The 57,671-nt window shown below is 42.6% G+C and carries 56 protein-coding genes, 1 tRNA gene, 4 pseudogenes and 1 riboswitch (2 of these 62 running past the window's edge); of the genes and pseudogenes, 39 read left to right on the top strand and 22 right to left on the bottom strand.

From position 1 onward, the window contains the following. The 7 genes from B0X70_RS19760 to B0X70_RS19735 all read left to right on the top strand — a co-directional run. Positions 1-126: the 3' portion of a zinc-finger-containing protein gene (locus tag B0X70_RS19760; protein WP_217470187.1), read on the top strand. It extends 324 nt beyond the left edge of the window; 126 of the gene's 450 nt are visible here — the last part of the coding sequence; its start codon lies beyond the left edge, outside the window; it ends in the stop codon at positions 124-126. Next, on the top strand, positions 119-790 hold the full coding sequence (locus B0X70_RS19755; RefSeq protein ID WP_217469699.1) for a hypothetical protein: 672 nt from the start codon (positions 119-121) through the stop codon (positions 788-790). Before B0X70_RS19760 ends, B0X70_RS19755 begins: the two co-directional genes overlap by 8 nt. Beyond that, positions 783-998: a hypothetical protein gene (locus tag B0X70_RS19750; protein WP_217469700.1), complete on the top strand. Its 216-nt coding sequence runs from the start codon at positions 783-785 to the stop codon at positions 996-998. Before B0X70_RS19755 ends, B0X70_RS19750 begins: the two co-directional genes overlap by 8 nt. 2 nt (positions 999-1,000) lie before the next feature. Beyond that, a complete protein-coding gene (locus B0X70_RS19745) occupies positions 1,001-1,255 on the top strand; it encodes a DUF5405 family protein (RefSeq protein WP_105396732.1) in 255 nt (84 codons plus the stop codon). A gap of 14 nt (positions 1,256-1,269) precedes the next feature. Next, complete coding sequence (locus B0X70_RS19740) at positions 1,270-1,509, top strand: hypothetical protein (protein WP_217470186.1); 240 nt, start codon at positions 1,270-1,272, stop codon at positions 1,507-1,509. 216 nt (positions 1,510-1,725) lie between these two features. Further along, entirely contained in the window at positions 1,726-2,073 is a 348-nt protein-coding gene (locus B0X70_RS25395) for a helix-turn-helix domain-containing protein (protein ID WP_246593344.1), read from the top strand. After that, on the top strand, positions 1,956-3,113 hold the full coding sequence (locus B0X70_RS19735; RefSeq protein WP_246593543.1) for a site-specific integrase: 1,158 nt from the start codon (positions 1,956-1,958) through the stop codon (positions 3,111-3,113). The genes B0X70_RS25395 and B0X70_RS19735 overlap by 118 nt, the downstream gene beginning before the upstream one ends. Positions 3,114-3,127: 14 nt before the next feature. Here B0X70_RS19735 and B0X70_RS19730 read toward each other — a convergent pair. The 4 genes and pseudogenes from B0X70_RS19730 to rpsU form a co-directional block, all read right to left on the bottom strand. Further along, positions 3,128-3,204, bottom strand: a tRNA-Ile gene (locus B0X70_RS19730). Positions 3,205-3,671: 467 nt separating this feature from the next. After that, positions 3,672-5,521 (bottom strand): annotated as a pseudogene (rpoD, locus tag B0X70_RS19725) (RNA polymerase sigma factor RpoD). Between the two features lie 170 nt (positions 5,522-5,691). Continuing rightward, the gene (gene dnaG, locus B0X70_RS19720) at positions 5,692-7,437 is read right to left on the bottom strand and encodes a DNA primase (protein WP_036808648.1); all 1,746 of its coding nucleotides are present in this window, start codon (positions 7,435-7,437) and stop codon (positions 5,692-5,694) included. A 120-nt stretch (positions 7,438-7,557) separates the two neighbouring features. After that, positions 7,558-7,773, bottom strand: a complete 216-nt coding sequence (rpsU, locus tag B0X70_RS19715; protein ID WP_001144069.1) for a 30S ribosomal protein S21 — start codon at positions 7,771-7,773, stop codon at positions 7,558-7,560. A 294-nt stretch (positions 7,774-8,067) separates the two neighbouring features. On the opposite strand from rpsU, the gene tsaD reads away from it, so the two are divergent. Beyond that, positions 8,068-9,081 carry a tRNA (adenosine(37)-N6)-threonylcarbamoyltransferase complex transferase subunit TsaD gene (gene tsaD, locus B0X70_RS19710; RefSeq protein ID WP_217470184.1) on the top strand — a complete coding sequence of 338 codons (1,014 nt, stop codon included), beginning with the start codon at positions 8,068-8,070 and terminating at the stop codon, positions 9,079-9,081. A gap of 68 nt (positions 9,082-9,149) precedes the next feature. Here tsaD and plsY read toward each other — a convergent pair whose 3' ends face one another. Next, positions 9,150-9,797 carry a glycerol-3-phosphate 1-O-acyltransferase PlsY gene (gene plsY, locus B0X70_RS19705; protein ID WP_036778305.1) on the bottom strand — a complete coding sequence of 216 codons (648 nt, stop codon included), beginning with the start codon at positions 9,795-9,797 and terminating at the stop codon, positions 9,150-9,152. Between the two features lie 106 nt (positions 9,798-9,903). On the opposite strand from plsY, the gene folB reads away from it, so the two are divergent. Further along, complete coding sequence (folB, locus tag B0X70_RS19700) at positions 9,904-10,254, top strand: bifunctional dihydroneopterin aldolase/7,8-dihydroneopterin epimerase (RefSeq protein WP_036808651.1); 351 nt, start codon at positions 9,904-9,906, stop codon at positions 10,252-10,254. Between the two features lie 177 nt (positions 10,255-10,431). Then, positions 10,432-11,250, top strand: a complete 819-nt coding sequence (bacA, locus tag B0X70_RS19695; protein WP_036778308.1) for an undecaprenyl-diphosphate phosphatase — start codon at positions 10,432-10,434, stop codon at positions 11,248-11,250. Positions 11,251-11,309: 59 nt separating this feature from the next. Here the strand turns inward: bacA and B0X70_RS19690 are convergent, their stop codons facing one another. After that, positions 11,310-12,575, bottom strand: coding sequence for a multifunctional CCA addition/repair protein (locus B0X70_RS19690; protein WP_217470183.1), 1,266 nt, complete (start codon positions 12,573-12,575; stop codon positions 11,310-11,312). 18 nt (positions 12,576-12,593) lie between these two features. Next, the gene (locus B0X70_RS19685) at positions 12,594-13,214 is read right to left on the bottom strand and encodes a TIGR04211 family SH3 domain-containing protein (protein WP_217470182.1); all 621 of its coding nucleotides are present in this window, start codon (positions 13,212-13,214) and stop codon (positions 12,594-12,596) included. A gap of 262 nt (positions 13,215-13,476) precedes the next feature. Here B0X70_RS19685 and B0X70_RS19680 point away from each other — a divergent pair, with 262 nt between their 5' ends. The 6 genes from B0X70_RS19680 to B0X70_RS19655 all read left to right on the top strand — a co-directional run bounded on the left by B0X70_RS19680 (position 13,477) and on the right by B0X70_RS19655 (position 20,959). Beyond that, positions 13,477-14,415, top strand: a complete 939-nt coding sequence (locus B0X70_RS19680) for a CYTH domain-containing protein (RefSeq protein ID WP_036808660.1) — start codon at positions 13,477-13,479, stop codon at positions 14,413-14,415. Between the two features lie 15 nt (positions 14,416-14,430). Beyond that, positions 14,431-17,274 carry a bifunctional [glutamate--ammonia ligase]-adenylyl-L-tyrosine phosphorylase/[glutamate--ammonia-ligase] adenylyltransferase gene (gene glnE, locus B0X70_RS19675; RefSeq protein WP_217470181.1) on the top strand — a complete coding sequence of 948 codons (2,844 nt, stop codon included), beginning with the start codon at positions 14,431-14,433 and terminating at the stop codon, positions 17,272-17,274. 75 nt (positions 17,275-17,349) lie between these two features. Continuing rightward, positions 17,350-18,774: a bifunctional D-glycero-beta-D-manno-heptose-7-phosphate kinase/D-glycero-beta-D-manno-heptose 1-phosphate adenylyltransferase HldE gene (gene hldE / locus B0X70_RS19670; protein WP_217470180.1), complete on the top strand. Its 1,425-nt coding sequence runs from the start codon at positions 17,350-17,352 to the stop codon at positions 18,772-18,774. Between the two features lie 473 nt (positions 18,775-19,247). Next, complete coding sequence (locus B0X70_RS19665; RefSeq protein ID WP_036778318.1) at positions 19,248-19,919, top strand: CsgG/HfaB family protein; 672 nt, start codon at positions 19,248-19,250, stop codon at positions 19,917-19,919. A gap of 21 nt (positions 19,920-19,940) precedes the next feature. After that, positions 19,941-20,300 (top strand): DUF4810 domain-containing protein, encoded by a 360-nt coding sequence (locus B0X70_RS19660; RefSeq protein ID WP_036808663.1) that lies wholly within the window; start codon positions 19,941-19,943, stop codon positions 20,298-20,300. After that, on the top strand, positions 20,297-20,959 hold the full coding sequence (locus B0X70_RS19655) for a DUF799 domain-containing protein (protein ID WP_036808664.1): 663 nt from the start codon (positions 20,297-20,299) through the stop codon (positions 20,957-20,959). Before B0X70_RS19660 ends, B0X70_RS19655 begins: the two co-directional genes overlap by 4 nt. Before the next feature lie 68 nt (positions 20,960-21,027). On the opposite strand, the gene ubiK is transcribed toward B0X70_RS19655, so the two are convergent. Next, complete coding sequence (ubiK, locus tag B0X70_RS19650; RefSeq protein WP_040148857.1) at positions 21,028-21,315, bottom strand: ubiquinone biosynthesis accessory factor UbiK; 288 nt, start codon at positions 21,313-21,315, stop codon at positions 21,028-21,030. 136 nt (positions 21,316-21,451) lie between these two features. Beyond that, positions 21,452-21,628, top strand: a riboswitch (FMN riboswitch). A gap of 154 nt (positions 21,629-21,782) precedes the next feature. On the opposite strand from ubiK, the gene ribB reads away from it, so the two are divergent. The 6 genes from ribB (at position 21,783) to B0X70_RS19620 (ending at position 26,518) form a co-directional block, all read left to right on the top strand. Next, positions 21,783-22,436 carry a 3,4-dihydroxy-2-butanone-4-phosphate synthase gene (gene ribB / locus B0X70_RS19645; RefSeq protein ID WP_110091027.1) on the top strand — a complete coding sequence of 218 codons (654 nt, stop codon included), beginning with the start codon at positions 21,783-21,785 and terminating at the stop codon, positions 22,434-22,436. Between the two features lie 194 nt (positions 22,437-22,630). Continuing rightward, a complete protein-coding gene (ygiD, locus tag B0X70_RS19640) occupies positions 22,631-23,416 on the top strand; it encodes a 4,5-DOPA-extradiol-dioxygenase (RefSeq protein WP_110091026.1) in 786 nt (261 codons plus the stop codon). Between the two features lie 189 nt (positions 23,417-23,605). Beyond that, positions 23,606-24,889, top strand: a complete 1,284-nt coding sequence (locus tag B0X70_RS19635) for a DUF1835 domain-containing protein (protein WP_217470179.1) — start codon at positions 23,606-23,608, stop codon at positions 24,887-24,889. A gap of 406 nt (positions 24,890-25,295) precedes the next feature. Next, positions 25,296-25,487, top strand: coding sequence for a DUF5397 family protein (locus B0X70_RS19630; RefSeq protein ID WP_036808671.1), 192 nt, complete (start codon positions 25,296-25,298; stop codon positions 25,485-25,487). Further along, positions 25,488-25,769: a virulence factor gene (locus B0X70_RS19625; RefSeq protein WP_036808672.1), complete on the top strand. Its 282-nt coding sequence runs from the start codon at positions 25,488-25,490 to the stop codon at positions 25,767-25,769. A gap of 305 nt (positions 25,770-26,074) precedes the next feature. Beyond that, positions 26,075-26,518: a hypothetical protein gene (locus B0X70_RS19620; RefSeq protein ID WP_217470178.1), complete on the top strand. Its 444-nt coding sequence runs from the start codon at positions 26,075-26,077 to the stop codon at positions 26,516-26,518. 133 nt (positions 26,519-26,651) lie between these two features. On the opposite strand, the gene B0X70_RS19615 is transcribed toward B0X70_RS19620, so the two are convergent. The 3 genes from B0X70_RS19615 to B0X70_RS19605 all read right to left on the bottom strand — a co-directional run bounded on the left by B0X70_RS19615 (position 26,652) and on the right by B0X70_RS19605 (position 29,115). Continuing rightward, positions 26,652-27,131: an Hcp family type VI secretion system effector gene (locus B0X70_RS19615; RefSeq protein WP_036808674.1), complete on the bottom strand. Its 480-nt coding sequence runs from the start codon at positions 27,129-27,131 to the stop codon at positions 26,652-26,654. A gap of 109 nt (positions 27,132-27,240) precedes the next feature. Then, a complete protein-coding gene (locus B0X70_RS19610; protein WP_217470177.1) occupies positions 27,241-28,401 on the bottom strand; it encodes a glutathionylspermidine synthase family protein in 1,161 nt (386 codons plus the stop codon). A gap of 6 nt (positions 28,402-28,407) precedes the next feature. Then, positions 28,408-29,115 carry a DUF1190 family protein gene (locus B0X70_RS19605; RefSeq protein WP_217470176.1) on the bottom strand — a complete coding sequence of 236 codons (708 nt, stop codon included), beginning with the start codon at positions 29,113-29,115 and terminating at the stop codon, positions 28,408-28,410. A gap of 426 nt (positions 29,116-29,541) precedes the next feature. On the opposite strand from B0X70_RS19605, the gene B0X70_RS19600 reads away from it, so the two are divergent. Further along, complete coding sequence (locus B0X70_RS19600) at positions 29,542-29,943, top strand: DUF2628 domain-containing protein (protein WP_217470175.1); 402 nt, start codon at positions 29,542-29,544, stop codon at positions 29,941-29,943. A gap of 122 nt (positions 29,944-30,065) precedes the next feature. Here the strand turns inward: B0X70_RS19600 and tolC are convergent, their stop codons facing one another. Further along, positions 30,066-31,454, bottom strand: coding sequence for an outer membrane channel protein TolC (gene tolC, locus B0X70_RS19595; protein WP_217470174.1), 1,389 nt, complete (start codon positions 31,452-31,454; stop codon positions 30,066-30,068). A 359-nt stretch (positions 31,455-31,813) separates the two neighbouring features. Here tolC and nudF point away from each other — a divergent pair, with 359 nt between their 5' ends. The 7 genes and pseudogenes from nudF (at position 31,814) to ftsP (ending at position 40,978) form a co-directional block, all read left to right on the top strand. Beyond that, positions 31,814-32,455: an ADP-ribose diphosphatase gene (gene nudF, locus B0X70_RS19590; RefSeq protein ID WP_036808686.1), complete on the top strand. Its 642-nt coding sequence runs from the start codon at positions 31,814-31,816 to the stop codon at positions 32,453-32,455. 99 nt (positions 32,456-32,554) lie between these two features. Further along, complete coding sequence (gene cpdA, locus B0X70_RS19585; protein WP_217470173.1) at positions 32,555-33,394, top strand: 3',5'-cyclic-AMP phosphodiesterase; 840 nt, start codon at positions 32,555-32,557, stop codon at positions 33,392-33,394. 131 nt (positions 33,395-33,525) lie between these two features. Continuing rightward, a complete protein-coding gene (gene yqiA, locus B0X70_RS19580) occupies positions 33,526-34,134 on the top strand; it encodes an esterase YqiA (protein ID WP_036808689.1) in 609 nt (202 codons plus the stop codon). A gap of 72 nt (positions 34,135-34,206) precedes the next feature. Beyond that, positions 34,207-36,101 (top strand): annotated as a pseudogene (gene parE / locus B0X70_RS19575) (DNA topoisomerase IV subunit B). Between the two features lie 43 nt (positions 36,102-36,144). Next, complete coding sequence (parC, locus tag B0X70_RS19570) at positions 36,145-38,394, top strand: DNA topoisomerase IV subunit A (protein WP_217470172.1); 2,250 nt, start codon at positions 36,145-36,147, stop codon at positions 38,392-38,394. Between the two features lie 30 nt (positions 38,395-38,424). Next, positions 38,425-39,168: a 1-acylglycerol-3-phosphate O-acyltransferase gene (locus B0X70_RS19565; RefSeq protein WP_036778343.1), complete on the top strand. Its 744-nt coding sequence runs from the start codon at positions 38,425-38,427 to the stop codon at positions 39,166-39,168. Positions 39,169-39,556: 388 nt separating this feature from the next. After that, positions 39,557-40,978: a cell division protein FtsP gene (gene ftsP / locus B0X70_RS19560; RefSeq protein WP_217470171.1), complete on the top strand. Its 1,422-nt coding sequence runs from the start codon at positions 39,557-39,559 to the stop codon at positions 40,976-40,978. A gap of 98 nt (positions 40,979-41,076) precedes the next feature. On the opposite strand, the gene dkgA is transcribed toward ftsP, so the two are convergent. From dkgA to B0X70_RS19540, 4 genes and pseudogenes are all read right to left on the bottom strand, one after another. Then, a complete protein-coding gene (dkgA, locus tag B0X70_RS19555; RefSeq protein WP_217470170.1) occupies positions 41,077-41,955 on the bottom strand; it encodes a 2,5-didehydrogluconate reductase DkgA in 879 nt (292 codons plus the stop codon). 273 nt (positions 41,956-42,228) lie between these two features. Continuing rightward, entirely contained in the window at positions 42,229-42,900 is a 672-nt protein-coding gene (locus tag B0X70_RS19550; protein ID WP_105396759.1) for a DedA family protein, read from the bottom strand. Positions 42,901-43,293: 393 nt separating this feature from the next. Continuing rightward, positions 43,294-43,625: pseudogene (locus tag B0X70_RS19545) on the bottom strand (type II toxin-antitoxin system YhaV family toxin); the annotation flags it as partial. A 6-nt stretch (positions 43,626-43,631) separates the two neighbouring features. Beyond that, entirely contained in the window at positions 43,632-43,961 is a 330-nt protein-coding gene (locus tag B0X70_RS19540; RefSeq protein WP_072165569.1) for a type II toxin-antitoxin system PrlF family antitoxin, read from the bottom strand. A 78-nt stretch (positions 43,962-44,039) separates the two neighbouring features. Here B0X70_RS19540 and B0X70_RS19535 point away from each other — a divergent pair, with 78 nt between their 5' ends. Further along, on the top strand, positions 44,040-45,209 hold the full coding sequence (locus tag B0X70_RS19535; RefSeq protein ID WP_217471774.1) for an RNA-guided endonuclease InsQ/TnpB family protein: 1,170 nt from the start codon (positions 44,040-44,042) through the stop codon (positions 45,207-45,209). Here the strand turns inward: B0X70_RS19535 and B0X70_RS25390 are convergent. After that, positions 45,135-45,353 (bottom strand): AbrB/MazE/SpoVT family DNA-binding domain-containing protein, encoded by a 219-nt coding sequence (locus B0X70_RS25390; protein ID WP_052105769.1) that lies wholly within the window; start codon positions 45,351-45,353, stop codon positions 45,135-45,137. The two genes, B0X70_RS19535 and B0X70_RS25390, sit on opposite strands and share 75 nt — an antisense overlap. A 145-nt stretch (positions 45,354-45,498) precedes the next feature. Next, positions 45,499-46,692 carry a cystathionine beta-lyase gene (gene metC, locus B0X70_RS19525; protein WP_217470169.1) on the bottom strand — a complete coding sequence of 398 codons (1,194 nt, stop codon included), beginning with the start codon at positions 46,690-46,692 and terminating at the stop codon, positions 45,499-45,501. Between the two features lie 357 nt (positions 46,693-47,049). Between metC and exbB the strand changes: the two genes are divergently transcribed. Further along, entirely contained in the window at positions 47,050-48,009 is a 960-nt protein-coding gene (gene exbB, locus B0X70_RS19520) for a tonB-system energizer ExbB (RefSeq protein ID WP_105399027.1), read from the top strand. Between the two features lie 3 nt (positions 48,010-48,012). Further along, the gene (gene exbD, locus B0X70_RS19515; RefSeq protein WP_217470168.1) at positions 48,013-48,438 is read left to right on the top strand and encodes a TonB system transport protein ExbD; all 426 of its coding nucleotides are present in this window, start codon (positions 48,013-48,015) and stop codon (positions 48,436-48,438) included. Positions 48,439-48,542: 104 nt separating this feature from the next. On the opposite strand, the gene B0X70_RS19510 is transcribed toward exbD, so the two are convergent. From B0X70_RS19510 to B0X70_RS25385, 3 genes are all read right to left on the bottom strand, one after another. Beyond that, positions 48,543-49,658 (bottom strand): helix-turn-helix domain-containing protein, encoded by a 1,116-nt coding sequence (locus B0X70_RS19510; protein WP_217470167.1) that lies wholly within the window; start codon positions 49,656-49,658, stop codon positions 48,543-48,545. Between the two features lie 10 nt (positions 49,659-49,668). Continuing rightward, on the bottom strand, positions 49,669-50,268 hold the full coding sequence (locus B0X70_RS19505) for a hypothetical protein (RefSeq protein WP_217470166.1): 600 nt from the start codon (positions 50,266-50,268) through the stop codon (positions 49,669-49,671). 274 nt (positions 50,269-50,542) lie between these two features. After that, a complete protein-coding gene (locus B0X70_RS25385; RefSeq protein WP_418889045.1) occupies positions 50,543-50,761 on the bottom strand; it encodes a hypothetical protein in 219 nt (72 codons plus the stop codon). Positions 50,762-50,867: 106 nt separating this feature from the next. Between B0X70_RS25385 and B0X70_RS19495 the strand changes: the two genes are divergently transcribed. The 6 genes and pseudogenes from B0X70_RS19495 to B0X70_RS19470 all read left to right on the top strand — a co-directional run bounded on the left by B0X70_RS19495 (position 50,868) and on the right by B0X70_RS19470 (position 57,249). Beyond that, positions 50,868-51,185: a type II toxin-antitoxin system RelE/ParE family toxin gene (locus B0X70_RS19495; protein WP_217471772.1), complete on the top strand. Its 318-nt coding sequence runs from the start codon at positions 50,868-50,870 to the stop codon at positions 51,183-51,185. Next, positions 51,182-51,519, top strand: a pseudogene (locus tag B0X70_RS19490) (helix-turn-helix domain-containing protein). Before B0X70_RS19495 ends, B0X70_RS19490 begins: the two are co-directional and overlap by 4 nt. A 771-nt stretch (positions 51,520-52,290) precedes the next feature. Next, complete coding sequence (locus B0X70_RS19485; protein WP_246593343.1) at positions 52,291-53,847, top strand: GH39 family glycosyl hydrolase; 1,557 nt, start codon at positions 52,291-52,293, stop codon at positions 53,845-53,847. 545 nt (positions 53,848-54,392) lie between these two features. Further along, a complete protein-coding gene (locus B0X70_RS19480; protein WP_217470164.1) occupies positions 54,393-56,147 on the top strand; it encodes a GH39 family glycosyl hydrolase in 1,755 nt (584 codons plus the stop codon). 476 nt (positions 56,148-56,623) lie between these two features. After that, on the top strand, positions 56,624-56,953 hold the full coding sequence (locus B0X70_RS19475) for a type II toxin-antitoxin system RelE/ParE family toxin (protein ID WP_217470163.1): 330 nt from the start codon (positions 56,624-56,626) through the stop codon (positions 56,951-56,953). A 2-nt stretch (positions 56,954-56,955) separates the two neighbouring features. Beyond that, entirely contained in the window at positions 56,956-57,249 is a 294-nt protein-coding gene (locus tag B0X70_RS19470; RefSeq protein WP_088776123.1) for a type II toxin-antitoxin system RelB family anti-toxin, read from the top strand. 124 nt (positions 57,250-57,373) lie between these two features. On the opposite strand, the gene abiEi is transcribed toward B0X70_RS19470, so the two are convergent. Continuing rightward, positions 57,374-57,671, bottom strand: partial view of a type IV toxin-antitoxin system AbiEi family antitoxin gene (gene abiEi, locus B0X70_RS19465; protein WP_217470162.1) — the 3' portion only. It continues 260 nt past the right edge of the window; the window shows 298 of its 558 coding nt (coding positions 261-558); its start codon lies beyond the right edge, outside the window; it ends in the stop codon at positions 57,374-57,376.

Genomic DNA, 57,671 nt, shown 5'->3' with positions numbered 1-57,671 from the left:
TTAGCAAAACGACTCGGAATTAATAAATGCGAGTGCCACTTCGGCTGGTTCGATATTGACACGTGTCATCGAGCTAAAGAAATTTGTGAAAATATGATTATTAAAAGAGGCAACTATCATGGCTAAAAATACAGAGTCTTTAATATCTGCATGTCACGAGTTAGCAAGAACAGCTAAATGTGACGATTATTTAATTTTGAATGAGATAGCCGATAAATTGAAGTTTCTTCGTAAAGAACGTGACAGCTATAAAGAAATGTTTTTTGATTCTTGCAAGGGTCTTGCTGCTATAGCTAATGCGGCGGGTATTAAAGCGGAAGATGATACAGGCTCGCCAAATCAAATAATTGCTAAGATTAAATCAATGCTTAATATTGACTGGAATTTTACAGAGCATCCAGATATTAAAGTCGGTGAAGAAATGAAGTGCTGGGCTTATGTACGTCGAACAGTAAAGCAGCTTGATTTTGTCGGACAAGATGAAAACGGACAGGATCAATATTTTTATAAAGCGCAGCAGATAAATGAATATGTCACTGTGCTTAATTATTTAAACAAACCGACACCAGATGAAGAACATATTGATACATGGGATTATGAAGAAGATGGAGATATTCCTGAGTGGGCCGTTTACAATGATGCTATAGCTTGGGTGCATGCTGTGGGCTGGCATGAAGAATATAGTCATTATGAATATAACTCTTATTATGAAGAAATAGACAAAAATATCCAAGTATTGGCATGGGCTGAATTTATTCATCCTGCCACGCCGGAGATAAATAATGAATGACCATTTATGCCATCACTTTTATTTTATATGGAAACGAATGTTCAAGCGATACATGATAAATGTTCTTGTCTATCGCGGAATGAGTTTATCAGAAGCAAAAGAAGTCGCTGCATGTGAGATTGAAGCATATTCTAGAAAAGATGGAGACTGGAAATATATTCATCCTCATGATGCTGCACAAGAGGCACTATCTTATTGGAGCGATTAGTTATGGAAATAAGATTAGATAAATATGTCATCACATCAGATGAGTATCAATTTATACTTAATGAGATTAAAATAAATAAGGAGGGTAAAAACATCGGTCAAGAGAGATTGCAAACAATCGGATATTATCCCAGACTGGAGCAATTAATTAAGAAGCTAATTTTATTAGAAATTCGTCGTAGCGACATTAAATCACTGCAAGACATGAGTGATAAAATAAATCAATTTGCAACAGAAATTTCATTGAAAATAAAGTAGGGAAATAAAATCACATGAAATTAATCAGCTTAATAAAGCCAATCGCAGTTAACTACTTTGGCATTGAATTATTAGTTCCGTTTTGGACTAAATTTATAGTCACAGAAAGCAAAGGAATTGTATTGGCATGGAACAAAAGGCCGTCTCAAATTAACGGCAACTGGGACTCTGAATCACCACAATCTCAATATGAAATTGTAGCTATTGTCGAATTAGGAGATACAGACTGGCGTGAAACTCTTATTAAGCTATGAACGAACAAGTTCTTGAAAATGGACGTCGAAAAATAGCAAAGGAATGCTTAAGCGAGCTGACATCTCTCAGCAAATACGACGATAAAGCAGTCACAGCAATACTCGATAAATATACACCCAAGTTTAAATTAATTATGTCTGAGCATCAGAAGAAAAAAGCCAGTCCGAAAAACTGGCTTTCTTATTATGTGAGAAATTTGCAAAAGGAATGTAAGAATGGATAGATACCCTCTAACATTCGAAGAGGCGTGTGATTTTGTTGGTGTATCACCGCCAACATTAAGAAACTGGATTAGAACTGGCAGGCTAGTAGCAGCAAGAAAAGACCCAACAAAGAAGCAGTCCCCTTATCTCATCACAAGGCAAAATTGCATTGCCGCACTAAACAATCCGATCAACACTATAAAAGTGAGCGCGGTTGACGCTAAGGAAGGTAACAAATGTCAATATTCCGCAGAAACAAGACCTGGTACGCCGACATCACGATCCCAGGCGGCAAGAGAATTAAGCAGTCTCTTGGCACAGAGGACAAGCGGCAAGCGCAGGAATTGCATGACAAACTGAGGGCTGATTTGTGGAGGGTAGATAAACTCGGTGATTATCCTGATGTCACGTTTGAAGAGGCTTGTATCAGATGGCTTGAAGAGAAGGCTGACAAGAAGTCAATAGACAAAGATAAGAGCATGATAGAGTTTTGGCTAATCCACTTCTCTGGGGTGATCATAAAAAATATCACAGCAGAGAAGATATATTCCGCAGTAGCAAAAATGGAGAATCGAAAACATCTGGAAAATTGGCAATCAAAGTGTGAAGCAAATAAAAGAAAGGGTAAAGATATTCCCACTTACACCCCAAAACCAGCGGCAAAGGCCACAAAAGGGTTGCACTTGGCGCTTATAAAATCGCTACTCAGGGCAGCAGAGAGAGAGTGGAAATGGATAGATAGGGCACCAATAATCAAAACCAGTCAGCCGAAAAATGGGCGAATACGATGGATCGAGCATCACGAAGCCAAAAGACTTATAGATGAATGCCATGAGCCGTTAAAATCTGTCGTTAAGTTTGCATTAACAACGGGATTGAGAAGGTCAAATATCATCAATTTGGAATGGCAGCAAATCGATATGCAACGAAAAGTAGCTTGGATATACCCTGAGGATAGTAAATCAGGAAAAGCTATTGGAGTAGCTCTAAACGACACGGCGTGCCAAGTGCTGCGTAACCAGATAGGAAATCATCACAAATGGGTGTTCGTGCACAAAAAATCTGCAATAAGAAATGATGGAACGAAGACACCAGCAGTTAGAAAGATGCGGGTTGATGATAACACTGCATGGAATTCTGCGTTAAAGCGAGCTGGGATAGAAAATTTCAGATTCCACGACTTGCGACATACTTGGGCCAGTTGGTTGGTTCAGGCGGGTGTTCCGTTATCAATTCTACAAGAGATGGGGGGATGGGAGTCGATCGAAATGGTGAAGCGCTATGCTCATTTAGCGCCCAACCATTTAACTGAACACGCAAGGCAAATAGATGTGATTTTTGACAGCCACGTCCCATCTACGTCCCAAGCGATTATATCAGGTCAAGTAAACAGCATGTAACTTGTTGATAAATCTGGTGGCCCCTACTGGACTTGAACCAGTGACCAAGCGATTATGAGTCGCCTGCTCTGACCAACTGAGCTAAGGGGCCGTTGGATGGAAGGGATTATACGTACAGTTTTGCTCGCGGTCTAGCTTTGTAAATTCGTATGATCATTTTATGTGCAAAATTGCGTTTTTAGTAAGTAGTGAAAACGGGGAGTGATATATGTCAGTTGTTTTTATAGCCTATTTAACGTTTTTATCCGTCACTGGATTAATTTTTCAGAAGCGATTTTGCGTCATCTGGTCATATTATTATTCCGATAAAAAGCTATTCTATACGTGATTATTTTAATGATAACTATGTCCCTTTCATTCCTCTTTAATCACCAAATGGAAAACGACTTTTTATCTATCGATTGGAGAGAGTGTTAATTGAGTTATATCAGAGAACTTGTGATGATATTTCTGCGTAAATATCATATTGTCAGAGGATTTAAAAAGTGTCTCCGATATAAAAGACAAAAGCGTCTACCGAAGCAGACGCTTTTTAGTCAGAATGAATAAAATTTGTAATTATTCATCAAGGAAGCTACGCAGAACTTCAGAACGGCTTGGATGACGCAGTTTACGTAGTGCTTTCGCTTCGATCTGGCGGATACGTTCACGGGTAACGTCGAACTGTTTGCCGACTTCTTCCAACGTGTGGTCAGTATTCATATCAATACCAAAACGCATACGCAGTACTTTTGCTTCACGCGCGGTCAAACCCGCTAAAACATCATGGGTTGCTGAACGCAGGCTTTCTGAGGTTGCAGAATCCAGCGGCAGTTCCAGTGTTGTATCTTCAATGAAATCACCTAAATGTGAATCTTCATCATCACCAATTGGCGTTTCCATTGAGATAGGTTCTTTGGCAATTTTCAGTACTTTACGGATCTTGTCTTCCGGCATCAACATTCGTTCTGCCAGCTCTTCCGGCGTTGGCTCACGTCCCATTTCCTGCAACATTTGACGGGAAATTCGATTGAGTTTGTTGATTGTCTCAATCATATGAACGGGTATACGAATGGTACGAGCTTGGTCAGCAATTGAACGTGTAATTGCCTGACGTATCCACCATGTGGCGTAAGTTGAGAACTTATAACCACGACGATATTCAAATTTATCAACCGCTTTCATCAGGCCAATGTTGCCTTCTTGAATCAGATCCAAGAATTGCAGGCCACGGTTGGTGTATTTTTGGCAATTGAAATAACCAAACGTAAGTTGGCTTCAACCATCTCTTTTTTCGCTCGGCGAGCTTTTGCTTCACCGATGGACATACGACGGTTGATATCTTTTACCTGTTCAATGGTTAAACCAGTTTCTTCCTCAATTTGACGAAGTTTTTGCAGGCTGCGCTGTACTTCTTCTTCCACCTCAAGTAGTTTTTCAGACCACGGTTTGTTCATTGCTTTTGCAGCAGTAAACCAAATGTCGCTGGTTTCATTACCGGAGAACAAAGTGATGAAGTTCTTCTTCGGCATTTTGCACTGTTCAACACACATTTTCATGATTTGGCGTTCTTGAAGACGAACGCGATCCATCATAGAACGCATGTTGTTGACCAGATAGTCAAACTGCTTTGGCACCAGACGGAACTGTTTGAAAACTTCTGAAAGTTTTAAAATTTCGGCCGCAGTATTTGGATGGTTGCGACCATTATCCTTAATTTCCTGACGGGTAATATCATACTGTTGTCGTAGTTCTTGGAATTTCTGGCGCGCTAATTCTGGATCGATGCTGTTGTCATCATCACCATCGCTATCGTCATCACTGTCTTCATCATCGTCGTCTTCATCATCATCAAGTTCTTCCTGTGGGAGCTCAGAACCAACGTGAGTAGCAGTGGGCGCAAGGTCTTCTTCTGCGTTTGGGTCAACGAAACCGGTAATGAGATCTGACAGGCGAGCCTCATCTGCTTCCACACGGTCATATTGTTCCAGTAAATAGGTGATTGCTTCTGGGTATTCAGCAACGGAGCACTGTACCTGATTGATGCCATCTTCAATGCGTTTAGCAATGTCAATTTCACCTTCCCGGGTCAATAGCTCAACGGTACCCATTTCACGCATATACATACGTACCGGGTCGGTGGTGCGACCGATTTCAGATTCAACACTAGACAGGACTTGCGCAGCAGCTTCCACAGCGTCTTCATCTGTGTCGTTAGCGGTTTCTGCTAGCATCAGATCATCGGCATCAGGTGCTTCTTCCATTACCTGAATGCCCATGTCATTGATCATCTGGATGATATCTTCGATCTGATCGGAATCGACGATATCTTCCGGCAGATGGTCATTGACCTCAGCATAGGTCAGATAGCCTTGCTCCTTACCACGGGTGACAAGTAGCTTTAGCTGTGACTGCGGGTTTTGCTCCATAAGACGGTATCCACACTTCAGAGTATTTGGGTTGGTGTCGGTCGGCGAAACTAATCTGCCAACAATAACTTTTAAGGGCGTTTTCGTTATATTGCCGCTGCCCACTTATAGCGGCAAAATGTAGGGTTATTTCCCTACCAAATGCGGCACTTAAGCCGTGAATTCAGTGTTTACTTTCTGGCACGGGATTCATTAATCAAGCGAACTTCTTCGCGCTCTTCCGGTGTCAGGCCTTCTGTTCTTGCCCTGGCGATAAGAATGTTTAAACGTTCTTCCAACGCTGAATCAACGAGATGATCCAATGCGTCACGAAATGTATTTTCTGCTATTTCTTCTACTTGTATATCGTTCCATGTAGCTAATTTTTCAAGTTGTTTACTAAATTTATTATCACGATATTGTTCTAGCAGTTGTCCAGTTGTCAGCCCTGGCTGAGTAAGACAAACCTCTACAAGCTCCATGAATAATGGTAAGCCTGCGATTTTGGCCTGCATAATTCCCTGTAGGGGGGGAACTAAAGCGGCTAAGTGTGGGTTTTGTACCAACAGTCCTATAAGTATACGCATAGTTGTCGGTTTTAGCTGCGGCATCTGATAATTATTCCCACTCTCCAGACGCTGCGGTAATAAACGTTCCAACTGTACTGCATCAGGAATGCCTATCATATTGCCAAGTTCTTGTCTCATATAGAGACGCAAAGTTTCCCCAGGGATCTGGTTAATCAATGGTACAGAAAGTGAACTGAGTTTTGTTTTCCCTTCAGGGCTACTCAGGTCAACTTGTGGCAGTAATGATTCAAACAGAAATTCAGACAATGTATGAGATTGTTCCATTCTTTGTTCAAATGCTTTCCGGCCTTCCTTACGGACTAGTGAATCAGGATCTTCGCCATCAGGCAAAAACATAAAACGTAACTGCCTACCATCATTCAGATAAGGTAGCGCTGTTTCCAATGCTCGCCATGCTGCATCACGCCCGGCTCTGTCGCCATCGTAACAGCAGATGACGTTATCAGTAGCACGAAAAAGTAATTGAATATGTTCCGATGTAGTGGAAGTACCTAGTGAGGCAACAGCATAATCAATACCAAACTGCGCCAGTGCTACCACATCCATATAACCTTCAACCACTAATAACCGTGAAAGATCACTGTAATTTTGTTGTGCTTCATAGAGGCCGTATAGCTGACGGCCTTTATGGAAAATTTCAGTTTCTGGTGAGTTGAGGTATTTTGGGAGTGCATCTCCCAGAACACGCCCACCAAATGCAATCACGCGCCCTCTGCGGTCACGGATTGGAAACATTATTCGTTCGCGGAAGCGGTCATAGGTACGGCCATTATCATTTGCGACCAGCATTCCGGCGTCATTTAACTGTTTATGCTCTTCTGCATTATGAGCAAACCGTTTCAAGGTGTTATCCCAACCTGCGGGAGCGAAACCAATCGAGAAACGGTGGATAATTTCTTCACTAAGCCCACGCTGAGCCAGATATTGCCGGGCTTGTTGTGCTGCGGGAGTGTTTAATACATTTTGATAGAAGCTGTTAAGCTTATCCATCAGTTGATAAAGGTTTTGTCTTTGGTGACGTTCTATCTGACTGCTACTGGAACCTGCTTCATAAGGGACTTCCAGACCATGCATAGCAGCTAATTCTTCGATGGATTCGACAAACTCAAGTCTATCGTAATTCATCAGAAAATCGATGGCGTTGCCGTGAGCTCCGCAACCAAAGCAATGATAAAACTGTTTGTCGCCATTAACAGTAAACGAGGGTGTCTTTTCGTTATGAAATGGACAGCACGCGTGGTGATTTTTACCCTGTTTTTTAAGTGGCACACGAACATCGATCAGATCGATGATATCGGTACGAGCTAATAAATCATTGATAAATGCGCGCGGAATTCGTCCAGCCATAAGCCCTTTTACGCCTGTTGATGAACGACAATAAGCCGCGCTCCCTTTCGGAAAGCACGGCCTTTATCTGCAACTACTGTTGTCTGCAAATTCAATCACTATGCGGATCAACCGCAAGGATTAGTACAGACGAGTGCGGCGTGCGTTTTCACGAGCCAGCTTTTTAGCGTGACGTTTTACAGCAGAAGCTTTAGCGCGTTTACGTTCGGTCGTTGGTTTTTCATAGAATTCACGACGGCGAACTTCTGCTAATACACCTGCTTTTTCGCAGGAACGCTTAAAGCGACGCAATGCTACGTCGAATGGCTCGTTTTCACGTACTTTAATTACCGGCATGTGCCTCTCACCTCAATAGAAATCGGTCTTGCTGGCGTGGGATGCCAGCCATCTTAAAATGGTGCGGAATTTTACTTCAATGAACACGGCTTTGTAAAGCGCCGCCGCAAATTGAAACAATAACATTACGACGGTGATCTGCAAATCAGTTCCGTAATATTGACGATAACCACACAGGAGTTTTACGTAGAGGGCTGATTATAGACTAAGCAGCAAAAATAGTCAGCATGTAAGCCGCGCAAATTATCTTATTAATGATAAACTGGCTCTCTTCTGTGAAATATAGGTAGTGTAATGCGAGTCTTAGGTATAGAAACGTCTTGCGATGAAACCGGAATCGCAATTTATGACGACAAAGCCGGTTTATTGGCAAATCAATTATACAGTCAGATTAAACTGCATGCTGATTACGGTGGTGTCGTGCCTGAATTGGCTTCACGTGACCATATCCGCAAAACAGTACCTTTGATTCAAGCTGCTTTGAAAGAGGCAGGATTAACCCGTAAAGATATTGATGCGGTGGCTTATACGGCAGGTCCTGGTTTGGTTGGCGCGTTGTTGGTAGGGGCGACGATTGGCCGTTCTCTGGCGTTTGCTTGGGATGTTCCTGCGATTCCTGTTCATCATATGGAAGGGCATTTGCTTGCCCCGATGCTGGAAGATAACAGCCCTGAATTCCCGTTTGTGGCTTTGCTGGTGTCTGGTGGTCATACACAGCTCATTAGTGTAACGGGTATTGGTAAGTATGAGCTGCTTGGTGAATCAATAGATGATGCCGCTGGTGAAGCGTTTGATAAAACAGCTAAGTTATTGGGATTGGATTATCCAGGGGGGCCGATACTCTCCAGGATGGCTCAGAAAGGGGAAACTGGGCGTTTTGTATTTCCTCGTCCGATGACAGATCGTCCTGGGCTGGATTTCAGTTTTTCGGGATTGAAAACTTTTGCTGCTAATACTATTCATAGCAACAGCGATGATGAGCAGACTAGAGCGGATATTGCCCGCGCTTTTGAAGATGCGGTAGTTGATACATTAGCGATTAAATGTAAAAGAGCGCTTGAGCAAACCGGATTCAAGCGACTGGTAATGGCTGGTGGTGTCAGCGCCAATCGTACATTGCGCACCAAGATGGAAGAAGTCATGGCAAAATTGGGTGGCGAAGTATTTTATGCGCGTCCTGAATTCTGTACAGATAACGGTGCCATGATTGCGCTTGCCGGTATGATTCGCCTCAAAGGAGATGTGAGTGATTCACTTGGTGTGACAGTCAAAGCCCGCTGGCCATTGTCGGAATTACCCGCATTATAAATCTTCAAATAAAAGACCAGTAACTCAATGAGTTGCTGGTTTTTATCCGATTCTGTTGTTGATCGTCTTTATCTTTGCTCTTTTTCTGTTTGGTTTTTTTCTTTTTCGGTCATCTCTTTTTTCTTTTTGAGCTTGTTCCAAATACGACTTTCTTGGCCGCGCCACAGGCGCTGGATATTATCATGGTGACGTAGTAACACCAGACAGCAGAGCATGGCGACGGGGAAAGTAAATTCAGGTTTAAACCACCAGACATAGAACGGTGCTATCAAGGCACTAATAATTGCCCCTAAAGAGGAATAGCCGCTTAGTAATATAGTCAACAACCAGGTACCCATCATCAAACCTGTTAGATCCCAACCGATTACCGCGATAGCGCCAAAAGCGGTTGCGACACCCTTACCGCCTTTGAATTGGAAAAAGATCGGGTAAATATGACCGAGACAAGCCGCGATTGCTGTAATTCCTAAATAGAAAGGGGGAACATAGAGTTGATAAGCCAACCAGACGGGGATCATCCCTTTCAGAACATCACACATTAGTACTATTGCCGCAGTGCTGCGGCCACCAATCCGCAGTACATTTGTCGCGCCTGGGTTGCCTGAACCGTGTTGACGAGGATCAGGCAACCCAGCCAGACGACAAATAAGTATTGCGCTGGAAATTGAACCGCAGAGATACGCGAAGATGATCATGCCAAGCGCGATAGCACTCATAATGTCTCCCCAATAATAATGGTCGTTTTCTTAGTCTAGTCATGGATAATACGCATATTTAGTCGGAAGTGGTATCCGACAAATTGAAAAACAGGAAAATGACGTGATGGATATCGTATTTATTGAGGAGTTAGTCGTTATTACCACAATTGGTGTTTACGACTGGGAACAGACCATTAAACAGAAGTTAGTGTTCGATATCGAAATGGGATGGGATAATAAACGCGCATCATCCAGTGATGATGTCGAATATTGTCTGGATTATGCCAAAGTTAGCGAAGCGATCATCAATCATGTAGAAAATCAGAATTTTGCTCTGGTTGAAAGAGTGGCTGAAGAGGTAGCGGATCTGCTGTTAAAACGTTTTAATTCGCCGTGGGCACGGATAAAAGTCAGTAAACCGGGCGCTGTTGCGCAAGCTCGTCAAGTTGGTGTTATTATTGAAAGAAAAAAATAATCTGATCAGTAGTGAATTCGGCTGCCATATTATTGTCATTGTTCTTACATAGACTGGCATGCAGTGATGCCAGGCTTGATAATTATGTCAATTGATTAATGACAATGGGGAATAATGGTAGCTGAGTTTATTCCATGCTACTTGTTTCGGATATTTATTAATGGGCGACTTCTCTATATGACTGACCTTTCTACCTTGTTTCATGCAGCTATTCTTGGTGTTGTTGAAGGGCTAACTGAATTTCTTCCTGTTTCCTCTACCGGCCATATGATTATCGTTGGCCATATGTTGGGATTTACTGGCGATAAAGCTGAAACATTTGAAGTTATTATCCAGCTTGGATCTATCCTTGCTGTGGTAGTAGTGTTTTGGCGTCGCTTATTTGGACTCATTGGTATCCACTTTGGTGACGTTCCCCACGAAGGTAAAACCAATGGCAAATTGAAACTGAGCCATATTATTTTAGCAATGCTACCTGCGGTGACGCTTGGGTTGCTGTTCCATGATGTCATCAAATCGCTGTTTAACCCACAAAGCGTGATGTACGCCTTGGTTATTGGTGGTGTGTTGCTGATTACAGCAGAAATTTTGAAACCTAAAACACCGAGAGCAGAAGGGTTGGATGATATTACTTATCGTCAGGCTTTTATGATTGGTTGCTTCCAGTGCTTAGCGTTGTGGCCGGGATTTTCTCGTTCAGGCGCGACAATTTCTGGTGGAATGCTGATGGGGGTTAATCGTTATACTGCATCAGAATTCTCGTTTATTCTGGCTGTACCAATGATGATGGGGGCAAGTGGATTAGATTTATATAAGAGCCTACACTTTTTGAGTGCTTCTGATATCCCAATGTTTGCTGTCGGTTTTATTACTGCATTTGTTGTCGCGTTAGTCGCCATTAAAACGTTTCTAGCATTGATTAAACGTATATCTTTTATCCCGTTTGCTATCTACCGCTTTATTGTGGCAGCCGCTGTTTACTGGGTATTTATGTAGAGAATGGTTCCCCTGATATCAATTCGAAGATTGCCTAATGTTTGATATCAGGGGATGTTTCAGGTAACAGTATTACCTTGAACAGCATTGTTTTGAACAGTATTGTCTCGTTGTTTCCATTCTGCCAATGCGTGCTGACGTTGACGTCGTAGCTCATGACCAATGTCCGCGCCACGTAACCCACTGTCTACAATGTTTTTCACTTGAACCTGGCAGGCAACTTTGAATGCCTGTTGCAGATAATCGCCTTGCGGATATGGCGTATCTTCAAAACCGGTACGACCCCGTGCATCGGCTTCACTGATGATAATCAATTGCTCTATTCGCTGAGGCTTACGCCATGCATCAATGGCATCAAACAATTTAAGTAATGTTTTTGGCCGCAATTGAGCAACGGTATGTACTAAATCATGATATTGAGCAGCTAATTTTGCCAAATCACGGGCAGAATTAGGAATGCGCAGACGTTGGCATAATTGATCGACTAACTTAACGCCTGCTGGCCCATGTCCATAATGGTGAGGCCACCGTTCTGGCGGAGTCAGCCCTTTACCAAGATCATGGCATAGAGCAGCAAAACGGCTATCGACTTCATTTGTTAATTCAGTCGCTACTTTCAGCACCATTAACGTATGAATACCGGTATCAATCTCAGGGTGCCACTTCTCTGGTGCGGGAACGCCAAATAAATTATCGATTTCAGGAAACAACACCGACAATGCGCCACAATCACGTAAAACCTGAAAAAAGACCTGAGGGGAATGGGTAATAAGGGCTTTTTCGGTCTCTTTCCAGACACGTTCTGGTGTGAGTGCTGATAGCTCGCCGTTAATTGCCATATTTGACATTAACGCCTGTGTTTCTGGGGCGATGGTAAACCCTAAGTGGGCGAAACGAGCGGCAAAACGAGCCACTCGTAATACCCTTAGTGGATCTTCAAAGAAAGCATCAGAAACATGGCGTAAGATACGATTGTTTAAATCATCAACACCATGATAAGGATCGACAAGTTCACCCGTGGATGTTTGAGCAATCGCATTAATTGTCAGATCACGGCGCTGCAAGTCGTCTTCCAGTGTGACATCCGACGCAGCATAACAAGTAAAACCGGTATATCCCTGGCCGGATTTTCTTTCAGTGCGTGCCAGCGCATACTCTTCGTGGGTTTGGGGATGCAGGAACACCGGGAAATCTTTGCCAACTTGCTGATATCCTTGGGATAGCAATTCTTCTGGCGTTCCACCCACAACAACCCAATCCCGCTCATTTACAGGAAAATTTAGCAGGCGATCACGTACTGCGCCGCCAACCAGATAGACTCTCACCTAATATGCTCCTTAAAATCAACTCATCCAACGGTCATTACGCTTACGGCGTGGGAGCATATGTGGCAGTAATAACCCAAAGATTAAACCAGCGCCTGCAACACCACCGCCGTACATAAACCATTGCAGAATGATATTGCGTTGTTTGTCATCAAGTTGCAGATTTGCAGCATCGAGCTTTTTTTCTGCTACCGTCAGTTTGTTTTTCAACTTCTCATTCTCTTTTTTCAACTCTGCAAGAATGTTACTGCTATTGGCAACCTTCAGTTGCATATCGGCAGTGCGTTGACTCCAGTTATTGTCTATATTGGCTAACTTATCCGTCAATGTTTTCACTTCCTGTTCTAACTCCGGCAGGCGGGTACGCAGGCTGGGTTTATGACTAAGCTGGTTAACTGGCAGCCAGACAAGACGGCCTTTATCATCTTTAACTTGAGCGTAATTACTCTCCCGATTGATGCTTATCAACGTGACTGCGTCACCGGCATTTAGTGTACCGGCTATACGGTATTGGTTACCCGGCCCGGCGTGTGTGTAGGTAGATAACTCATCAGATACATAGCGCTTTTCTTCCGCGTGGGTAGTCAGCGAAAAGCTTAGGCTCAATAGCGCCGTAAGAAGTAAAGGTAATTTTCGCATTGTGATTTCAACTGTTCTTTATCTATGGTGAGTTTAGAATTTGATAGTAAAGAGTTAAGTTTGCTAGAGCAATCGGTAAACCAAAATGACACTTTTCTAATCGATTGAATACAGGGCTTGTTGTCTGTTGAACGAAACATTTCCTGTTAATTACTATCATAACTTGCAGTAAAGAGAAATTTTAATTTTCTTCTTACTCATCGTGGAAAAAAGCGAAATCAAGGTAAGATGCAGGGCAAAGATTGCCATCAATGGTGCAGATATGAGTGTAGAAATTGAATTAAAACTTATCGCCAGACCACAAGCTATTCCCGCAATTCGTCAGCAGTTACTGTTATTTCCTCATGACTATTTTTCTCCCCAAAAGTTAACCAATATCTATTTTGAAACGTCGGATAACCAACTGCGCAGTCTTGATATGGGGTTGCGGATACGTGGTTTTGATGACCAGTATGAGATGACGATCAAAACAGCCGGTAAGGTGGTTGGCGGGTTGCATCAGCGACCGGAATATAATGTGCCATTGGTAAAGCCGGAACTGGCATTGACCCTGTTTCCACGGCACATCTGGCCTGACAACTGTGATGTGGAAGCGTTGCAATCCCGCTTGAATGCGTTATTCAGTACTGACTTTATGCGGGAGAAGTGGGTGGTAACTTATGGACAAAGTGAGATTGAAGTGGTGCTCGATCAGGGAGAAATTATTGCAGCTAATCGCAAGGAGCCAATTTGTGAGTTTGAATTGGAGTTAAAGCAAGGAACTATAACCGATGTATTAGCATTGGCGGTTGAGTTGGCAAAATCAAACGGCTTGCGGCAAGGAAATAAAAGTAAAGCCGCTCGTGGTTATCAGTTAGCTCAGGGAAAACCAAAGGCAGCTTTGCTTTCAACTCAGGTAGAAATTGATATGCAGCAGTCATTATCTTCAGTACTTACGTCAATGTTGGCCCATTGGCAAGAACAAGAGGAACGCTGGTTGGCCGGTTTATCGGATGGTCGGGATGGTTTAAAGCAAGTACTGACTTTGATTCATCAGACGATCGAATATCCTAGTGCGCCGAAACAGTTGGATAACCAATTAGTTGCTATCAACCAGAAATTATTGGATACGGAAACCGAAGCTGAAACGCTATGTTATAGCTCGCTCTATTTGCAATGTAAGCTGGCACTGACTATGTGGTTAATAAATCTCTCCGCTTAAATAAAGGAATTCTTTATGTTGCCACTTTCAACCCCGCTTCTGGCTCAGTTACAGCGTGTGACGGAACATTTTCAACAATTAACGTTAAGTGTTGAGCCTTTTTCTGTTCATGAGCTGGCGGTATTGTCACTGAGTGATTTTGTTGTTGAGAATCTGCAAGCTCATCCTGAATGGTTAGCTGAGATCCGCCAACATCCACCTGGAGCGCAGGAGTGGCATCAATATGCTGAATGGCTGCAACAGTTACTCGCATCAGTAGAGGATGAAAATACTCTTATGCGGGTTTTACGTCAGTTTCGTAACAAGATTCTGGTGAGAATAGCCTGGTCGCAGGCACTGTATAGCATTACGACTCAGGAGACGCTGCAACAACTCAGTATGTTGGCTGAAACGTTGATTATTGCGGCTCGTGACTGGTTATATCAGCGTTGTTGCCAGGATTGGGGAACCCCTTGTAATGAACAGGGAGAGCCACAACCACTGTTAATTCTCGGTATGGGAAAACTCGGCGGTGGTGAGCTGAACTTCTCTTCTGATATTGATTTGATTTTTGTCTATCCTGAAAACGGTCTTACCCAAGGCGGCCGTCGTGAAATGGATAACGCTCAGTTTTTTACCCGTTTGGGGCAGCGTCTTATCAAAGTGCTCGATCAGCAAACTGTGGATGGTTTTGTGTATCGGGTGGATATGCGTTTACGTCCATTCGGTGATAGTGGCCCATTGGTATTCAGTTTTGTTGCATTGGAAGATTACTATCAAGAGCAAGGGCGTGATTGGGAACGTTATGCGATGGTGAAAGCGCGGATTATGGGTTCTGGCAATCAAGAGTATGGTGAAGAGCTACGCCGGATGCTGAGACCGTTTGTCTTTCGCCGTTACATTGATTTCAGTGTAATTCAATCCCTGAGAAATATGAAAGGTATGATTGAACGGGAAGTGCGTCGCCGTGGCTTGAAAGACAATATCAAACTAGGCGCTGGTGGTATCCGTGAAATTGAATTTATCGCCCAAGTGTTCCAACTGATTCGTGGTGGACGTGAACTGTGTTTGCAATCTCAGGCATTGTTGCCAATCCTTCAAATATTAGCGCAGTTGGCTGTTTTGCAACCATTGCAGGTGAAACAACTTACTGACGGTTACCTCTTTTTGCGGCGGTTAGAAAATCTTTTACAGTCAATTAACGATCAACAAACCCAGACTCTGCCAGAAGATGACTTGAACTGTGCACGACTGACGTGGGGCATGGGATTTGAAAATTGGGAAACTCTGACAATTGAATTGAACAGCCAGATGGGGGCTGTTCGGGCCATTTTTACGCAATTAATTGGCGATGACAGTGATAATTGTGAAGAGGAGCCTGGTCATGTGCCATTTAAAAGTCTGTGGCTGGAAAATCTCGAAAAAGAAGAGTTGATAATACTAGCTCCGCACTTGGATGAAGCGATTGCACAACAGATATTGCATATCATTTCTGTGTTCCGTCATGATGTGGGCAAAAGAACCATTGGCCCGCGTGGGCGTGATGTGCTTGACCATCTGATGCCACGTTTGTTGGCAAAAGTTTGTTTGCGACAAGATGCCAATATCGTGCTAGAGCGGGTTATTCCGTTGTTATTAAGTATTGTCAGCCGTACAACTTACCTGGAACTGATACTTGAATCGGAAGCTGTATTAACACATGTTATCCGGTTGTGTGCTGCTTCACCGATGATTGCGACTCAGCTTGCCTGCCATCCATTGTTGCTGGACGAGCTGCTTGATCCGCAATTTCTGTATGAACCTTTGTCGCTGAATGCTTATAAAGATGAGTTGCGGCAATATTTGCTGCGGATACCTGAAGATGATGAAGAGCAACAACTGGAGGCACTCCGCCAGTTTAAGCAGGCGCAATTACTGAGGATTGCGGCGGAGGATATCACTGGCGTGTTGCCGGTGATGAAAGTCAGTGATCATCTCACTTATTTGGCAGAAGCGATTATTGAAGCAGTCGTTCAACAGGCGTGGGGACAAATGGCAAAACGTTATGGTGTTCCATCACATTTGAGTCAGCGGCAAGGTCTGGGATTTGCTGTGATTGGTTATGGCAAATTGGGTGGTTGGGAGTTGGGTTACGGTTCTGATCTTGATTTAGTTTTCCTGCTTGATTGCCCGGTGGATGTGATGACCGATGGCGATCGAGCGATTGATGCCCGGCAATTTTATTTGCGTCTGGCCCAACGAATTATGCACTTGTTCAGCGCTCGAACCTCCTCTGGCGTGTTGTATGACGTGGATGTCCGCCTGCGTCCTTCCGGGGAATCAGGCATGTTAGTCAGTACCATCGGCGCGTTTGCTGATTATCAGCAGAATCAAGCGTGGACTTGGGAACATCAGGCGTTGGTACGTGCTCGTATGGTATTTGGTGATGAAAACTTGCACCGGGATTTTGAACGGATACGCCATCAGACGTTATGTACGCGACGAGAACCCGCTTTGTTGCGTCAGCAGGTAAGGGAAATGCGGGAAAAGATGCATAAACATTTAGGTAGTCACCATTCAGATCAATTTGATATTAAAGCTGATCCGGGGGGGATCACCGATATCGAGTTTATTGCTCAATATTTGGTGCTTCGTTACGCGGCTGAAAATGAGCGTTTGGCGCGTTGGTCGGATAATGTACGGATTTTCCAATTAATGGCGGCTTATGAAATTATGGATGAAGATGAGGCAGCCGCATTAACACAGGCTTACGTTTCTATGCGTGATGAACTACATCATTTGGCGTTACAGACGCTTTCCAGTCGAGTATCAACCCATTGTTTCAGTGAGCAACAAGAGCGGGTACGTCGTAGTTGGCAACAGTGGTTAGGTGAACAATAACAGTTTGGTGTAGGGATTTTACGGTCGTATGATAATATTTGGCACCAATTTGATATCTAATATTTGGAGCAAGGATTGAAAATGACACTCCCGGATTTTCACTGCGCAGAGGTTTTAGTCGTCGGTGATGTTATGTTAGATCGCTACTGGTATGGGCCGACTAGCCGGATTTCGCCGGAAGCGCCGGTGCCTGTAGTAAAAGTAAATAATATTGAGGAACGTCCGGGAGGCGCAGCTAACGTTGCTATGAATATTGCGGCTCTTGGGGCAAATTCACATTTAATTGGTTTGACTGGGATTGATGACGCAGCACATGCGCTGAATGAGAAACTGCGCAGTGTTAAGGTGCGCTGTGATTTTGTTTCTGTTCCGACACATCCGACAATTACCAAACTGAGGGTACTTTCCCGTAACCAGCAGTTAATTCGCTTAGATTTTGAAGAAGGTTTCGATAACGTCGATGCGCAGCCGATGTTTGAGCGCATTGAACAGGCGTTGCCCCATATTGGAGCATTAGTTTTATCTGACTACGCCAAAGGTGCGCTGAGTCAGGTTCAGGACATGATTAAACTGGCAAACGCGGCCAAAGTCCCGGTGTTGATCGATCCGAAAGGTAATGATTTTGAGCGTTATCGTGGCGCAACATTGCTAACGCCAAATCTGTCTGAATTTGAAGCGGTTGTGGGCCACTGCAAAGATGACAATGAATTAGTTGAGAAGGGAACTCAATTGGTTCGGGATTTGGATCTCCAGGCATTACTGATTACTCGTTCTGAACAGGGGATGAGTTTATTGAGTGTTGATCAACCGCCATTACATTTGCCTACGCAGGCGCAAGAAGTGTTTGATGTCACTGGTGCCGGTGATACGGTTATTGGTGTGTTGGCAACGGCGATTGCGGCTGGAAAGCCACTGAATGAAGCCTGTTTCCTGGCGAATGCTGCTGCGGGTGTTGTTGTTGGCAAACTGGGTACATCGACTGTTTCGCCGATTGAACTGGAGAATGCTATCCGTGGCCGCGCTGAAACGGGTTTTGGTGTGATGACCGAAGTTCAGCTTAAACAGGCTGTCGCTGATGCTCGCCAACGCGGTGAAAAGATTGTGATGACTAATGGATGTTTTGATATTTTGCATGCAGGTCATGTCTCTTATCTGGAGAATGCCCGTAAACTGGGTGATCGGTTAATTGTTGCTGTTAACAGTGATGCATCGACTAAACGGCTGAAAGGTGAAAGCCGTCCTGTTAATCCACTAGAGCAACGAATGATTGTGTTATCTGCTCTGGGTGCCGTGGATTGGGTTGTGCCATTTGAAGAGGATACGCCACAGCGATTGATTGCGAATGTTTTGCCGGATGTATTGGTAAAAGGGGGAGATTATAAACCGGAAGAAATTGCTGGCGGTAAAGAGGTTTGGGCTGCGGGCGGAGAAGTCAAAGTGCTGAACTTTGAAGATGGTATTTCAACAACTAATATCATCAAGGCGATTAAAGATCAGTAAATAATGCTTTAGCTTGTCATTGAAAACAGCCAGAAGATATTACTGTATTGAGCGCTGTAGATTATTTATTTGATCACATTATTTGAATGAAAGCCGGGTAAGAGATGAAATCTTCCCGGTTATTTTTTATTTAATTTGTGTTTATTGAATGATATTTGACCATAAATAAATGGATATTTGTAATATTAGGTACGAGTAATTTAATTAACGATATAAACATTGTTAAAATATCATAATTACAATTTAAGTTAATGTAATTTTATTCTCTAGAGGGGTGGGAAATTAATCTGAAAAAGTGTGATGTAACAAATAGTTTTTTATCTTTGTGGCATAAAATACTGGTCACATAACGCTGTCTTATTCATAATGATTTCTGATGTAAATGATTTTTTAATGAAATATGTTATCTATAACCTTTACATTTTAAAGTTAGTAGATAAACGGATAAATTTTTTACGCAGGAATAAGTTTTTATGCAAGGTAAGTTGATTTTATCTTCAATTTGTTTAGCTTCGGCAATATTAGCAGGGTGTGCGACTGAATCTTCTAATACCGTTCAAGTACAAAAAGTTAATTCTTACAATACCGTATATCAAGGGGTTCGTAGCCCAATTGCGATCGGTAAGTTTGAAAACCGTTCCAGTTATCAAAATGGGATTTTCTCTGATGGCGTTGATCGCCTCGGTAATCAATCTAAAACGATTTTAATCTCACATTTACAGCAGACTGGACGCTTTACGGTGCTGGAGCGTACCAATATGGCGGAACTGAAAGCGGAAGCGGGTTTACAAGGTAAATCGCAGAAGTTGAAAGGTGCCAACTACATTATTACTGGTGATGTGACTGAATTTGGCCGCAAAGAAGTGGGTGATCATCAGTTATGGGGGTTGTTAGGGCGCGGTAAATCACAGGTGGCTTATTCTAAAGTCACGCTGAATGTCGTGAATGTAGAGACTTCCGAAGTAGTTTTTTCTGTAGCGGGAGCAGGAGAATATAAATTATCCAACCGTGAAATTATCGGTTTCGGTGGCACTGCCAGCTATGATTCCACGCTGAATGGTAAAGTATTGGATCTGGCTATTCGTGAAGCGGTAAACCGTCTGGTTGAAAGCATTGAAACCGGTGCATGGAAGCCATCTAATTAATAAATATAGGGATATATGTTCATGATACTAATGAAAAAAGCGGGCTTATTGCTGGCGGCTATGGCTTTGGCGGGTTGTGTCACGCAGCCAAAAACAATTTATGAGTGGGATAAATACCAACCTACAATTTATCAGTATTATCAGCAGGATAAGATGGGATTTGAAGAGCAGCTACAGGCTTTGCAGCAAGTCATTGAAAAGGCTAAAGCGAAGGATAAACCTGTACCGCCTGGTCTGCATGCACAGATTGGTCTGCTTTATAGCAAAACAGGTCGTGTTTCAGAAGCGTTCCATCAGTTTGAAATAGAGAAAAAATTGTTTCCTGAGTCAGCGCCATTTATGGACTTTTTATTAAGTAAAAATAAAGGAACTATGCAATGAACCGTATTCTCGTCACGTTAAGTCTACTGGCGGCATTTGTGCTGACAGGGTGTAGTAAATCTGTTCCTTATGATTACACTGCATTTAAAGAAAGCAAACCGAAATCCATTCTAGTTCTGCCGGCGGTAAACAAATCTGTGGAAGTTAAAGCAGGGCACAGCCTAATTTCTCATGTGACATATCCATTGGCGGAATCTGGTTATTATGTCTTTCCGGTTGCTGTTGTGGAAGAAACATTTCAGCAAAATGGTGTGACAGCCGCACAGGATGTTCAGAATATCAGTTACAAAAAATTGCATGATATTTTCGGTGCAGATTCTGCGCTCTATTTGGATATTGAGGAATATGGTACGCAATATCAGATTATCAATAGCGATACTCGTGTAACGGCTTCCGCGAAGTTGGTGGATTTGCGTAGTGGCAAGCAACTGTGGCATGGTCGAGCAATGGCTTCATCAACTGAAAATCAAAACAGTTCGAATAGTCTTATTGGCATGTTGGTGTCTGCCGTAGTTTCACAAATCGCTGATACCATTATGGATAGAGGTCATGAAATCGCTGGCATTACAAGTAACCGCTTACTGACAGCTGGTGGTAGTCACAGTTTGCTGTATGGTCCACGTTCTGAGCATTACGGTAAGGAAAACCAGCAGCATTAATCTCTAATAATAATGAGCAGATATCACATTCTGCTCATTATCACGGTTGTTTTTATGTATAGTAATAATTATTCTTCTTTTGCCATGTTATCAGCAGATGGAGTATTTTTATTTTCAAACTTCGCTTCCAATTCACTTAAACGCTGTTCCATTGCGGTCAATTTTTCACGGGTACGTAACAGAACCTGAGTTTGAATATCAAATTCTTCACGATTCACTAAATCAAGCTTGCCAAGTTGGGATTGCAAAATCATCCGTAATTTTTTCTCTACATCACCACCAAACTCTTTAACCCCCTTTGGTAAAGAATCCTGGATCTGGCGGGCAATTTGTTCAATTTTTTTGGGATCGAGCATGATGCATCCTTTTTATGACATAAATAATTTCTGGATAGTGTAATACCAGATAGTAAAACCACAAGCCATTGTGAGCCAGGTTTCACATTTGATTTTGTTGATTGCCGTCGGCAAATATTAGCGTTATAGTTCACTAGCTTATCTCAGGGCGGGGTGAAAGTCCCCACCGGCGGTAACATTAGGCTATCTTATGGATGGTATAGTGAAGCCCGCGAGCGCTCCGTTTGTAGTTATCTTTATGATAAAGCGGAGGTCAGCAGATCCAGTGTAACTCTGGAGCCGACGGTGATAGTCCGGATGGGAGAGAATAACGGCATCTGTCGGGCTTTGTGCTCGTCTGTTGTTCCGGCTATGGTATTCACACATGATATTAATAATATTAATGTTATGGCGTGATGTTATAGCGAGAACTCCTCAAGACCGCCCTGATTCTGGTAATCCATAAATTTTAATGAGGTTTCTTTACCATGAATCAGACGCTACTTTCTGAATATGGCACATCATCAGAACGTGTTGAACACGCCATTGACGCTTTGCGTGATGGAAGGGGGGTGATGGTGCTGGATAATGAAGATCGTGAAAATGAAGGTGATATTATCTTTGCGGCCGAAACAATGACTGTAGAGCAAATGGCGCTGACTATTCGTCATGGCAGTGGTATTGTCTGCTTATGTCTGACAGAAGAGCGCCGCCAGCAATTGCAATTGCCTATGATGGTGGAAAATAACTCTAGTCAGTTCCAGACCGCATTCACCGTAACTATTGAGGCCGCTCAGGGAGTGACAACGGGGGTTTCTGCGACTGACCGTATCACGACTATTCGTGCTGCGATTGCAGATAATGCCAAACCCAGTGATTTGAACCGGCCGGGACATGTTTTTCCACTACGTGCCCAACCTGGCGGCGTGTTGGTTCGTCAGGGGCATACTGAGGCAGCAATTGATTTAGTCAGCTTCGCTGGTTTTAAACCGGCAGGTGTATTGTGCGAATTAACCAATGATGACGGTTCGATGGCGCGTACTCCTGAGGTGGTGCAATTTGCGAAACTGCATAATATGCCGGTAGTCACTATTGAAGATTTAGTGATTTATCGCCAGGCAATAGAACAGATAGCAAGCTGAGGCGTAATTGTCCGATAAACGGACGAAAATCAGTTATAACCTACACGTTCTCTAAAGTCACAGTTTACGCAAGCTGTGACTTTTCAATTTTTTTGAAAAACTCCATCACCGTTAGCCCACTGTTTTGCTGATCTGAAAGGCGTAACCTATCCGCAAGTATTAAAATTACCTATATTTTGGTGTGAGAGGTCGTTATGAATATTTCCAGAATGCCGGCACTGTTTATTGGTCATGGCAGTCCAATGAATGTACTGGGAGAAAATCGCTATACCAATGTGTGGCGTGAACTTGGTGAAAGACTGCCTGTACCCAGAGCGATTTTGGCGATTTCTGCTCATTGGTATACCAATGGCACAGCAGTAACCGCCATGAGTCAACCGAAGACTATCCATGATTTTCGTGGTTTCCCTCAGGAATTGTATGAAACTCAGTATCCGGCGAAGGGATCGCCAGAACTGGCGGTTTTAGTGCAGGAGATGCTGGAACCTGTGGAAGTTTATGCTGATCATCATCAATGGGGGTTGGATCATGGGACTTGGGGAATTCTGGTTAAGATGTATCCTCAGGCCAATATTCCAGTCATTCAACTGAGTATAGATAACGCCAAACCAGCGACGTACCACTATGAATTAGGGAAAAAGCTGGCTGCTTTACGAGATGAAGGTGTTTTAATCTTGGGAAGTGGTAATGTGGTACACAATCTTCGTACCATGAAGAGGCAGGAACCTAATGCTGAACCATATCCCTGGGCAGAATCATTTAACCATTATGTGCGTGATAACCTTACCAGCAATGAACAGCCTTACCCTTTGATTCATGCACTGGACAGGGAAGAGGGGCAGTTATCCAATCCATCTCCTGAACACTTTTTACCGTTGCTGTATATCATGGGAACGTGGGATAGGAAAGAAGCGGTTTCCATTCCTGTAGATGGTCTTGAGTCTGGTTCGCTGAGTATGTTGTCTGTGCAGGTTGGTTGAATAGTTAACTTCTGTGGCTATCATATTGATTGAAAGCCCTTTCTCCTTTTGTTAGGATGACCGACGGCGAGATCATCGCCACCTTGTCCGCGGAAAGGGCTGCGCCCATGATCATTGAAACGGTATGCCGTATGGCTTTCCCTTTTCTGTCTGATTGGCGGACACAGACTTTAGAAAAGGGCTGCGATCATGACTCAACCCAGAGCTTCGTCTTTATTTTCCCCTTCACCATTTAGAATTACTCTTGAGCAGCAGCGTAAGCGGGCAAAAGAGTTGCGTAATGCATTGCGACAATCATTTCCTGAAGCAATTGAGCGTTTTCGTCGCCATTATCCGCATTTAACGCAAGATGAATTGGTTCAACAGCACAATCGATTGAGTGATGCTCAGTGGATAATTGCCCGTGAACTGGGACTTCCGGGTTGGTCTAAATTGAAAGCCCATGTGACAGCGATGGAACAGGCCCGAATAGCGATCCAAACTCAGGGCTTAACACCAGATCATGAACTTTCGACGCTACATATTCGTTGCGGATCTGATATCCAGAACAATCTTACTCTGGCAGGCTTTCGCGGAGACTTTTTGGCCTACAGTGATCCATTCTGCCAAGGGCCGGTAGTGTCAGATAAGAGTTGGTTATCGAAACGGGTAAAATTTCTTTCTGAACATTATGTTGCACGGATTGGTGTCAATCAGAATCAACTTATTTATCAGCGTGAACAGGAAGAGCAAATTTTGTTATCTGCTTCTGCCAAATATCAGCGCGTCGTACTGTGGTTTGAGCATGATAGCTATGACCAATTGACTCTCGCCCGATGCTTGGCGCATTTTAATAGATATCCTGCGCTATTATTGGAGATGGTGACAGTTAATCATTACCCTGGCAGTAGGCGGTTTATTGGGCTTGGGCAGTTACCTGAGGAATCATTGCTTCTGTTGTGGCAGAATCGCCAGCCAGTTACGGCTATTCAGTGTCAATTGGGGAGCGAAGTTTGGGAGCAGTTTCGTTCAGATAATCCTTCACATTTAATTGAAATGGTAGGAAAAGTAGCACATGAGCTTCCTTACCTCTCTCAGGCATTACTTCGTCATTGTCAGGAATTTCCTTCATTTGATAATGGATTGGGTTTAACAGAGCAATTAGTGCTGAATATTTTGGCGGAGCAGCCTTGTACAAATGAGCAATTATTTCAGCAACTGACAGAGCATCATGAACCTCTGCCTTGGTTGGGAGATATTATGCTTGATGCCATTATTGATAATCTGCGCCTTTCACCAGAACCCGCGATATATTTTGACTCTGGGTCTTTAACATTGATATTGACGCAGTTTGGTCAGGAATTATTGTCTAATAAGCAGGATTGGATGGATAGTTTTCCCTTGGAGCGTTGGTTGGGAGGTGTGTGTATCACGGGAGATCAATCTTGTTGGCGTTGGGATCAGCAACGGAGAACTCTGATATTTTCAGATTGATATGTCAAACTAAAGTTGAAGATGCAGGTTTTGTTGAAACTTTGGTTGTAGATTGAAATATGTTAAAGATTCATGAGTAGATTAATAGAGTGCGAGCGAAAAAAGCCGTAAATGAGAATCACTGTAATTAAAGTCACATAGCGACGGCGTGGTTCTAGATCTCGCAGAGGTTGAGCCGCCATGACGAAGGATGGCATTAAGTGTGTAATGGTGGATCGGTTCGGCATTGCTGTCGGTAAGGCAAATGGACTACCTGATCGGTAACAGGCAAGACAAAACAGCGAGGAATACTATTTCCTTGTTTTTGAAAACGTAGGTTTGTGAAAGGCGTGATATCGCTATTTTTCTTGAAACGATGTTATCAAAATACTACATTATCAATGGATTTCAATAATGAGGAATGGTCATGATAAGTGTTCCCCGAGTACCTGTCGGTACAATTAAAAGCTTTGGTGCATTTGGGCCTAAATATGAAGTGGGGCAACTGATTCGCCCGTTAGAGGATGGTGACTGGTTGGTTGAGGTTGTGCTGGTTGAAACTGGTGAGAAGACTGAATATCGTCTGAAACATGTCAACGATGATCCTAAGGCGGCCTGAATGTACGCCATTGCATTTGATTTAGTTGTTGTTGACACAGAACAGCATCACCCTAAAGGGGTCTCACAAGCGTACGCTGAAATTGGTGCAACGCTGGCGCAATATGGTTTTCGGCGTGTACAAGGCAGTTTGTATATCAGTGACGATGAGAATATGGCTCAGCTTTTTATGGCGATCCAATCCCTCAAGGCGCAATCTTGGTTTCCTCCGTCAGTCCGTGATATTCGTGCGTTCCGTATTGAACAGTGGTCTGATTTTACGTCCGTAGTCAAAGATAAGTAAATTGGCTATGACGTGTTTTTACATTCAATAATGTATTGTATTTCATTGGAGTTTGAAACTTTATAATCAAACTCGTTCTTTTCCCGTTTTTAGTGATAGTGAATTTAGTTGCGAAGATTTGGTTTCAAATTTACTCGGTTTCTATAAGTCTGTATTACCAAGAAATTATATGTCTTTAACAAAGCCTAAAAATAAAGAATATGACTATAAGATATGGGGTTGTTATGGACCTGTTGATAAATATCTTATGAAAAAGATATTGTTATTAGTCATTATAAACCTACAACGATTTATGGCCTGAAATTATGAAGAAATTAACCATAACAATAGTGATGATACTAATGATGGCGTTATCTTGTATATGTTTATTTTTATGGTTATTTATGATGCCTAATGTTCTTTATAAAGAAAGTGATTTTTTAAAGTATCATCTTCTTACTGATGAAAAAATAAAAGAAGCCCCTCGTATTTCTAAAAATTATTTTTTTGAATATTATCCTAATGATGAATCATCGCCGATATATAGCTCCGTTTATTTTTGTGATTTGAGAGATATGGATAATAGCTATAATAGAATGATTAATTATATGAAATCAACTGGTTATACAGTAAATAATGATGAAATATGGTATATGAAAGGTTTTGAGACTATATATGATGATTCTTTTATATTGTCAAAATCGTCTGTAGTTGAGAATGAGAAAAAAGAACATTGCTTAGCATTAACCTTCGCTGAAAATGTTAAATGAGTTTAATAAGCTCTAATTATTGTTTGATATTATGAAAACTATTCATAAAGGAAATAAATGTTTGATATTGGTTTTTTCAAAAGAGATAAAATAATTGAAAATATATTGGGGATTTCTCCCCAATATATTAATTTTAACTGACCCTTTCATCCCATATACTATATCCAGATGTACCTGCAATATGGTGTTTCCATGTTATATTGCCATAGGCAATGGATATTATTTCGTAGGGCTGCGCGTCATTATGGGTAAGTGAATTAGGATAATGGGTGGATATGCTTTTTATCGAGGCGTGCATAATTTCAATTGAATAATATTTTTCCTGAGCACCATTATTTGATGTTCTATAAAAATCTAATCTACAATTGATAGATTCATTTTCTGATATTGCTATGCCTAATAGCGGAGATGACTTATCTATAGGTTTAGTGATTGAGATAGGTGCATGATTAACATTCTGTTCTCTGCTGATATCGTGGTCAAATGAGTAAACATAAATTTCATTTTCATGACCAGTTTGATATTTATTGCCGATGGAATCATAGGTAGAACAACCACTGGATATAAGCCCTTGTTTCTTACCTGTAATGGTTAAATATATTGTGTTCGCCATAGTATTTACCTTTATTATAAATTTATAAGGGTACAAAGTTTCTTCATTGGATATTTAAGGGAGGAATTTTGGATATTTAACTCTATTCCTCATTCCTCCCTATTGAGAATTAATCCAAAATAATATGTGGGTAGAAGCGGGATAAATCCTGAGTTATAAGTTCGCTGTCTTCCCGCAAACCAATACCGCAAGGCTGATCATTTACCAGCCAGCTACCAATTAACGTATAATTGTCCCCGAATTTTGGCAGTGTATGAAATTGCTGAACGATCATACCTTCTTTACCGTAAGGACCATCAACGTTGGCAATTTCCTTACCCTTTTCAATAATACGAATATTAGCCCCTTCCCGTGAGAACAGCGGCTTAATAACATAGCTATCCATTGCCGGATAATTATCATCGGCGAAATAAGCGGGTAGCAGGTTTGGATGATTTGGAAACATCTTCCACAACATTGGTAGCAATGCTTTGTTAGAGATAATACTTTTCCAGGCGGGTTCTAACCAACGAACGCCAGCATCTTCTAATTTGGTCGCGAAAATCTCACGGAACATCAGCTCCCAAGGGTAGAGTTTGAACAAATTACTGATCACCTGGTCTTGCAGGTCAGTAAACTGGCCTTTTTCCCCCAGACCGATATCTTCAATAAATAAGAACTCAGTTGGAACACCCGCTTCCAGCGCACAATCTTGCAAGTATTGAACAGTACCGCGATCTTCTTCCGTATCCTGACAGCAGGCCATGTGCAGTAAGCCAAAGCCATGTTCATCACGCAACTGAGCAAAGCGTTCGATCAATTGCTCTTGCATGCTGTTGAATTGATCGGCATGTGCTGGTAGTAACCCGGCATTCATCTGATCTTCTAACCAGATCCATTGGAAAAAAGCGGACTCATATAGCGAAGTTGGTGTATCAGCATTATTTTCCAACAATTTTGCCGGGCTTTTACCGTCGTAAACCAAATCTAAACGGGAATAGAGTGATGGCTGACTGGTAACCCAGGAGCTACGAACAAAATCCCAACAATGCTTTGGAATTTGAAACTTAGTCAACAACTCTTCACTATCGACGACTTTCTCCACTACTTGCAAACACATTTGGTGCAGTTCAGCAGTGGTGGCCTCGATTTCTTCAATTTGGGCAAGCGAAAACTGGTAATAAGCCTCTTCACACCAGTAGGGTTCGTCATACATGGTGTGAAAATTAAAGCCATATTCTATCGCTTTTTCACGCCAATCCGGGCGTTCAGTAATAGCAATACGTTTCATCCTTGGTTAGCCTCCCGCTGAACGAGATGTGGAGCCAGAAGAGGCGCTGCTGCGTTGCATGGCTGACTGTTTTGCAACAGAGTCACCGAAGCCGCCACGGGTAATGGTTGTGGTTGTTGCTGGTTTTGGCGCCATAGCTGTTTTAGGCACTGTCATGGAACGCCCACCTGCGGTTGCAGGGCCATAGCTTTTACCCGACGCATCAACGAATTGACCGTTTGCCGGGCTGGTGGCGGATTTGGAGCTAAACAGAGGTTGTGACGGCGCTGAACCGCCTCCCATTAGACGCCCCATCATATAACCTGCCATCAGCGGCATCCAGAAGCTGCCGCTTTGCTGCTGCTGTGCCTGTGCTTGGCCATTGGCGGCAGTACTGGAGGTGGAGGTGCCAGGGCCAGCTTGTGCTGGGGTTTGAGTACATTGTGCTTCACCAAATTCGGCAATACAGTCTTCTTTGGTGGCATATTTAGGCGCTGTTTTTTCCGCTTCTTTCAACGCATTGTTATAAGCAGTAGTACATTGCTCACTTTGTGATGGATTGGCTTTAGAACATTCATCTGCATTCATGTAAAGAGAGACAGTTTCATCACTCTTTTCACAGGCAGATAACATGAAAACCGCACTGACAGCCATTGCCACAGGTGCAAGGCGATAGTTACGCCAAGCCTTACGGAAGGTGCCGTGGTTAATATCTTTGGTCCGCTTTATTGTCATAGTCGTATACCCAGATTTTAGGTGTCTATAATTCTTGCATGAAATAGTCTTAAGGATAGGGGAAATATGAACAAAATTAAAGCATAAACCTTCAAATTGCTAGCCTGATTTTTTGTCTGATAAAGGGATTGCCGGATATTGAGTGTCTGGTGTTCTGTTTAATCTGGTTTTAATGTTGAAAAACCTCCATTTTTTAGAAAAATAGTGCTGTAATTAATATTTTATGGTATTAATCTTAAATCCATTAATTACGGTAAATTAAGGGTGATTGAATATGTAACATGATGATGTAAGTGAATCTACTAATTATATTCTCTATTTTATATCTCCAGAAAATAATCCTAGGAATATAATCTTAAATTAATAACAGGCATTATTATATTATTGGTGTTGTATTTTCTATTTTAATTAAGGAAATTAAGTCGTATGGAGAAGAGTCATTATTCAGAAAGGTGGCAGACACGTTTTGCATTCTTTGAACAGCATGGTGCTCCTAAAACGCCTGAGCACAAAGCTGCCATGAAAGCAGAACCCTCTATGCGTCGTATATTGTTGAACATGAATTTTATTGCCTTCTTTTTTGGTTTCATTTACTTCTTTGTTTTAGGTTTATGGCGGAAAAATCTGACTTTACTTGGAATCGCTGCTGTCGTGATGATGATATTGGGGGGTATGGAAGGCGTTCTGGGGATTGAACTCCCTTTTGCTGCTATTTTGGCGGTTCAGTTTAGTTTTGCGGCAATATGGAGTACTACTGCTAATTATGCTTATTATTTGAAAGAAACCGTGAAGAGCAAGAGCTGGAGTCCATTTGAAGGACTTTTCTGAGTTATATATTTTTTGTATTAAGATAAATATCGGGTTTTCTTTCGGAATAAATTGTTATTGGCTGGAAATAAAACAGCCCGCTTTTCTGGCGGGCCGTTAATTAGTGAAGGTGAAGGAGTGAATTAATTACGGCCAGATGTTGTTGGTGCTGCCATTTCTTGAACAATGCTGTTAGCGGAAGTTGAGAGCTGTTTACCTAGCGAATTGTTCAGAGCAACTAAATCCTTCTCATTTAGCGTACCAAGGGCGTGCTGAATATTCAGTTGATTAATCAGATAATCATAGCGAGCATTGGATAGCTTTTGTTTGGCATCGTACAGCTTGGTAGTGGCATTCAGTACATCAACAATGGTACGTGTACCAACTTGATAACCTGCTTCCATTGCGTCGAGAGAGCTTTGCGCCGAGACAACAAGCTGTTTATAGGCGTCGATACTGCTGATGGAAGCAGATATGTTGTTAAAGGAAGAACGGACAGTCTGTACAACATTACGGTAAGCGCTCTCTAATTGTTCACTGGCGCTGACAAAACCATATTGTGCCTGTTCAACTCGGGAACTGGTTGCGCCTCCGCTATAAATTGGCAGACGAAGCGTCAGGGCAACGCTGTTCTCGCCATTATAGGCACTTTCTTTGCTGCCTGCTTGACGATTAGAACCATGAAACTGGCTATTTGAAACATTGGTAGAAGCGCCTAAATCAATAGTTGGCATATGGCCGGTTTGGGCTGCTTTGATTTGTTCACGAGCTAGATCCTGACCTAAGCGGGCAGATAGCAGATTTAAATTACGTTTCTCTGCCTCTTTTAGCAGAATATCCACTGCTGCTGGTTTCTGTGTTTTGAAATGATCAATATTCAGCGAGGCTAGGCGAGGGTAATAAATACCCGTTACCTGACGCAGAGCTTCCAGTGCATTGTCCAGATCATTACGGCTGACAACTTCCTGAGCGAGTACGTCATCGTAGTTAGCACGGGCGTTCTGGACATCAGTAATTGCAACCAGACCGACATTAAAACGTTGAGTCGTTTGGTCCAACTGGCGGTAAATGGCCGCTTTCTGAGCTTCAATGTAGGAGAGCGTATCAATGGTGCGTAGTACTTTGAAATAAGCTGTTGCACTATCCAGAATCAGTTTTTGCTCACTGCTTTGATAGGTAACATCAGCAATACCTGCCGTTTTTTCTTCTAAGTTCAATTGGCGCCATTTAGACATATCAAAAATGGTCTGACTCAAGCCAAGCTTCGCATTCAATGTATTGCTTTCTGTATCACGTTGATCGCGGTAACCACTGTTATAGGAGTATCCGGTATTTAATTCCAACTGAGGTAATAATGGGCTACGGGATTCATTAATTTTTTCAAAAGCTTTATTACGTTCAGCCATTGATTTACGTAGTTCAGGGTTACTCTCTTTTGCTTGCTTATAAACTTGCAAAAGATCTTCCGCCTGACTCATCGAACTAAATCCCGTCAGGCTCATAGCGATAAAAATGGAGAGCAGTTTCTTCATTGTAATTCCTTGATTGCACAGCTATTTTGCTCGTTGTCTGTCCCATTAGGCTATTTTATTTGCCATGCTTTGTAATAAAGAGTGAATGCTCTGGGGGCTGCCCGCTGCCCGAGTTCACTGTTCAATTACAAGAACGGCCTGCACCAATTACGCCTATTGGGATAGACTCTTACGTTGCCTTGGTGAAAAACGAAATGTTACTGATTCTAGCAGAGTATGCTATCAGCCAAAGGTAGCCGTTTGTGCCATATTGCCTTAATTTAGCTTAACTTTACACCACCAAAGGATGAATTTTTTAACTCCGCTTGATTAATATCATCTTAGTGGCTAGCAAGTAAGAAACTATTTAGGAGAATTTTATGCATAAGAAGCCGTCAACACCAGTCATATTAGATAAGCAGGATGTGGAAATTATCACGAAAAAAAGTTTATACAATGGGTTCTTTAAACTGACAAATTACCGCTTCCGTCATCGCTTGTTTGCGGGTGGTTGGAGTGAAGAGGTTAGCCGTGAAGTTTTTGAGCGGGGCCATGCCGGTGCGTTGTTGCCTTATGATCCACGTCGTGATGAGGTTGTGTTGATAGAGCAGATACGTATTCCGGCAATAGAGACGAAAGCAACGCCGTGGTTACTGGAAATTGTTGCCGGTATGATTGAAGAGGGCGAAGAGGTGGAACAGGTGGTACGCCGCGAAACAATGGAAGAGGCAGGAATTGAAGTTAAACGTTGCAAGCCGGTGTTGAGTTATCTCTCCAGCCCAGGAGGAACAACTGAACGTATCTCTGTGATGGTGGGGGAAGTGGATGCTACGACAGCGACGGGTATTCATGGATTATCTGGTGAACATGAAGATATTCGGGTGCATGTAGTCAGTCGTGAACAAGCTTATCATTGGATGGAAGAAGGAATTATTGATAATGCTGCTTCCGTTATTGCGATACAATGGCTGGCATTACACCATGAAAAATTAAAAAAAGAGTGGAATTCAGATAATTCCTAATTTTTAACCGAGAAAAGGGAAGTGTGTGCCAGTCAGCAGATCTCTTGCGTTAAAACGAGTTATGATGCTCGCCGATGACTTATAGGACAAGGAAACCATTTGGAAAGCCAGTTTGAACTGCCTGTGGTAGAGGGAACCACAGCCAAAATATTGCAAATAACAGATACGCATCTTTTTGCCAGCAAAGAAGATACTTTATTGGGTATCAATACGTATCGCAGTTACCAGGCGGTGCTGGATGCCGTCCTCAAGCAAAATGCTGATATTGATTTAATCGTAGCGACAGGTGATTTGGTGCAAGATCAGTCGCTGGAAGCTTATCGACATTTCGCTGATGGTATTGCCCGTTTACCGGCGCCTTGTGTCTGGTTGCCGGGTAATCATGATTACCAGCCCGCGATGGTGGATGCCTTGGCGGCGGCTGGCGTTTCTCCGTCGAAACAAATTTTAGTCGGTAAGCACTGGCAACTTCTGATGCTTGATAGTCAGGTGCAGGGCGTTCCTCATGGGGAGTTGTCGGAATATCAGCTTGAATGGATGAAAAAGTGCCTGGATCAGTACCCTGAACGTTACACGGTGATCCTGCTTCATCATCATCCATTACCATCAGGTTGTACTTGGCTGGATCAGCATAGTTTGCGCAATTCACATATTCTGGCCCAGTATCTGCAAGGTTACTCACGGGTTAAGGCGATGCTTTGCGGGCATATCCATCAGGAGATGGATATGGATTGGAATGGCATCCGTATGATGGCGACACCATCAACAAGCGTGCAATTCAAGCCACATTGCACTAATTTTACGCTTGATACGGTCGCGCCGGGGTGGCGTTATCTCGAATTGTCTATTTCTGACCGTGGCGAATTTGGTCTGACAACTCAGATCCATCGACTGGAGAGCAATGAGTTCTGCCCTGATTTAGATTCGGATGGATATTAGGTTGTGTTTGTCTCTTTGTGCCGCTGTGTTACTCTCTGTTTATTGGATTTATCAAGCCTCACCATTTGTGGCTTGTTGCACAGGAGTGTAGTGGCCGGTGGTATTTACGCACAATTGAGGAGCACGGCCTGATGTCAACGTTACTCTATTTGCACGGTTTTAACAGCTCCCCGCAGTCTGCAAAAGCAAATGCCCTAAAAGCGTGGCTGCATCAGCATCATCCTGACATTGAAATGTTGGTGCCTCAGTTACCGCCTTATCCGGAAGAAGCGGCTGAGTTGCTGGAAAATTTGGTGATGGAGCGTGCCGGGGATAATTTGGGTATCGTTGGCTCTTCTCTCGGTGGTTATCTGGCGATATGGCTTTCACAATGTTTCAGTTTGCCTGCTGTCGTTGTCAATCCAGCCGTGCGTCCGTTTGAGTTACTGCGGGATTATCTTGGGGAAAATATTAATCCCTATACCAACCAACGATATACGTTGGAACCGCGCCATGTTCATGATCTCAAAATCATGCAGATTGAACCTCTGGAGTCACCGGATCTTATCTGGTTATTGCAGCAAACCGGAGATGAGGTACTTGATTACCGCCAGGCGGTTGCTTATCTGGTATTATGTAAGCAAACTATTGAATCTGGCGGTAATCATGCCTTTATCGGGTTTGAACACTATTTCCCACAAATCATCAATTTTCTTGGGCTTTCTAATGATGGTGAGAAAAAACTTGCCAAAAATGTTTGAACGACTGGTATTATCAACAGTATACAAAACTGATTAGCCCTTTAATCAAGAAGCAACCAACAGAATTACAACATGACTCAATCTAGTTACAACGCAGATGCCATTGAAGTTCTCAGTGGTCTGGAGCCGGTTCGCCGTCGTCCGGGAATGTACACTGATACAACTCGTCCGAACCATTTGGCACAGGAAGTGATCGATAACAGCGTGGATGAAGCTTTGGCGGGGCACGCTAAACATATTGAAGTGATCCTTCATAGCGATCAGTCACTGGAGGTCATTGATGATGGCCGCGGCATGCCGGTTGATATTCATCCAGAAGAAGGGGTTTCAGCGGTTGAATTGATCCTGAGCCGTTTACATGCCGGTGGTAAATTTTCGAATAAAAACTATCAGTTTTCTGGTGGTCTCCACGGTGTGGGGATCTCGGTGGTTAACGCTTTGTCCAAGCGGATTGAAGTCACTGTTCGCCGTAATAGTCAGGTTTATCAGATTGCTTTTGAAAATGGCGATAAAGTGCAGGAACTGACAGTGATAGGCAGTTGTGGTAAACGCAACACCGGTACCAGTGTTCACTTCTGGCCTGATGAAAGTTTCTTTGACAGCCCACGTTTCTCGGTTTCTCGCTTGACTCATTTGTTGAAGGCGAAAGCGGTTTTATGTCCGGGAGTAGAAATTGTTTTTAAAGACAAAATCAATGATACAGAACAGAAATGGTGTTATGCCGATGGTCTGACTGATTATCTCATGGCGGCGGTGAATGGCCTGATAACATTGCCGACAGCGCCTTTTGTCGGTACTTTCAGCGGCATAACCGAAGCGGTTGACTGGGCGTTGCTTTGGCTGCCGGAAGGGGGAGAATTACTGGCTGAAAGTTATGTGAACCTTATCCCGACGATGCAGGGTGGAACACATGTAAACGGGCTGCGTCAGGGATTACTGGATGCAATGCGTGAATTTTGCGAATTTCGCAATATCATGCCACGTGGCGTGAAGCTTGCCGCCGATGATATTTGGGATCGCTGTACTTATGTTCTGTCGGTAAAAATGCAGGACCCGCAATTTGCTGGTCAGACGAAAGAACGCCTGTCTTCGCGCCAATCTGCCGCCTTTGTTTCTGGTGTTGTTAAAGATGCTTTCAGTTTGTGGCTGAACCAGAACGTTCAAGAGGCAGAGCAACTGGCTGAACTGGCGATCGCCAGCGCACAACGTAGAATGCGTGCCGCGAAAAAGGTTGTGCGTAAAAATTGACCAGCGGCCCGGCATTACCGGGAAAACTGGCTGATTGCACATCACAGGATCTCAATTTCACGGAGCTGTTTCTGGTGGAAGGCGATTCTGCGGGAGGCTCGGCAAAACAGGCGCGTGACCGTGAATATCAAGCTATCATGCCGCTGAAAGGGAAGATTCTGAATACTTGGGAAGTCTCTTCGGATGAAGTGTTGGCATCACAGGAAGTCCATGATATCTCCGTTGCGATTGGGATCGACCCGGATAGCCACGATCTCAGCCAGTTACGTTATGGCAAAATCTGTATTCTGGCGGATGCGGACTCAGACGGTTTGCATATTGCGACGCTGTTATGCGCACTGTTTGTCCGCCATTTTCCAACGTTGGTTAAAAATGGCCATGTTTATATGGCAATGCCGCCTTTATATCGTATTGATCTAGGTAAAGAAGTGTATTACGCACTGGATGAAGAGGAAAAAAGCGCGGTGTTGGATCGCCTAAGCCGCAAACGGGGTAAGCCTAACGTACAGCGTTTTAAAGGATTAGGTGAAATGAATCCCATGCAATTGCGTGAAACAACGTTAGACCCGAATACCCGCCGTCTGGTGCAATTGACTATCGATGATGAAAACTATCAGGAAACCTTCTCTGTGATGGATATGCTTCTGGCGAAGAAGCGTTCAGAAGATCGCCGAAACTGGCTGCAAGAGAAGGGCGATAGTGTAGAAATTGAAGTGTAACACCCACAGGGATAGTCAAAGAAGATTTTGAGGAAATTAACGAATGAGTGAGATAACTCACGATGGCGTGGAGCGTTTGCCGCTCCACTCATTTACGGAAACCGCCTACCTGAACTACTCCATGTACGTCATCATGGATAGGGCGCTGCCTTTTATCGGTGACGGTTTGAAACCGGTTCAGCGCCGTATTGTTTATGCCATGTCGGAATTGGGGTTGAACAATACCGCCAAATTTAAGAAATCCGCCCGTACCGTGGGTGATGTACTAGGTAAATACCATCCACATGGCGATGGCGCCTGTTATGAAGCGATGGTGCTCATGGCGCAGCCATTTTCTTACCGTTATCCTTTAGTGGATGGGCAAGGCAACTGGGGAGCGCCGGATGATCCCAAATCTTTCGCCGCGATGCGTTATACCGAGTCTCGCCTGTCCAAATATGCCGAGTTGTTGTTGACTGAATTAGGCCACGGTACTGTTGACTGGGTGCCAAACTTTGACGGCACGTTGCAGGAACCGAAAATGCTGCCGGCGCGTCTGCCAAATATTTTGCTGAATGGCACCACCGGTATTGCGGTGGGGATGGCGACAGATATTCCGCCTCATAACGCTCGTGAAGTGGCGAATGCGCTGGTCACGCTGCTGGATAAGCCGCAGAGTTCCCTTGATGATTTGATGGAGCACGTTAAAGGCCCTGATTATCCGACCGAAGCAGAGATCATCACTTCTCACGAAGATATCCGTAAGATTTATAAAAATGGCCGTGGTTCAGTACGGATGCGTGCTGTTTGGTCGAAAGAAGATGGCAATGTCGTGATCACTGCGCTGCCGCATCAGGTTTCTGGCGCCAAAGTGTTGGAACAGATCGCTAACCAAATGCGGGCTAAAAAGCTGCCGATGGTTGATGACTTGCGTGATGAATCGGATCATGAAAATCCAACGCGTCTGGTTATTGTCCCTCGCACAAACCGGGTTGATTTGGAACTGGTGATGAATCATCTGTTTGCGACCACAGATTTGGAAAAGAGTTATCGCGTCAACCTGAATATGATTGGGTTGGATAACCGTCCGACCGTGAAAGGGCTGGTTGAGATCCTCTCCGAATGGCTGGTATTCCGCCGGGAAACCGTTCGTAAGCGTCTGAATCATCGTCTGGAAAAAGTCCTTAAGCGCCTGCATGTGCTGGAAGGCTTACTGATCGCATTTCTCAATATTGATGAAGTTATTCACATTATCCGTAGTGAAGATGAACCAAAACCGGTATTAATGTCACGTTTTGGTTTAAGTGAGACGCAAACAGAAGCTATTCTTGAGCTGAAATTACGCCACTTAGCTAAACTGGAAGAGGTGAAAATCCGTGGCGAACAGAATGAGCTGGCAAAAGAGCGTGATAAGTTACAGGCGATTCTGGGGTCTGAGCGCAAACTGAACACGCTGTTGAAGAAAGAGATCGTAGCTGATGCGGCTACTTATGGCGATGAGCGTCGTTCTCCAATGAGAGAGCGTGATGAAGCCAAAGCGATGAGTGAGCATGACATTGCGCCTTCTGAGCCGGTGACTATCGTATTGTCTGAGATGGGTTGGGTTCGTAGTGCAAAAGGCCATGATATCGATCCGGCCGGGTTGAATTACAAAGCGGGCGATAGTTTCCGTGGTGCAGCCCGAGGTAAGAGTAGCCAGCCGGTTGTTTTTATTGATACAACAGGTCGCAGTTACTCGCTTGATTCGCGGGATTTGCCTTCTGCCAGAGGGCAAGGGGAACCACTGACCGGGAAACTGACTTTGCCGGTCGGGGCAACGGTGGAGCATGTACTGATGGCGCCTGATGAACAGAAATTTCTGATGGCCTCTGATGCCGGTTATGGTTTTATCTGTAATTTTAGTGATTTGGTCGCTAAAAACCGAGCGGGTAAGGCACTGATTACCTTGCCGGAAAATGCTCGCGTCATGACGCCGCTGGAAATAACTCACCCGCAGGATGATATGCTGCTGGCAATAACCAGCTCAGGTCGAATGTTAATGTTCCCGGTTGCAGATTTGCCTCAGCTTTCTAAAGGGAAAGGGAATAAGATAATTTCTGTTCAGTCAGTCTCAGAAAATGACCTGTTGAGTTGGTTATTGATACTATCGCCACAATCGTCTATTACACTTTACTTTGGCAAACGTAAATTGACGCTGCGTCCTGAAGATCTTCAGAAATTCCGGGCAGAACGTGGTCGTAAGGGAACCCCTCTACCTCGAGGGTTGCAGCGTATTGAACGGGTTCAGGTTGAGACACCATCTGCTATTGCGTAACTAAATAGTAGGATTAAATAAGAGGGGATTATGTTAGCAATTATTCGCGGCATTATTGTTATTCTGTTTTCGATTGTAGTGTGTGTCTCTGGTGCTATTTACTGTTTATTCAGGCCACGTCATCCTGACCATGTTATGGTGTTTGGTAATATGTTTGGTCGGTTGTCGAAAATATTTGGCGTCAAAATTATTGAACGTATTCCTGCGGAAGCCAGGCATTATGGTCCGAGTATCTACATTGGCAACCACCAAAACAACTATGACATGATAACCATGTCCAATGCGGTTCAGCCTGGCACAGTGACGGTGGGTAAAAAAAGTCTGGTGCTGATCCCATTTTTTGGTCAGCTTTATTGGCTGGCAGGTAATATCCTAATTGATCGTGCTAACCGTGCTAAAGCACATGGCACGATTGCCCAGGTTGTGGAGCAGATTAAAAATCGTCGTCTTTCTGTTTGGATGTTCCCGGAAGGTACCCGCAGTCGTGGCCGAGGTTTGTTGCCGTTTAAAACCGGTGCTTTTCACGCTGCGATCTCGGCGGGAGTACCGATTGTCCCGGTCTGCGTTTCTTCCATTACTAATGACAATATTAAGTTGAATCGCTGGAATAATGGCTCAGTCATTGTTGAAATGTTGCCGCCCATTGATACTTCTGGATATACCAAAGATCAGGTGCGTGAACTGGCGGAATATTGTCATCAGATAATGAAAGCTAAAATAGAGCAGCTGGATGAGGAATTGGCTGCAATGGAGAAACAGGATAAGTACTCATAACAGGTTATTCTTGACCACTCTTTTATAATAAAGTGTGGGACTGACAAAGGCGATAGCTTTTAAACGTACTTTAATCCTCACATATTTAGTATATGTGAGGATTTTTGTTCGTTGTCCATGATCACAATTTATTATTAGTCGGAAATGATATGTACTTCGCTGGATGGGAAAGATTCGTGTAATGCATTCAGATAGTTTAATTCCCTTCATATTCGCGTTATGATGAGCGCTTGATAAATAATGTTTTTGTTAAGCGCAATCAAAAGGATAATAAGCTTCAATAACTTCAATAATGAGTTATTCGCTGCCGGGGTGAATGATTGCAGTGTCTCAACTATTTTTGAGCCATATAAACCCGGAATTTAATTAGGTTTATCGCGGAGAAAATATGTCATTTAGTCGGCGCCAATTTATTCAGGTATCAGGCTTGGCGATGTGTATCGGCGCCGCTCCTTTATGGGTTCGGGCCAGCAAAAATCATCAGACTGCTTTGCCGGTTCCCCCTTTATTGGAATCTCGCAGTGGGCAACCGTTATTCCTGACTTTACAAAAAGCGCATTGGACTTTTGATGGACAATATAAAACCAGTGTGTGGGGGATTAATGGCCAATATCTTGGTCCGACTGTACGGGTTCATAAAAACGATGATGTCAAACTGATATACAGCAATCGGCTAGCGGAGCCGGTTTCGATGACCGTCAGCGGATTACAATTACCGGGTACATTGATTGGCGGGGTTGCCCGTCAGATTTCTCCGGGGTCTGATTGGTCGCCAGTGTTGCCTATTCGTCAGCAGGCGGCAACTTGCTGGTATCATGCCAATACACCTAATCGGATGGCGCCGCATGTTTATAAGGGTTTAGCTGGCATGTGGTTGGTGGAAGATGAAACCAGCCGCCATTTGCCGTTGCCAAAACATTATGGTGTTAATGATTTCCCGATTATTCTTCAGGATAAACGGTTGGATAACTTTGGGGTTCCTGAATATCAGCCAGCTTCTGATAGCGGATTTATTGGTAATACTCTGTTAGTGAATGGCGTACAAAATCCTTTCATTGAAGTATTTCGTGGCTGGATTCGTTTACGGTTACTAAATGCATCCAATGCCCGCCGATATCAGCTACAGATCAGCGATGGTCGTCCTTTCTATATGATAGGCACTGATTTGGGGCTGTTGCCTGCGCCGATAGCTGTTCAGCAACTCTCCCTTGCGCCAGGAGAACGGCGTGAAGTATTGATTGATATGTCCAAAGAGGAAGAGGTTGTTGTTACCGCCGGTGAATCAGCCGGGATACTTGATAAGTTACGTGGGCTGTTTGAACCTTCCACTGTGTTGGTTTCCAGCACCGTTCTGACCATTAAGGCAACAGGTTTATTATCTTTGGTGACAGATGATCTCCCATCTCGTCTGGTTGATGATGTGACGCCGGTTTCCAATGCAATCCGTAACCGGGAAATTTATCTTGATGGTAATATGCCGGGAATTAACGGTGCGTTATGGGATATGAATCGGGTAGATATTACTAGCCAGCAAGGAACGTGGGAGCGTTGGATCGTAAATGCCTCTGTCCCACAACCGTTCCATATTGAAGGTGTGCAGTTTAAGGTGATTAACCACAATGGTGGGACACCTCAACCGCAAGATTATGGTTGGAAGGATACCGTTTGGGTTGATGGGCGGGTGGAATTACTGGTTTATATGAACCAGCCCTCTTATGAACACTTCCCATTCCTCTATTACAGCCAGATTCTGGAAATGGCTGATCGCGGCTCTGTTGGGCAATTAGTGACTATACCGGTCAATCAATAATGAAAATAGCTCAGCAAAATCGGGGCGCGGCGTTGATGCCGCGCACGTTTTAATTCTGCTTTGCCCACTATCACCTTATCAATTTTATCCGCTGTTTTTCAGCACTGATCATTAGCATTCCTTTGCTCAAGAAGCTCAAGGAATTCACTGAAATCAACGAATGTTTCAGGGGTTGGCCCCAGACGTTTACCGATATCTAGCGTAGTCATCGCGGTCAGATCTTCTTTTTCTAGTTTGAAGTCGAACACATCAAAGTTCTCTTTAATTCTTGATAGCGTGGTTGATTTTGGGATCACAATCATGCCGTTATCAATGTGCCAGCGGATAACAACCTGCGCGGGTGTTTTGCCATACTTTTGTGCCAGATGTTGAACCAGTGGATTATCGAATACGTCTTCTCCTCCTTGTGCCAACGGGCTCCAAGATTCTGTAACGATATTATGTGTCGCATTCCAGGCATGAAGCTGACGTTGTTGTAACAGCGGGTGCAACTCAATCTGATTAATGACGGGATGAACGCCGGTTTCATTGATTAGTCGCTGGATATGTTCAGGTTGGAAATTAGAAACGCCGATACTACGAATAAGCCCCTCTTTCTGCAATTCAATCAATTGTTGCCAGGCGTTAACATATTGATTTTGCGGTGGTGCCGGCCAGTGAATAAGGTAAAGGTCAACATAATCTAGTTGCAACTTTTCCAAACTTTCTGACAGAGCGGCGCGGACATCATTGTGCCTATCATTCCACAATTTGGTGGTGATAAAGATATCCTCACGGGGGATATCTGTTTCTTGTAACGCGTTGCCTACACCTTTCTCATTGTTGTAGATAGCGGCGGTATCAATTGCCCGATAACCGATATCTAGTGCTGCATGGATTGTTTCTGCTATCTGTTGGTCATCTGCGGCCCATGATCCAAGACCCAATTGTGGCATGTGATTCCCATCAGCAAGTCTGATAATAGGTTGATTATCCATTACTAACTCCTATAAAAAGATAGACTTAAAATATCAGCTAAAATCATGGCGATTGATATTAAGTTGATATTAAGAGTAATTGAAGAAAGTAATACAATTGGCGTGATCCAGGCCATGATTGTGATCAACACATGGTCAAGTGCATAGATTGACCGATTTGGTGATGCATCGATACCAAGAATATCACTTAGTGGCTGAGCTTGAGTCCATATAATATTGGTACATTAAGTTAAGGATAAAAACCTTGCTGCTGCTTGTAAACCATGATGACTTTTATTTACGTTTTGCCGCCGAGATTTTCTTATGGCGCCAATACATCAGCAAGGAGGCGCTTAAACCACTTAACAACAGCACTATGGGTAAAATTATCAAAATGTTCATCACCAGATCTTGGTGATTCTTAATAAACGGTATCTGATTGAGGAGATAACCAAAACCGACCACGATGACAACCCATAATAAGCCACTTAACCAGTTAAAAACTTGAAAGCGTTTACTGTTAAGGCCGGATATACCAGCCAATGTTGGTAACAGAGTGCGGACAAAAGCCAAAAAACGGCCGATCAGTAAAGCGGCCAGACCATGTTTGAAAAACAACTCGTTAGCGCGTTGGCGATACTGAATAGGAAGTTGTGCCAGCCAATTCTTAACTCGTTTGGTATCACCAAGCCATAGCCCTTGAAGATAACCAAGCCAGCAACCGATACTTGCCGCCGTTGTTAATATAAAAACGGTTGGGATAAAACTCATGACTCCCTTGGCAATTAATGCGCCAGAAAGGATTAACAGAGTATCACCGGGTAGAAAGGCGGCAGGTAATAAGCCATTTTCCAGAACCAGTGTCACAAATAGAATGCCATAGATAATCCAGACAACATCGGGGTTGGCAAGTTTAGAAAAGTCATGCTGCCATAATGCCTGCATGATCCCGTTTAGTACTTCCATTGCTTATCCTGTGACTGTTAATAAATAAATTTATTGCATCTGTATATATAAAGTCAGTTTACAGTAAAAGCTTAAGCATGGCTTGACTTTATCCCTGATAAGGGAAAATTAATGGCTGATACTAATGAATCAATTGGGCACATAACCATTAAACAAAAGTTAAAAAAATAGAGAAGGAGCGATTCATCGCAACCCTTTCAAAATACATTTTAAGGCTCGCTCATCAAAATCGATGTTAAATTTCATCTAGGTTAACTCTGATCCGCTTTGCTGGATTTTGATACGCTCACGAACCACATCCAGAATATCCCCATCATTATCATTTTCAGCTGCGTTGTAAGACACTTTTTTTAGGTCATGCTTATTACCATATGCCCTTTTTGTTCTCTCATCATCTACCCAGCCAAAGATAATAATTTTACTTTCGGCGTGGAAACGGAAAAAAGGCGATATTGTTGGAAAAATTTTGCTCTGAACCAGTGTTGTCTTTTTCCACCCAATGTGTCACCTAAACGAAAGGCTATATTAGCTGGATCATTGGGAATAATTTCAGTAACGAGTTTTATGATTGCAGTCAGGCGTTTTGTATCATTTTTTTTCAAGTAGTCATTTGGATATTTTTGCTGAAGTTGTACTACCTTATCTATTGCTTGTTTTAATTGTTCTATAAAGCATGGATGAGCAAAAAGAGTCCATCCGTTTATTACACACACTCGATCGTACATAGTTCTTTACTCATCGTCAGCAGATAATGGGTTGTTCAGATGTATGTCTATTCCAGCGACAAGTGACTTTGCCCGGTTAATAAGCTGTTCATCTAATTGCTGTACTTGTTCAGGATATTTCTGAATGTCTTTTGCTAGAAAGTTCAGAAATGATTCTATGACAAGATCTTTTTCTTCTTCGCTGTTTTTACGACTAATAAGTACATCACCGGAAGATAAAATCTTATATGCGATACTGTTATGACCTGGTTTTAGCAAAATCCGCCGTAAACCCTCGCCCAATGCGGGCGGTGATATAAGGCGAAAAGCCCGCAGGGCTTTCAGGTTATTAACCATCACGTTCACTGGCAGCCCGGGGGGACACGGCCAAAAAAAGCGGTTAAAATACATAAACTATCCCGATGAGCGCTGATGATGTTAAGAGCCACCAAAGTCCGCATTTACCCGACACCCGAACAGGCTGATTATCTCAATGCTCAGTTCGGTGCGGTTCGTTTCGCGTACAACAAGGCGCTGCACATCAAGAAGCACGCTCATCAACGCCACGGGGTGAACCTCAGCCCGCGTAAAGACCTCAAACCCTTACTGTCAGTGGCGAAAAAATCCCGCCGGTATGCCTGGCTCAAAGCGTATGATTCCATCGCCTTGCAGCAGGCGGTGATTAACCTCGATATGGCGTTTTCCCACTTTTTTAATCCGAAGCTGAAAGCGCGCTTCCCGACATTCAAACGCAAGCATGGCAGGCAGTCCAGCTATCATTGTGTCGGGGTGAAGGTGTTGGACGGGGCAATAAAAATACCCAAATTATCGCCGATAGAAGCCCGTCTGCACCGTGAAATGACCGGAGAGGTGAAAAGCATTACGCTGAGCCGTTCAGCCACCGGTAAATACTACGCCTCGATACTCTGTGATGACGGCCTGGCCGCGCCCGCGAAGCCCGCTTTGATAACCCAGATGACAGGTTTGGATATGGGATTATCTCACTACGCTGTCAAATCCAGCGGAGATAAGATGGCTAATCCCCGTCATCTTATCAATGCCGGCCGTAATCTGAGGCGTAAACAGAAGGCCCTCTCCCGGAAACAAAAAGGCGGCGCCAACCGCCGTAAAGCACGACAGAGGCTTGCCGCCGTACACGAGCGGGTAGCGAATGCCCGCGCCGATTTTCAACACAAACTGTCTCGTTCAATGGTTGACGAAAACCAAGCGATCATTGTGGAGACGCTGAAATCGGCCAACATGATGAAGAATCACCACCTTGCCCGCGCTATCGGGGATGCGGGCTGGCATGGCTTCATCAAGAAACTGGAATACAAAGCCGCAGCGGCAGGCGTCCATCTGGTCAAACTGGATCAGTGGTTCGCCAGTTCGAAAACCTGCCATTGCTGCGGTCACAAAATGCTGGAAATGCCGCTGCGTAAGCGGCTCTGGCAATGCCCTTTCTGTCGAGTCGAACATGACCGCGATATCAATGCGGCGCTCAACATCGAGCGCAAGGGCATAACAGAATTACAGGCGGCGGGACTCGTCGTCTCTGCCCACGGAGGCCAGCGTAAATCCGTCATAAAGACGGTGGCGGCCTGAGAAGTGGGAAGCCTCGCCGTTTTTACGGCGGGGAGCAGTCACCTTAAGCGCTTTACGGACAGATGTTGGGATAGTTGTCTGGCTGCGACGGGTAAGTTTGGATTCTGCACTAACTTCGAACTCAACATTTGGTAAGACGTGCATATTTCTACCTCGTTATGCTGATTTGAGAATCTGCTTAACGAAATGTAATGCAAATACATTGTACTGGCAATATATCTATATTATCGCTTCATGCCGACTTCCAAGTGTTAAGTTTTTCAGTTTATTACATTGAATAACAATAAAATTAATCAACCGAAATTCGACTAAATCCCTCTGTGAGATCATCAATCAAATCTTGAACATTCTCCAGCCCGACATGCAGGCGAAACAGGGTACCCGTTCTTTGTGGCGCACCGTACTGGCGTATTATTTTTATCTCTTCTGGTTGATAACCCAGGATCAAAGATTCAAAACCGCCCCATGAGAATGCCATTTTAAAGTGGTGAAAATTATCCAGATAATCGGTAAATTGCTGCGGGGTTAATTTCTCTTTCAACTGAAAAGAGAACAGACCATTACTGCCGCTGAAATCACGGATGAAATTCTTGTGACCGGGGCAGGAAGGCAGAACCGGATGATAGACTGCGGCGACTTCGGTTCGTTGTTGCAGCCAGCGAGCGATTTCAATACTGCTTTTTTCATGCTGTTTCAGGCGAATAGCTAAAGTACGTAATCCACGACTGGCCATATAAACCGTATCGGCATCTGCCATTTGTCCCATCAAATAAGAACTCTCTCGCAGTTGTACACAACAGCGTTCATTAGCCACCGCAATCCCTAACATTGCGTCTGAGTGACCAATAATATATTTGGTGCCTGATTGAATCGAAATATCGATGCCGAATTCTAGTGCTTTAAACAGCACGCCTGCGGACCAGGTATTATCGATCATGATGACAATATCTGGATTGACGCGCCGTACTGCACGGACAATAGCGGGAATATCCTGTACTTCCATCGTGATGGAGCCAGGGGACTCAAGAAACACCACTTTGGTATTGGGCTTAATCAGATCAGCAATCTCCTCGCCAATCATGGGATCGAAATAATCAGTGGTAATATTCATCCGTGACAATATCTTGTCGCAGAAGCCTTGCGTCGGGTCATAAGCCGAACCTGTTAATAGAATATGATCACCGGCGGCGGCAAAAGCGAGAATGGCATTACTAACCGCGGCAGCACCAGAAGGGTAAAGCATACAGCCTGCGCCACCTTCCAGTTCAGCCATTGCTGCTTGAAAAGAGAAATGAGTCTGTGTACCACGGCGGCCATAAAACAGTTCACCTTTGGCCCGGTTTTGCGTCGCCTGTCTTTTGGCGGCGACAGAATCGAAGATCACCGATGATGTTCGCTGAATGATTGGATTGACTGCGCCTTGAGTAAATTTTTTGCTTCTACCTGCATTGACCAGTGAAGTTTCTAGTTTTTTTTCTGCCATGATCCATTGCTACCTTGAACACTTCAATTTTTGAAATGGTGTAAAAAAATAGAGTTAACACGTTAAAAGATTTAGACCTTTTTGTACAAAGGGATTAGAACAACTTGACGAAAATTCATTCTGATTACCTGTGATTGGAGGCTCCTTAGCTTTATTTTGTGAAGGGGTAATACTTTTTTATTAAACAATAATGATAATTACTATCAAATCACTTAAGGTTTGATATTATCAGCCTGCATTTTCATTCAATCTGGTGAAGATGAGTGAAGACTCGGTATAAATAAGGTTAGTGAGATGACGAACAGTAATTCACGGCTAAATAACAAGGTTTATAGCAAAGGGAGTAAAGGCCAACTGATGCGAAATTTGACTGCTTCAATAATATTAGCGTTCGGGCTGACAGGTTCAGCATTGGCTGATACAGCACCAGCATCGGCAACAGACAACAATACTACGGCAAAAACCGCCCAAATTGCAGGTTCTACTCCGGCAACGACGGGCACAACCGCACCACCTGCAAATCAGATTGCACCGCAAACGGCACCTGCGACGGAGGCCGCCCAAGTGACGCCGGTTGCGACGGATGAGGTTGCGCCTAACGTTCCTGCTGATGAAGCCAGCCTTTCCAGCGGCTTTGCGACTGATCTGTCTATTTGGGGCATGTATCAGAACGCCGACGTTGTTGTTAAGACCGTGATGATTGGTCTGGTGATCGCTTCTGTGATTACTTGGGCCTTATTCTTCTCAAAAGGCACAGAACTGTTGGCTGCTGGTCGTCGTTTACGTAAAGAGCGACTGGCTTTGGCGGACGTGAAGAATCTTGATCAGGCTGCGGAAATTGCCGAAGGTTTCAACAAACTCAGTATCAGCCGTTTGTTACTGGGTGAAGCACGGGCAGAACGCCAGTTATCTTCCGAGAGTACTGATCTGAATAGCACAAAAGAGCGTGCTGCTTTCCGTATGGAGCGTTCGGTTGCGGCGATCAGCCGTCATATGGGGCGTGGTAATGGCTACCTGGCAACCATTGGGGCGATCTCTCCTTTCGTTGGTCTGTTTGGTACGGTATGGGGCATCATGAACAGCTTTATCGGTATTGCTCACTCACAGACAACTAACCTCGCGGTTGTGGCGCCGGGTATTGCGGAAGCTTTATTAGCGACAGCGCTTGGGCTGGTGGCGGCGATTCCTGCCGTTGTGATTTATAACATCTTCGCCCGAATGATCACTGCTTACCGTGGTCAGGTTGGTGATATGGCGGCACAGTCACTATTACTGCTTGGCCGTGATCTGGATTTAGCAAATAGCAAGACAAGGTGATTTATGGCAATACGTCTTAATGAAGATTTGGACGATAGCGGCGAATTGCACGAAATCAACGTCACACCATTTATTGACGTGATGTTGGTGTTATTGATTATCTTCATGGTAGCAGCGCCATTGGCAACCGTTGATATTAAAGTGGATCTACCTGCTTCGTCGGCAAAACCGCAGCCACGTCCAGAAAAACCGGTATTCTTGACGGTTAAGGCTGATCGCCAGCTTTATGTCGGTGATCAACAGGTCGATCATGACACTTTGGCGGCGGTATTGGATCAGACCACCCAATCTAATAAAGAGACCACCATCTTCTTTCAAGCTGATAAAACCGTGGATTATGAAACACTGATGAGTGTGATGGACTCTTTGCGTAAATCGGGCTATTTGAAAGTGGGGTTGGTGGGAATGGAAGCGGTTTCATTGGGTTAACTGCCACGGATTCCTCCACTAAATAACCGCGCTGGAGAGCGCGGTTAAGAGTTAAGGTGATAATTGGTTTGTGTAATGAAGCATTTGATCAGAGTGGAAAGTGATCATGCTATTCTGGATCGAAATGAAAACATCGAGATGACGTTTGCAGAATTTGTCTGATTATTAAGCTCATAAAGTGAATTATCGTTAGCCAATTCAAGCAGCATTGGCACGGTAATTTTCAGACGCTTTGCTAATGCTTCAATATCAATACAAACATCATTAATAAGCACTTTTATTGCTCGATGAAATAATTCAGGTTTTTCATGGGGAATAAGATAATCCTCTTTTTCCTCAATAGCTTCTCCCTTACGTTTAAGCCCTAAAAAAGCCGTTTTGTATTGCGTATCGCTTAAAAGGGAAAGCTGATGCGCCCGATAAATAATTGCGGCTTTACTTACTTTCCAGGTTAACTTGAACTCGCTTAGACCTCGCCAATTGATTCTCCCGCCTATCGGGGCAGGGAAATATTTAGCCATTGCACTTCGTGGTAAAAGTAGGGCAGAGGCAAATTGGTTGGCTTGAGATTCGGTTATTCTGTCACCGGTAGATATTCCGCCGTGTAACACAAGATGTCCAATTTCATGTGCAATATCAAACCGTTGTCGGCATGGTGACTTCTTGGCTGTATTTCTGACAATGAAAGGTCTATCTAATGGAACGGATAACGCGTCAACATCATCAGATACCGAGTCAAACGAGGTGACAAATGCACCTAGCTTTTCAGCTAGTCGAGTCACATTTTCAATTGGCCCAAACCCTAATCCCCAATCAATCCGACATTTTTCTGCTGCTCGTTCAACTTCTTCCGGGGAATTTGCTTTTAATTCAGGAAATAACACCGGGGGTAAATTTAGGTTTTCTTCAAAAACAACGATTAATCGTCTATATAACTCAGCCTTTGCAAGTGCTGCTAATTTTGTTGCTACTCTGATTGCGCTGCGTTTACGGAAATGAACAATCTCCTCGTTCACAGGAGATTGTACTTGGGTTTCAAAAAACGCAGGAGTAACCTGCAATGCAGTTGCTAATTCATTAGAAAGTTCATTAGTGGGCACAGCAAAGCCGGATTCCAGCCGCTGAATATATTGGCGGGTTTTATTAACCCGCTCAGCCACTTGCTCAAGAGATAGCTCGTGATACAGACGAGCTAACCGCAAATTAGAACCATTGAACACTTGTCACCTACTACTTGTTGTTGCGCTTGTTTTCTCTGGATTTATCAGGCACCGCAGCACTGATAGGATCCAATTCGATTGTTACCGCAGATGGCGGTGTGTTGTCTGTAGAATGCAGCACAGATATTTTGCTGTTATCGTAAGTCCATTGAGACAACATTTCTTCATGCTCGTTGTAACCAGCAAAATGAACTTGTGCGCCTTCGCCTTCAAACTGAGGTTTTTCTACAATAAAGCGCCATATTGTTGGTATCGTGATTTCTGGCGCCCAGAGTTGGTCTACACTATTACGGCGAAAGAAGCCTGATTTTTTGGGATTTTCTGGGTCATCAGTAAAAAAACGAAGTGGGATTGTTTCTATTTCGATGGTCGTATCCATACCAGGATTAGTTAGTCTCAGCCAATCATAAGTACCTTTCATGCAGAGCTGGATAAGACATTGCCTTTGTCGGCCAAATGTACAGGTACCTCGGGTATAATTATCATCTAATGGTGTAGAAAGCTGCTCATAGGTATGATCAAGCACATTGAGTAGTTCTTTTGCAATGATACTTAAACGTTCTTCACTTAACTGCGGATGAAATTCCCAAGGGTAGCGGATGTCTGGCATTTGCTGTTTTCTCTAAAGGTGCAAAAATTCAAATTTGTCAACCTTGATGTTGGTGCAATTTTCCAATTTTGTCAATCTAACATCATCTAAATTGTTTTTTGATGTATTTCAAATCGAACAAATCATATGGTTGTTTATTACCACTTATGTTGATTTCTTTTGGTTAATTGCTATTTAATTTCCACTTATAACTGGAAAAAATTGGCCTCCAAAGAGTGAATTAAAGAGAGTAGAGTGATTATTTTATTGGGGAAAATAGGTAATTGATAAATATCTATGATATCAATGCGGAGATCAACATTGAGCGCAAGGGCGCATCAGCATTACAGGCGGCGGTTCTGCCTAAAGCCAATTTTCCTTGTTGCCGATGTAGTTGATAGACCGCATTTGCCAAAATTCTCCCCCCAGATGCCCCTAGTGGGTGACCCAGAGAAATAGCTCCTCCATTACAGTTAACATGAGGAGCATCCCATCGAATTTTAAACTCCTTCAATGCTGTACTTGCAGTTTTGTGCAAGGCTGTATAAAATTTTATACAGTTGGATGGGGGAAAAATTGTGGCGAAAATTAGGTGCGGTATAGAGAAAGAAATTGCCTGGATTGGCTCTTCTTATGAAGATTTGTTAGCTTTCCCTACAGATGCGCGTAAAGACGCAGGCTATCAGCTTCATAGAATACAGCATGGAGTAGATCCTGAAGATTGGAAACCCTTTTCTGACATCGGTTCTGGCGTAAAAGAAATATGGCTAAGAGACAGTACAGGTATTTATCGTATTATGTATGTTGCTAAATTCGATGAAGCCATTTATGTATTGCATAGTTTTCAGAAAAAAACTCAACAAACGAATAAACATGATAAGGATATCGCTAAAGTACGATACAACGCAGTTATTCAGCAGCGGAGAAATATCAAATGACCACTAAAATTGACACTGAAATTCGTAAGGTAACTCCAACCGGACATAATATATTTTCTGAGTTAGGTTTTACTGAGCAAGAGGCTCAGCAACTTCATGCAACCTCTTTACGAGAAATAGAAAAGATACTAAAAATTAAAGAACAGTTAATGGAGGAAATTACTTTATGGATTGTGGATAAAAAAATGAAACAAGCAGAAGCAGCAACTGTGTTAAACATTTCTCGTCCAAGAGTATCTGATGTTGTGAATAAAAGGTAAATAAATTCACTATTGACGCATTGGTTAATATGTTAACCCGTATAGGGAAGCCTGTTCAAATTACGGTGGGTTAAGACCCACACATTGAAGTCATTAGGGTAATTCAACATAAGAGGCATTTAGAATGGGTGCCTCTTGGTATTTGGTATTTTAAAATGATTCAACCTTTTGGCTCAATATTTTTGAATATTTCTTTGGCGAAAAATACTTTATGATCTTTATTAACGTTATTTATATCGTTATTGAAAAAGAGACTTGCTGAGATTATTTTGTCGAATTCTCATGATTATATGTTAATGATTTTATGCGATATTATTTAATATAACTCACTCACTATATGATTTTATTGGGTGTTTTTTTACTATCGTTATTAATATCAGTTTCTTATTGAAATATAGGTTATTTTGTTAAATAAATCACAGGTTGGATTATTGGCGGAAGTAATTATATCTATGTGATTGTTGATTGCTATAATGAATTAAAATTAACAGAAGGTAATTTTAAGATATAGTTAAAAATGATATTTAACTATTCTCTAACTATTCTATTCATTTATTGTTGTTGAGTTGTCAGAGAAATATATTTATTCTCTGGTATTATTCTTATTTATATAAATGTCATTTATTAATGAATATAGAGGATAGAAGTTTATTATGACTAAAATTTTTTCATTCAATAAAAATCACCGGGATTTATCAGCGGGTCATCATTCATGTCTTAAAGAGGTTAATGGTGTTAATGGTGTTCCTAAATCTTTGTTGCCGGGTTTTCCTGATTTAGATGATCAATTCAATCAGATGGGAATTACCCATATCCGGTTGCATGATGGTTTTGGTATTGGCGATATGGATAATTATTATCAGGTGGATAGAGTCAATGATCGAAATCAAATAATTATTAATGTACCGGAAGAAAGTAAATCTGCGGCTAAGAAATTGCTCACTGATATTGCAAATATCAGAAGTATTTTTCCCAATGCGGCTGCCGGGATGAGAAATAATGATATTAGTCTTGCATTAAAAGAGGCTAATTATAAAATGACTGACGCTTATCTGCGCGACATTATGAATAGTAAAGCTGATCTAAACCCAAATAATATTCAGCGACAAATTATGTTTCGTATTGGGCGTTCCGGTGATGGTGGTTATGAAATACCGGAGGATTTTGATATTTATGCCATATTAGTCAGTACGTTGGTGAGTCGTTACGCTTTAAACTATGCCAGAATTGGTTTGCCAAGAAAAATAACTTATTGGCAGGTTTGGAATGAACCTGATTTATATTTCTTTTGGAATAATAATGATCCTGAAAAATATTATGCATTATATGCCAAAATTGCAAGAATAATTAAAGCTGTCGATCCTTCTATTAAAATCGGTGGGGCGGGTATTGCGTTTGCTGATAGAGGTAAAGAAGATTACCTCGATGGATTTTTGAAATATTGTAGAGATAATCATGTGCCGTTAGATTTTTATTCCTGGCATGGATATGTTGAAACCGGAGATCCGCAAAATATTATTGATGTGGGGAATGTGGTGCAAAAAAGTTTGCATACTTATGGTTTTACCGATACAGAAAGTTTTTGTACTGAATGGACTTCTTGTCCTATTGGGACAAAAAATACCTATTCAAAAGTACAGGGTATTAAAAATGCGGCATACATTGCTTCCACATTTATTTATATGCAATATATAAAAGTCGACAAAGCTTATTATTATCGGGGAGATGGCTCATCTTTTGGTTTGTTTAATAACCAGCCGAATCCCAAAAATCCAAGTGTTAAAAATTTCTGTACCTATTCAGCTCAATCCTTTTACCTGTTTGCCAGACTGTTCGAAACACCTTATATTTTAAGTGGTAATAGGGATTTCTCCACGGGTTTAACTGTTTTGGCAACCGAGAATACCGAAGGTAATAAAATAAATATCCTTGCTGCAAATTATAAAGTTGATAAGAGTCTTGCCGATGGTAATGCGGCTCCTGATTATTTATATCAACAATATTATCTTGATGCTAGCCGATCACTGAATCAATTAACGGATACCTGGAGTAAGAATAAATGGTTTGGCGGTATTGATCCGACAACTATTCACGTTGATAATGCGGTTGTGCAACGTGAACCTGTTAAGCCATTTCCAGGTGATAATATGTTGAGAACTAAAAGTCGTGATTATACTGATAGCGACCAGGGTGTTACCGTGGTAATTAACCATATAGGTTATAAAAAATTTAAAGTCAAAGCATTCCGTATTCAAGAAGGTGGATCGCTGGCACAAATGACACCACCGGAAGTGACTAACCAAATTAATGTGTCTATAGCTCATAATAAATTAACGCTAGTGGATAAGGGAGCGAAGCCTGCAACAGTAACATTATATTCATTAGAGCTAAATAATGATTAATTTTATATGCAATGAAAATATTGGAATAAATTATTTAATCAATGAAGATTAAATAATTTTAATATGACAGGCTCTGAAAAGAGCCTGTTTGATAACAGCTAATTGAATTATATGTGTTTTATTTAGAATTAAGGTGATTTTTTATGGCTGAAAATATGCTTGTAATATGTGTTAATGATCTTTTTTACGATATTTTAAAATATAATTTATTCTCTATATGATTTTATTATGTGCTATTTTATTATTGTTATTAATATCAGTCTGGGTTGATTGGTATATATTTTTCCACTTTAATACTTTTGTGGTTAAATAAATCACAGAGTCAATTTCACTATAGGAAATAATTGTATTAATGTAATTGTTTGTTTAATTCAATGAATTCAAAGTAATAGATAGTAATTTTAGATGTAGTTAAAAGTGATATTTACTATTATCTAGGTATTCCATTCATTTATTGTTATTGAGTTACCAGATAAATGTATTTATTCTTTGATATTGTTTTTGGTTTATAGGGATACAATTTCTTAATTAGTATAGAGGGCATTATGACTAAAGTTTTTTCATTTAATAAAAATCATCGAGATTTATCAGCAGGGTATAACTCACGTCTTAAAGCTGTTAATGGCGTCAATGGTCTTCCTAAGTCGATAGCTCCAGGTTTCCCGGATTTAGATAATGAATTTAATCAGATGGGAATTACCCATGTTCGGCTCCATGACGGCTTTGGTATTGGGGATATAGATAATTATTTCCAAGTGGATAGGAAAAATAACCAAGATCAAATGATTATCAATGTGCCGGAGGAAAAGAAACCCGCGGCTAAAAAGCTGGTTGCTGATATTGCAAATGTCAGAAGTATTTTTCCTAATGCCGCTATCGGAATGAGAAATCATGATGTGAATCTTGCATTAAAAGATGCCAATTATGAAATGACTGATGCTTATTTGCGTGATGTTCTGAATAATCAAGCAAATCTGAACCCAGATAATATTGAGCGACAACTCTTTTTTCGTATTGGGCGTTCACTTGATGGCGGTTATGAAATACCAGAGGATTTTGATGTTTATGCAGCATTAGTTAAAGCTTTGGTGAATCGTTATGGTGTAAACTATGCGTGTATTGGGTTGCCGAGAAAAATAAGCTATTGGGAGATTTGGAATGAGCCTGATTTACTGTTTTTCTGGAATACTGATAATCCACAACAATATTATCAATTATATGAAAAAGTAGTGAGCGCAATTAAGGCCGCTGATCCTGATGCTAAAGTGGGAGGGGCAGGTATTTCGTTTAGTAATCATGCAGGAGGACATTATATCGATGGATTTTTCCGATATTGTCGGGATAACCATGTACCGTTAGATTTCTTTTCTTGGCATGGATATGTTGATACTGGAGACCCGCAAAACATTATTGATATGGGGAATACCATTCAGAATAGTTTGCATATTTATGGTTTTACCAAGACGGAGAGTATTTGTACTGAGTGGAACTCTACTCCTTTTGGATCGAGAAATACATTTACCAAAGTACAGAGTCCAAAAAACGCGGCATATATCGCCTCTTCATTGATTTATATGCAATATACCAAAGTTGACCTAGCTCATTATTATCGTGGGGATGGTTTATCTTTTGGTCTGTTTAATGATCAACCTAACCCTAAAAACCCAAATGTCAGGAATTTCTGTACCTATTCAGCTCAATCTTTTGGTCTTTTTGCCAAGATGTTAAAAACCCCTTATATATTAAGTGGTCAAAAGGATTTTTCAACCGGTTTAACGGTTTTGGCTGCTGAAAATAAATCGGGTAATAAAATTAATATCCTGGCAGCAAATTATAAAGTGGATAAGGGTTTTTCTGATGGTAGTGTAGCTCCCGTTCCTGCGGATTTATATCAACAATACTATTTGGATACTAGCCGAACATTAGATCAATTAACGGATACCTGTAGTAAGAATAGATGGTTTGGTGGTGTTGATCCGACAACCATTCAATCTAATAATGCGGTAGTGCAAAAGGAGCCGGTGCAACAACTTCCATTAGATTCTCTTTTAAGACCTAAAACTCGTGATTATACTCATAGTGACCAGGGAGTTACTGTGGTGATTGATCATATAGGTTGTAAGAAATTTAAAGTTAAAGCGTATCGTATTCAACAAGGTGGATCGCTGGAAAAAATCACGCCACCAGAGGTGACTGACCAGATTAATGTGTCTATAGCTAATAATAAATTAACGTTGGTTGATAAAGGCGCGAAACCTTCAACGGTAACACTGTATTCGTTAGAGCTAATTCATCATTAATTTTATACGCAAAGAAAATATTAGAATGGATTATTTTCTCTTCCCGTTAATAATTGGAGAGTAAAGTTAAACAGGCTCTTATAAGGGCCTGTTTAATCATGGTGAATAATTTATTGGAATAAGGTTGATTCGGAATTAATAGTAATTGTTTTTGCTTGATTGTAAGGTGATATATATTTTTAATATGTATTATGATTTTATTGAATTAAACTATTTAATAAATACGGCTAAAATTAAGGTGTATTATTAAATTCGGCTTTACTCAGCGTTAATAATTCGTGTATTCAATAAATTTATAAGATTATTCTGGATAAAAAGATTGTTCGGGATACACCGGAGGTTATCTGGGCCCGTGAACGTCTCTATGTACCAAACAAACTGGAGAATATCAGATAAGTAATGTTTGAAAGTAATCATTGTTGATTGCTTTGTTTTGATGGAGTAAAATCATCGTATATGATTACAAGGATGCTGATATGAAATTTACCGTAACGGTAATTGGCGCCGCCCGTAAGGAGTTAGGAAGACTTCCTGTAGGGTTACAGGTCGCGCTTGTTGATGCAATGGAGGAACTCGAAAATTCAGGACCGAAGCTCAGGGAACCAAGAGTGAGGGATGTAGGCAATGGACTGAAAGAGTTGAGAGTGAGTGCCCGTGAAGGTATTGCTCGTGGATTTTTCTTCTTTCATACGGGCAGACAAATTTTTGTAGTACATGTTTTGCAGAAAAAGACCCAGAAGACACCTAAAACGTCACTGGAACTGTCCCGGGAACGAATGAAAGTGGTAAAGAGGATGCTGGAATGAAAATGAACAGTGATGATTACGATTTCGTTACGCTGTCTGATGTTAAGGCTGAGCTCCTGGCAACAACTGAAGGGCTGGAGGCATGGGATGATCTTCAGGCTCGCAAGGCTCTTGTCCAGCAACTCAAACTGGCGCGCAAAGCCTGCAAAATGACTCAGGAAGATGTTGCCTGCCGGATGGGAACCCAGAAACAGAATATCAGCCGACTGGAAAGAGGGGAGGTTGATCCTCAGTTGGGAACACTCAATCGTTATGCTGCTGTTTTAGGCGGACGATTTGTTTTTCAGGCCGGTTGAATTCACTCACATGCTGGTAAGAGCAACCTGGTGGTTGCTCTCAGATGATTGACAAAGTGCTGATTTTTTATCCGGTACTTTGTTTTAATGAAGTTCCGTTCGCCAGACGGAGCTTGCCGCCATGTTAAGGACACCGGCTCTCCAAACTTTCCTGCCAGAAACCCTCTCGCTTGACGAGCTGGGTATTGCGACCAACTCGTTTTAAATCACGTAATGCGCATTCAAGTTTGGCGAGTCTCAAAGGGCGGTCTGCTTGTGTGATACTCGCTAAGATATCTTCCTGTTGGCGTTTGGTATGAGTGAATTCGATGGTACCCAGTGGCGTGTGATAAAGACCTTTCCGGCCTGTTGTCATTACGGTGAGCCTATCGATCAGGATCTGTGAAATAACGCCATATTCACTTAGTGCTGATTCAAGGCTA

Origin of the sequence: Photorhabdus akhurstii (genome assembly GCF_019090985.1) — a bacterium.
Taxonomy (GTDB): domain Bacteria; phylum Pseudomonadota; class Gammaproteobacteria; order Enterobacterales; family Enterobacteriaceae; genus Photorhabdus; species Photorhabdus akhurstii.
Note: the sequence above shows the minus strand (reverse complement) of the source record. Positions and strands in the feature narration are given on the sequence as shown.

Bases quoted from the DNA above. Each gene is read 5' to 3' on its own strand.
- plsY (WP_036778305.1), bottom strand. From the start codon at position 9,797: ATGAGTGCTATCGCGCTTGGCATGATCATCTTCGCGTATCTCTGCGGT.
- B0X70_RS19635 (WP_217470179.1), top strand. From the start codon at position 23,606: ATGACTCAACCCAGAGCTTCGTCTTTATTTTCCCCTTCACCATTTAGA.
- B0X70_RS19755 (WP_217469699.1), top strand. From the start codon at position 119: ATGGCTAAAAATACAGAGTCTTTAATATCTGCATGTCACGAGTTAGCA.
- B0X70_RS19610 (WP_217470177.1), bottom strand. From the start codon at position 28,401: ATGAAACGTATTGCTATTACTGAACGCCCGGATTGGCGTGAAAAAGCG.
- exbB (WP_105399027.1), top strand. From the start codon at position 47,050: ATGCGAAATTTGACTGCTTCAATAATATTAGCGTTCGGGCTGACAGGT.
- ftsP (WP_217470171.1), top strand. From the start codon at position 39,557: ATGTCATTTAGTCGGCGCCAATTTATTCAGGTATCAGGCTTGGCGATG.
- B0X70_RS25390 (WP_052105769.1), bottom strand. From the start codon at position 45,353: ATGCACGTCTTACCAAATGTTGAGTTCGAAGTTAGTGCAGAATCCAAA.
- ygiD (WP_110091026.1), top strand. From the start codon at position 22,631: ATGAATATTTCCAGAATGCCGGCACTGTTTATTGGTCATGGCAGTCCA.
- B0X70_RS19740 (WP_217470186.1), top strand. From the start codon at position 1,270: ATGAAATTAATCAGCTTAATAAAGCCAATCGCAGTTAACTACTTTGGC.
- B0X70_RS19655 (WP_036808664.1), top strand. From the start codon at position 20,297: ATGAACCGTATTCTCGTCACGTTAAGTCTACTGGCGGCATTTGTGCTG.
- B0X70_RS19615 (WP_036808674.1), bottom strand. From the start codon at position 27,131: ATGGCGAACACAATATATTTAACCATTACAGGTAAGAAACAAGGGCTT.
- B0X70_RS19505 (WP_217470166.1), bottom strand. From the start codon at position 50,268: ATGCCAGACATCCGCTACCCTTGGGAATTTCATCCGCAGTTAAGTGAA.
- B0X70_RS19660 (WP_036808663.1), top strand. From the start codon at position 19,941: ATGATACTAATGAAAAAAGCGGGCTTATTGCTGGCGGCTATGGCTTTG.
- parC (WP_217470172.1), top strand. From the start codon at position 36,145: ATGAGTGAGATAACTCACGATGGCGTGGAGCGTTTGCCGCTCCACTCA.
- tsaD (WP_217470184.1), top strand. From the start codon at position 8,068: ATGCGAGTCTTAGGTATAGAAACGTCTTGCGATGAAACCGGAATCGCA.
- glnE (WP_217470181.1), top strand. From the start codon at position 14,431: ATGTTGCCACTTTCAACCCCGCTTCTGGCTCAGTTACAGCGTGTGACG.
- B0X70_RS19475 (WP_217470163.1), top strand. From the start codon at position 56,624: ATGAAATTTACCGTAACGGTAATTGGCGCCGCCCGTAAGGAGTTAGGA.
- tolC (WP_217470174.1), bottom strand. From the start codon at position 31,454: ATGAAGAAACTGCTCTCCATTTTTATCGCTATGAGCCTGACGGGATTT.
- B0X70_RS19625 (WP_036808672.1), top strand. From the start codon at position 25,488: ATGTACGCCATTGCATTTGATTTAGTTGTTGTTGACACAGAACAGCAT.
- B0X70_RS19665 (WP_036778318.1), top strand. From the start codon at position 19,248: ATGCAAGGTAAGTTGATTTTATCTTCAATTTGTTTAGCTTCGGCAATA.
- dnaG (WP_036808648.1), bottom strand. From the start codon at position 7,437: ATGGCTGGACGAATTCCGCGCGCATTTATCAATGATTTATTAGCTCGT.
- B0X70_RS19480 (WP_217470164.1), top strand. From the start codon at position 54,393: ATGACTAAAGTTTTTTCATTTAATAAAAATCATCGAGATTTATCAGCA.
- B0X70_RS19605 (WP_217470176.1), bottom strand. From the start codon at position 29,115: ATGACAATAAAGCGGACCAAAGATATTAACCACGGCACCTTCCGTAAG.
- B0X70_RS19600 (WP_217470175.1), top strand. From the start codon at position 29,542: ATGGAGAAGAGTCATTATTCAGAAAGGTGGCAGACACGTTTTGCATTC.
- ubiK (WP_040148857.1), bottom strand. From the start codon at position 21,315: ATGCTCGATCCCAAAAAAATTGAACAAATTGCCCGCCAGATCCAGGAT.
- exbD (WP_217470168.1), top strand. From the start codon at position 48,013: ATGGCAATACGTCTTAATGAAGATTTGGACGATAGCGGCGAATTGCAC.
- dkgA (WP_217470170.1), bottom strand. From the start codon at position 41,955: ATGGATAATCAACCTATTATCAGACTTGCTGATGGGAATCACATGCCA.
- B0X70_RS19550 (WP_105396759.1), bottom strand. From the start codon at position 42,900: ATGGAAGTACTAAACGGGATCATGCAGGCATTATGGCAGCATGACTTT.
- B0X70_RS19470 (WP_088776123.1), top strand. From the start codon at position 56,956: ATGAACAGTGATGATTACGATTTCGTTACGCTGTCTGATGTTAAGGCT.
- B0X70_RS19680 (WP_036808660.1), top strand. From the start codon at position 13,477: ATGAGTGTAGAAATTGAATTAAAACTTATCGCCAGACCACAAGCTATT.
- B0X70_RS25395 (WP_246593344.1), top strand. From the start codon at position 1,726: ATGGATAGATACCCTCTAACATTCGAAGAGGCGTGTGATTTTGTTGGT.
- B0X70_RS19750 (WP_217469700.1), top strand. From the start codon at position 783: ATGAATGACCATTTATGCCATCACTTTTATTTTATATGGAAACGAATG.
- B0X70_RS19745 (WP_105396732.1), top strand. From the start codon at position 1,001: ATGGAAATAAGATTAGATAAATATGTCATCACATCAGATGAGTATCAA.
- B0X70_RS19540 (WP_072165569.1), bottom strand. From the start codon at position 43,961: ATGGTTAATAACCTGAAAGCCCTGCGGGCTTTTCGCCTTATATCACCG.
- B0X70_RS19685 (WP_217470182.1), bottom strand. From the start codon at position 13,214: ATGCGAAAATTACCTTTACTTCTTACGGCGCTATTGAGCCTAAGCTTT.
- ribB (WP_110091027.1), top strand. From the start codon at position 21,783: ATGAATCAGACGCTACTTTCTGAATATGGCACATCATCAGAACGTGTT.
- B0X70_RS19535 (WP_217471774.1), top strand. From the start codon at position 44,040: ATGTTAAGAGCCACCAAAGTCCGCATTTACCCGACACCCGAACAGGCT.
- rpsU (WP_001144069.1), bottom strand. From the start codon at position 7,773: ATGCCGGTAATTAAAGTACGTGAAAACGAGCCATTCGACGTAGCATTG.
- B0X70_RS19630 (WP_036808671.1), top strand. From the start codon at position 25,296: ATGATAAGTGTTCCCCGAGTACCTGTCGGTACAATTAAAAGCTTTGGT.
- metC (WP_217470169.1), bottom strand. From the start codon at position 46,692: ATGGCAGAAAAAAAACTAGAAACTTCACTGGTCAATGCAGGTAGAAGC.
- B0X70_RS19565 (WP_036778343.1), top strand. From the start codon at position 38,425: ATGTTAGCAATTATTCGCGGCATTATTGTTATTCTGTTTTCGATTGTA.
- B0X70_RS19485 (WP_246593343.1), top strand. From the start codon at position 52,291: ATGGATAATTATTATCAGGTGGATAGAGTCAATGATCGAAATCAAATA.
- yqiA (WP_036808689.1), top strand. From the start codon at position 33,526: ATGTCAACGTTACTCTATTTGCACGGTTTTAACAGCTCCCCGCAGTCT.
- bacA (WP_036778308.1), top strand. From the start codon at position 10,432: ATGACTGACCTTTCTACCTTGTTTCATGCAGCTATTCTTGGTGTTGTT.
- nudF (WP_036808686.1), top strand. From the start codon at position 31,814: ATGCATAAGAAGCCGTCAACACCAGTCATATTAGATAAGCAGGATGTG.
- folB (WP_036808651.1), top strand. From the start codon at position 9,904: ATGGATATCGTATTTATTGAGGAGTTAGTCGTTATTACCACAATTGGT.
- B0X70_RS19620 (WP_217470178.1), top strand. From the start codon at position 26,075: ATGAAGAAATTAACCATAACAATAGTGATGATACTAATGATGGCGTTA.